Here is a 55,917-nt window from a genome sequence, read left to right on the forward strand (position 1 = left end):
CACCTCGCCGCCGCACTCACCTGCTTCAAGAAGCTCCCCACATGAGACACGCTCTCAATAGGGGTTGAACACGTGATTGTGATCGGGAGCGAGGCCAACGAGCACATCGCGTTGTCGCTCGGGGAAAATGCCCGGCCCTGACGAGCTGTTCCGGCGTTCGCCCGGGTGCCGATCGCGATCCGGGTGGGGGTTCACCGGTGATCTGACCGCGGAACTGATCCTGAGCGAATTCGTCGCTTTCCGGGACGGGCTACAGCAGGTCTACGAGACCCTGGCTGGACAGCGACCCTCGCCGGCTCGATCACACTCGTAGTGCACCTGAGAGCCGCGGCACCAAGCCCCATCGGACCCGCCGACCTGCTATGGATGCCGTACCGGCAAGGCGCACGGTTGAGTTCAGCGTTAATGCGCGTCGCGGTGCGCCGGCTCCTGGACAACCCTGGCGACCTCGCGGGCGATCTAAAGATCGTTGCGCCGGTGCACGACCTGTGACCGCCACCGCCCACCGTCCGGGTCGATGTCGCCTCGACGACGAACTCCTCATGCACGTCGACGCCCTCGCCGACCGGCTCGGCTCGGACCGCCAGGAGCTGGTGTATCTGGCGGCCAAACGCATCCCCCGGTTCCGCGGCAACATCGAGAACTGGAGGCTCGACGAAATGTTCCGCGGCCCGAAAAACCGTAAGCACATGCTGGCCAAACCTGCCCGCCGCGAGAAGATCCGTCGGATGGACCGCGGCAGTGACACCTGACCTGCGAGAATGGACGGTGGGTCGGGCCCGCACCACCGGAGGACCCATGTCTCGGTTTCTGCGCCTCACCCTCGCCGCGGCGGCAACAGCGGCTGCACCGATGTCCCTAACCGCAGCACCCGCACACGCAGCACCGCCCGTCCCGAGTGGATGCGCATGGCAGAGTTTCGTCATTGGCGGGCTGTCGACGTGTGCACCGAGTTCGGTGAAATCCCATCAGGTGGAGGTGTTGTGCCATCTGCTCGGAGGATTCCCCTATATGGACTTTTCCGTGTGGGGGCCGGCGGTGCCCACCTCCCTGCCGTCGATCGCGCTGTGCCCGCCGCTTCACGTTGGACTCGGCGGCACTGTGCACACCCGATAGCGCAGGCGCGGCTTCCCGCACCGCCCACGCTGCAAGTGACCTCGGGAAATGGCATTGCCCGCTTTACCGGCGTGAACGCGGTCAACCACACCGGTTGGCCTCGGCCACCATGAGCCGCAGAGTCAGATAAGCATGTGCGGCGACCGCTGCAGCCGCTGCGGCGGCTCCGGCGAAGAGGGTGGCGGCGAGCGAGGGTCAGACGAAAAGGGGGAATCCGCCACAGTTCGGTGACCCGGAGCTGCCGTCGGGCGGCGGCGGTCCATGACAGCCGACTGCTTCGGCGGTGTTCTCGATCTTGGATGGTGGTCGGGTCGCGTACCGGGTCGGGTGGTGCTTATGCTCGATTTCGGGAGTTTCGCCGAGCGAAGAGGTGTGTCAGCATGGCCCGAGACAGTGGCAACCGGCCGGTAGGTGGCCCGGAGTTGACGGTTGGTGTCCGGGTGCTGGTCCGCCGGAGTTCCGGGGTCGATCTCACCGGTGAGGTTGTCGAGGATTACGCGGCGGTGACTGATCCGGGCGGTGGTGGGCATGAGTGGGCGCCGGTGCATCGGTGGGCGGTCGCGCTCGACGACGGGCGGCTGGTCTTCGCCGACACCGAGGACCTGACCATCGATCCGGGCTCCTACCGTTCCGCCCCGAACCCGAACCCGGATTCGGCTGCGCGGACACCCGGCCGTCACCGGGGAGAATGATCGGCGGCAGCCGCTTCGTGGCCAGTTCTGGTCGGCGTCAAACATCGTGCACACGAATTGCGCTAGCAGTCAGTCGATTACATGAATCACGTGGATGAGGTCCTGAAGGGGACGTCGATCTCACCGCATGATCGGCCGGGGTATGCCTCAGTCGTGGCATAGCCGCATCGGATGTGTTTTGCGCTGTGGTGTTGTTCGGAACTGAGGCTTCCGGTTTACCGTGTCGGGTATGAGACGTGATGAGGCTCGCGTGGCTCGGGACTTCGCGGGGTGGTTATCGTCTCAGGGGTGGACGGTCCGCACCGATACGGATGTCGTCGACATCGTTGCCGACAAGGACGGACGCCGGCTCTATGTCGAGGTCAAGGGTGCGAGCTCCGCGCCGGGGTTGGATGTCGATACCGCCATCGGGCAGCTCGTGCGGCGGATGCCGAGCGAACCGGATCAGTCGGTGTCGTTTGCTCTGGTCGTGCGTGATGAGCCGCGATCGGTGGAAGCGGCGGTGCGGGCACCACAACGGATTCTCGATCTGTTGGGGATGGCGCTGTATGCCGTTGATGACAACGGTGGGGTGCGGCAGCTCTTTGGCCGCGTGTGAAGACCTTCTCCCGGAGCGTGAGCGGGGACGGTCGGCGGTGTGGAGATACCGTCGCCAGGTCCCGCGAGAGTGGGGTAGTGCAGTGATGGGGCGGTAGCTCGGTCGGTTAGAGCCGTGGACTCGTAATCGGTTGGTCGCGGGTTCGAGCCCCGCCCGCCCCACCTCGTGTCGCCTGCGAGGCCGCAGGGAGGTCCGTGGAGGGCGAATCAGGCCGTGGCGGCGGCGATCGAGGGTGTGCGATGCGGGCCAATCTGAGGGCGGCCGCGCTTCTCGGTCGGTCCGACCGTGTTCAGGCGCAGTCGCGGCAGAGTTGTTGCGCGGCGTCGGCGAGGCGGCTGCGGTGGTGGACGAGGAAGCAACTGGTGCAGGTGAATTCGTCCGGCTGCTTGGGGATGACGCGGACGGTGAGTTCTGGGTCTTCGGACCCGTCAGATTAGAGGGTCCGGTGCCGCGACATGCGCTCGGGGGCAGAATGTGCCGTGGACTCAACCGCTTCGGTCGGTGGGTGGTCGTGAGCGCGGTCCGGTTGCGTGGTGCGTGTCTCCCATTGTCGTTCTCTGGTAGGTGATATGACCTTCCGGGGTCGAGCCCAGTGGGTGGCCGGGACCCGTTCTGCGGCAGCAGGTGGGATTGGGTCCGCAGCCGGGTGTCCAGTCCTACCGGGCGTGCTACTCGCGACCCGTGGTCGCCCATGTCATTCGAACGAATGACACCGGAGCATCGGGGCGTGGGGATGCGCGTGTCGACAGCGCGGCACTGGACTGAATGGGCACTGCACGTCTCCAGCCAGAGCTGAGGATCGAGCCGCACGGTTACCAATGTCGGCTTGAGTTTTTCACTGCCGACATGTACAACAAAATCTATATGCGCCGACATAGATAAATTCGTTGCGACGAGCCAGACCGTCAAGGAGAACCGATGACCGCACACCCTCCGCGCCCCGTTCCCCGCGACCGCGAGGTCCTCGTTCTCCGCGCCGGCAGTGGCGGAGCCATCGCCGGGGGATTGATCGTCACACTGGCCCTCGGTGCGCTGACTCTCCTCTCGTCCCTACCCACCTGACCAGTGGTGACGCCACGCCCCGCCACCTGCACGCCGTCACGTCGCGCATGACCACCACGAAGGTTTGTGCGGGGCGACGACCGGTATCTGGACGTTTGTGCAGATCGCTGGTTGCTGCCGGTGTGCTAGAACTGATCACGCATCGTCAGTGACGTGGCTCACATTCACGTCACGGTCGGGATGGTTGTCGGCACACCGGCACGTTCCGGTCGATGCACGAGAGCAAAGGACACATCACATGATCGAGGACACCGCAGAATCACCCCCCACCCCGGTTCCGAGCCCGACGCGTCTTCTTTCCCGCCGGCGCCCCGACGGTCGCGAACTACTCGCCAGCGCGAAGGGCATCCTGATGGCCGCCCGCGGCTGCAGCGACGCCCAGGCATTCGACGAACTCCTCGACGTCTCCCGCCGTCATCACCTGACCGTCCTCGGTGCCGCCCGGAATTTGGTCGACCTCGCCGCCGGATCCCCGACCCGTCGGCGGACACCGGACGCCGTCCGGTTCGACGAATGGGAGCAACTACTCACCCAACTCCCACAGCGGCACGCCCACGCCAGCTGAAGCAAAGCGGGAACACACCGCAGCGGAATCAAAGGATGCGATCGACACCCCTTCCGGAAACCGGTCAGGGCCAACCGATCTGGCTTGATTCAGTCCCTCGACACGGGGAGTGCGGTCGACGACGCCCGGCTCCGGCGTCCGCGGAAATGCTGACTCGGCACCGCCACCCAGCGGTCCGGCAACGGGGCGAAGTCGGTTCGGTGGTTCTACACTGAGTGCCACGGAGGTGTCCCGGTGGACAACCGTTCCGCTCGGTGGCCGTTGTGGGTGCTCGCGGCGGCGCCCCGGCGGTGGGGAGGGTGGCATTGACCTCACCGCCGCCGGTTTCCTCTCGGCGCCGCCATGCTGGCCGGTGCGCTCGGGGCCAACGCAGGGTCCATGATCCCGGCCGCGTGGCCAACCTGGTGCGCCATGGTCGGTGCCGATGTGTCCATACGGTCAGCGATCCGTGCGGCGCTCGCGCTCGCCCTCACTCGCTCTGATCGCCGCCGGAACTGGAGACCTCGTGCCATGCAACAACTTCTCGCCGACCACGAAGATATTGTCAACGTTGTGATGGTCATGGTTGTCGTAGCGCTCGCCGCTGCCGCGGTGTGGACGATCTTCCGTTGACCGGTCACGGTGCCGGGTCTGCTGGTGCAGCTCGAGTTCCACGCACGGTGGTCGTTGCTTCCCTGCGACCCCCACGCTGTGTCTCTTGCGTGTGCGATGGTTGCGGCGGGCGAGGTGGCCCACCAACCGGAGTGAGCGCCCAACGGTCACCGCAGCTGGTGGGCCCTACCACCCGAATCGCTGTGTGTCCGAACGAACTCGGGAGGTAGCGTCAGTAGAGTATCCGCCGACGTGGCCATCGAAACCCAGAGGGCTTATGTCTCGGAAACGGTGCTGTTCGGGTGTTCAGCCAGAACAGTGCGCCCCATTCGGTGCGGGCCGCGCGGGCGGCGGTGGGCTCGGGCAACTCGTTGCCGCTGGCGAGGGCGACCAGGGCCTCGGCGAGGGTGAAGACGGACAGCCGTGACGGCGGGCCGCATTCACTAGTTCGTCGAAAGCGTCTGCGGTCCCGATCCGGCGGATCCCGATGAGCACCCCCTCGGCGGTGTCGAGGGCGCGGGTACGAGCTCCCGGACCGCGGGGATTGGTTGTGGTCTGACTGTGCAATGCTGCCATCGACGACACCTCCGCCGAAATCTTGGGATGGGTTCCTCTCGGTCGTGCCCGGTCGGGTCCGAACTCACACTTTTACGCCTCCACCAGCTGCTGGACCCGGCGACGGAATCGCTTACGATCTCTATCCTGACCAGCGCTGACGGAGTAGTTTCGACGTCACCGCGGACAGGTAGATGATCCGCGACGGAGAAAAGCGCTCACGAGGAAGCACGGCGCCGGCGTCGGCGAAGCCCCGACGTTAATGCATACGTGTTCGCGGTCGCGCGGGCACTAAAACGCCGACACGATCCGCCGATGGGACGAGGTCAGTTTCGATGCGGTGGTCGTGGTGTTGAGGCAGTTCCGGCACTACAGCGGACGCGACATCCTGGTCGCGTGGAACCACTATTTCGGGTGGTCGTTGGGAATCGAGGGTCGCGCTGCGATCGTGTCCTGATCATTTCCGGGCTCGGGATCGGCCGTCGCCCGCAACCCGAGAACATCGCCGACCGAACTGACGAGCTCGTCGCCGACCTGCTGCACCGCGAATATCGAGCCCGGACAGTTTTCCGGTTCCCACTGTCGTCTACCGGCTCGGTACCGGCCCCGCCGCGCACGGGCCGTTCTGGCGGTGACGGACCGCCGGTTCCCGATTGGGGGAGCGGTGCCTCGGCGAGGTCGGGATGCGCCGGCCGCGCACGGAAGTCGGGCGCTGGCGATTTGTCGGTGGCAGGGCCCGGACAGGAGAGGACGCCGGGGGCATGACGACGAGGCCGCGATCCGACCGTGGGTGCAGTCCGTACCCGTGGACATCGGTCCCCGGCGCCCACGGCGGCGGGGGTGGTCCTGGGCGACTGCGGCGAGCACCAGGATCCGGAAACCGCGGGCCTCGTCAGACAGTGAGACGGGCTCGGACCCGAGATCGGCGCCGGTGAGCAACTCGAACCCGCACGACACTTCGTTGTTGTCGGCTCCGAGCGGACGCGCAGCAGAGACCCGTACTCCCCGACCAGCGAGATCATCACCGAGTGGAATGGGGCGGTGCGCAGGCCACCCGCACGTCTGCGTGACCGCCGCCGGCAGGTTCCTTTCGCCGACCTCCTGCAGGCGCTGCCCCCCGATCCGGGACTGCGGCCGACCACAAGAATGTCGCTGGGGTGTGCGGGTCTATTCGTGGGGTTGGGGGTGTTCGGTGCCGATGGTGTCGTGTCCGAGTAGGGAGGCTTCCCGCAGGCTTTGGGCGAGGGTCTTTTTCAGGGTCGGGGTGGAGGGGGGACCGGCACATCCGGGGTCGGTGTTCGGGTAGGCGGGGATCTCGTCGAGAGCGGTGTCGAGGTGGGGGCCGGTGATTCCCCAGGGTGGCACCGGTGGGGCCGCCGGCGGCGTGGATGCCGGTGAGGAGGTGTTCGCCGAGGTGGTTGTGGTGGTGGGTGCGGGCCGCGTCGGAGGCGAGCACGACGACGTGGCGTGCTTGGCCGCTGAATTTGTCGAACACCGTTTGATCACTCCCTCGGCGAGTGCCCTGCGCGGGGGTGGAGAGCTGGCGCCCTTCCAGTCTCCGTGTGGGGGCGCTGAGCCTGCAACGATGAGTCGCCTCGGTGAGGATGGGTCGTCGCTCGGTTGCGGCCCCGGGTGATCTCGGAGCGCATGCAGGCGTGGGCCGCGCAGCGCGGGCTACGTGGAACAGCCCGGACCTGCGTCCACAGGTCCGGCGAATTTCGCACCGGGCCACACCGGGAGCTGCGCTTCCACATGGGGTAGCCGCGCCCCGCCGGGCTCTTGAAACGGTCCTCGCGGGCTGACCGGGTGCCGGACGTCTTGGGCCGTGCCGATGAGCGTTGCTTCCGTTGCGCGGCAACGGGTCCGGGGGTGACCGACCGGATATCACGGCGGTGGTCCATGGGGGTGTCGGCGAGATTCGGGTCGGGCGTCGTTCGCTTTCGGACGGGGATCGAATCAGTCCTTGTTTGTTACGTGGGTCGGCTACCGTGGGGGTTTGTGGCAGCAGGTATTCCGGGGCCGTCGGACAAGATGACGCCGAGCCCCGAGGTTGGGCTCGACTTCACTCGGGAGTGGGTGGAGTTCCTCGATCCCGACGACGCCGAGCATCTCATCGCCGCGGACATGACGTGGCTCCTCTCGCACTGGACCTGCGTGTTCGGCACCCCGGCCTGCCAGGGCATCATCGCGGGTCGACCCGACGACGGTTGCTGCTCGCATGGCGCGTTCTTCTCGGACGAGGAGGATGTCGAGAGGTTGCACGAGTCGGTGAAGCTGCTCAGACCCGAGGACTGGCAGTTCATGAAGCAGGGTCTCGGGAAGAAGGGGTACATCGAGGAGGACGAGCTCGACGACGAGCCGGCGCTGCGGACCCGCCGATACAAGGGTGCATGCATCTTCCTCAACCGTCCCGGCTTCGAGGGTGGCATCGGGTGCGCGCTGCACTCGATGGCGCTCGAGCGTGGCATCGAGCCGCTCGAGGTGAAGCCGGACGTGTGCTGGCAGCTGCCGATCCGGCGCACCCAGGAATGGGTGGAGCGACCCGACGGCGAGCAGGTCCTGAAGACGACGATCAGCGAGTACGACCGGCGCGGGTGGGGTGAGGGCGGCGCGGATCTGGACTGGTACTGCTCCGGCTCGCCGGACGCGCACGTCGGCGCGAAGGCGGTGTGGCAGTCGTATGCGCCGGAGCTGACCGAGTTGCTCGGTGAGGCCGCGTATCGGGAGCTGGCTCGGCTCTGCAAGCGACGCCAAGGCCTCGGCCTGGTCGCCGTGCACCCGGCGACCGCGGTCGCCGAGAAGAAACCCCGGTAGCGGAGTGGCGGTCCCTGAACATCGACCCCGGTCACAGCGTTATGGGTGTCTACGGCGCAAGAGTCGGGTATCGCTGCGATTCGCAGGCGGCAGCGTGGTTGCCAAGTAGGCTCTCCGATCCCGACTAGTGTCGGTGTTCGGTTAGGGGCCCTCGAATGTAGTGCCGTGAGATGGACGTGATCAGGGAGCAGCTTTGCGCCGGTGGCGCTGGCCCGGTCCTACGACGCCGACAGCACTCCAACTCGCAAACTCGCACACTCGCACCAGGGTGACACTGACGGCAGGTCCTCTGAGGATCACGGCTGAGAAGTCGCCGAGGCGCATCAGCTGGTGGCCCGACTGATCGCCAAGTCCCCGGAACTGCGCGGTATCAGGCGACCGTCCGGCCGGTGACCGGAATCGTGAATCAGGTGCGGCGGGGTGTCGATAGAGGTGCGATCACCGCCAGGTTCACGGTGGTCATGCTGGCGGGTAACCCGATCTGCGGCCGCTCGGCGGTCAGGGTCACCGTCCGTACCGGTGGCGGGACGGGCAGCCAATACAGCGGCTCGCTGCGGTAGGTGCAGATGCCGGTGGCGGTGGCCTGCAGATCCCGGCGGGGCAAGGTATGGGTCCGCGACCGCGAGGTCGGCGGTTCCGGCCCACACGTTCAGAGAGGACCACCGGGCCGACGGGACCGCGAGGTCGGTCAGCGGCCGGGTCTGGTGCAGGGCGCGTCGTGCCGGTCGACCGGTCGCGGTCAGGGCCAGCTGCACCGGGAGCCCGGACGGGTACGCCGTGATCCGCACCAGTTCCAGGGTCAGGTGGGGGTGTGCGCTCAGCTGTCGGTGACCGTGCACCCGGTCACCGGCGCACGGCGGTGGGGCGGTCGAGGGCCAGCGTGGACTGCGCACGGAAGTGATGGTGCACCACCACCGGGAACCTGGCAAGAGCGGCGAGACGAACCAAAACGATTGTACCGGTGAGTAACCGGCGATGGTCGGAGGGGCCGGGTTTTCGGGTCGCCTGCTGGAGGTGAGGGTGCTTATGCTCCAACCCCGGGTTCACCGAGCAAACGAGGTGCAGCAGATGGCCCACAGAAGCGGTAGCAGGCTGGTTCGCGGCCCGGAGTTGACGATCGGTGCCCGGGTGTTGGTCCGCAGGAGGGCTGAAGCGGACGTCACCGGTGAGGTCGTCGAGGACGTCGCGGTGCTGACCGAATCCGGGGGCACTGGTTGCGAGTGGGCGCCGGCGCATCGGTGGGCGGTCGCGCTCGACGACGGTCGCCTGATCTTCGCCGACTCCGAGGACCTCACCATCGATCCCAGCTCCGGCCGCCCTGCGGAACCGGAGTTGGCGCCCAAGCCGGTCACATCCCCGGGGGAGTGAGAGGCGGACAGACAGGCCCGCGACCTGTTCAGGCGGACGATCGGTGGGTACTTCCGGTCGGACAGGATCGGCGGCGTCGTCGATCTCGGCGATGGTGAAGTGGGGCGAAAGGCTATGAATTTGGTGAGCGGTACGGTACGGGTGGCGACCCGGAGCGGGTGAGGCTGCGACGGCCACCCTCGGCGCGGTCGGTGGAGCTGCGGTCGGCGGTCTGGTCGGCAGCATGAAGGGTGCGGCCGTCGGGGCTGCGGAGGGTGCCCGGCGTGGAAGTCATTCGACGCCTGCGGCCGTGTCGACCATGGGTGCGGTCGCGGTGACCGGTGTGGTGCAGTGGCCGATCGTGGCCGCGGTCGGCGGGACGGCGCTGGTCCTCGATCAACTCAAACTCGGCACCAGACCGGATAAGCAAGGGACCGGCGAGCCGTCGACCGGACCCGGAACCGCGGCCGAAGCAAAGACTCCCACCCCTGCGGCGAAGCCGGTGCGGGGACGCCGGACGCCGGCGAAGACACCGCCCTCGTCGACACCGTGACGGTGGGCCCGACGCGGACGTCGCCGGCCTACCTACCTCCACTGCTACGGAATGTCGGACACGGTGGCGCCGCCGGGCACCGTGGTTGCGGTGCTCGACGGCGCGACCGTGGGGTCTAAATGTTGTTCGCCGTCCGCGGGGTGTGGTTGCGGGCCTCGATGGCCGCGACGGTCTTGTCGAACGCCTTTCCCAGGACGCGGCTGCCGAAGACGCCGAGCACGGCCCCGAGCGCTCGTCCTTTGAGGTTCTTGCCGTCGCGGACCACGACGGCGTCGACGTCGGTGGTCCCGTCGGGGCGCGGGGTGAGGGTGTAGGTGTGGCCGGAGTTGCCGCCCCACAGGTTGGAGTCGGTGGTCGTCATGACGATGCGGTGGGGGTCGGTCCAGTCGTAGCGCAGGCGTTCCCAGGCCCCGCCCGAGCCCTCGGTGACGTCGGCCTGAGTGGTGCCGAGTTCGTGTACCTGGAGGTAGTTGTCGGCGCTGTTGCCGAAGACCGCCTCGCGGCCGGGCCCGAAGTCGGTGAGTGCGTCGAGGAATTGTTCGGGTGTCGCGGTGGTGGTCTGGTGCAGGTGGATCGTGGACATGACGTTCTCCTTGGTGGGTGGTGCAGGGGTGACGGGTTGATCGGTGGGTGGTGTCGAGGACGGTTAGCGGGGCGGCTCCGTCCCCGCCTGTTCGGCGACCATGTAGGCGGCGTACCAGTGGGGCCAGTTCGGGTCCGCTGAACCGGTGCGCTTCTCGTGTTCGCCGTGAGCGATCGCTGCGCGAATCAGCGCACCGGTCAGGTCGACGGTTCTGCCGAATGTTGTTGCCGTGCTGGTGTTCGTCTCGGTGGTGCGGGTGTCGATGGTGCTCATGGTTGCCTTCTCGCCGGTTTCTCAAACAGTGGTGACGTCGGATGTCAGGCCGTCAGGCCCTGATGGGGGAGCAGCTGGTCGCCGCTGGCACCCCCGGGATAGGCGGCTGCTACAGCTGGGAGCTGCCGCTGTTCCAGCCGGCCAGAATCTCGTCGAGGACGATGGTTTCGGCGCGACGGTCCTGCCGCTGGTCACGCTGGCGGTCGTGCTGGCGTTGCTGCTGGATGTCGTTGTCGCGGTCGAGCGGGCTGTCGTGGGTGACGGCTGCGGCGACGGGTTGCGCGGCGTTCGAGGGTGCGGTGGTGGCGGCGGCGGCGGCCACTGGGACGAGGCCGAGTGCGACGGTCGCGGCGGCGACGGCAGCCAGTCGCTTCCAGGAGGAGGTGCTGGTGGCGGAGCGGGTGATCGGGTGAAGCTGTGTGGCGATCATGGTGGGTGGTCCTCATTCGAGTGCCGCGGGCCCAGCGTCTGCGGCTACTCGAACGGTGTCGGGGAGGGCCGGAAGCGTTACACCAGCCAACCTCAGATCTGTGTGACGTGTGTCACTACCGGTATTACCGCCGTGGATGGTGACGGACCTCGCTGCGGGTCACCGCGCTGCTGACGTGACGGCATCCCGGGGTCAGCAGCATCGTCGATAGGACCGACAGGGCGACGGTAACGGGGTAGGTCCCGACCTCGCGAAGTCCGTCAGGTCCGTGAATCGCTGCTGGAACGGCAACGTCAGCAGGTACCCGGTGAGCAGTTGCACGCCGGTCCGCACGACGGGGAGTTCCTGGAGCAGCGCCGCCCAGTTTCGGTCGAGTCGTTGGGTTTCCGCCTCGTGGCGGGCGCGATAGTTCCACTCGTCGTCGTCCCGCGCCCGATCGTCACTGCCGTCCGACATCTCCCACCCGCTGTTCTCGGTATGGATCGGTCACCCGTGGCTGGGACGCGAGGTGCCGCGATCAGGATGGGCCTGGATCGAGGTACTTGCCGCCCGGCCGGTACTGGACACTGCCCACCTGGTGTTCCCGAAATGTCCGTTTCTCACATCCCTGTCCGGGCGGCCTCCGTGCCGAGGCGCGAGATCTGCCCGGCTGAATGGCCCGCCCGCGACCCCCCGACGGTGATGCACCGTCGTCGGCTCCGGGCATGGGCGGGCGCGGGTCGGGCGACGCCCGGTACCGGAGTGTGTCGGTCCGCAAACGACGGGCCACCGCATCCTCGCCGGTGCGCACTGCGGAACGCGGATCAGGTGGCGAGCCGGGCGGCGTCGTCGCGGGCACGGCGGGCGGCCTGCAGCTCGAGCCCGTAGAGCAGCCCGAAGGTGAACCCGTTCTCGCCGTCGGTGCTCCCGGCGCGGGCCCCGAGGGCGCGGAGGGTGCCCAGGGCCACCACGCTGTCCTGGTGCTCCCCGAGAACCTTCTGGACCTTCTTGTATGCGGCGACCCGCTTCTTGCCCTTCTTCTTCCCGACCAGCCCGCGGGTGAGCTCGGCGGCGTAGCGGGCCCGCTTCGCGGCCTTCCGGGCGCGGTGCAGGGCCTCGTCGTCGCCGTCCTCGGTCAGCGGCGGTGCGGTGCGCCACCGCGCCAGCGCGGCGAGCACCGCCCGGTACCGGTCGCTGTCGACGGTTTCCATGAGCTCGGCCCGGTATCGGAGTTGTTCGGCGAGCAGGTCGTTCTCGATCCGGGCGGCGACCGGACCGAGTACCAGCTCGTCGGGTAGGTCGGTGACCGCGGCGGCGAACCGGGCGCGTTGGACCCGCCGGTCCCGGACCTCACCGAGCACCCCCGCGTACCAGGACAGTTCCTCGTCGAGGTGCGTCCGGGCGGCGGGGTCCAGCATTTTCTTGAACACCCGCAGGGTGCTGCGGAACCGTCGGATGCCGACCCGGGTGGCGTGGATCGGGTCCAACCCGCGGCGCAGCCACACGTCGCCGCCGACGATCGCCTGCACCTGGGTGTCGAGGTAGGCGGTCAACAGCTCCCGGACCGCCTCCGCGCCGGAGTCGTCGTCGGCGGGGCTCGGATCGTTCGGGTTCAGCGCCCGGGACAGTTTCGACGGGTACCGGGACGGGTGGGCGTCGTCCCGGGTCAGTCGTTTGCCGATCGCCTCGAGTAGTGTCCCGTCGCCTCTCTCGCCCAGTTCGACCTCCACCTCGCGCCAGTCGCTGGCGACCGCGCCGTCCCCGGCCGAGGCGGCGGCCGCGGTGGCCCGGACCGTGTCGTCGGCGACCTCGGTGAGCAGGTTCCCGTCCGAGTCGAGCATCCGGCGGCGGCGCCGGACGGTCGAGATCGTCGCCACCGGGTGTACCGGTTTGCCGAGCGCGACCCCCGAGACCAGGGCGGCCAGCTCGCTGGGCATCGAGTCGTCCGCGGTGAGCGGCACTCGGATTTCGGTGCGCGCCTTGCGGTCGGGCACCTTCAGCTGCCACCCGGCGTCGGTGTCCCCGGATCGGCGCCGCAACGTGACGTGCTGGCGGAGCAGGTCCCGGTCCGTGGTGTCGAAGTATTGGGTGTCGAGGGTGACGGTGTCTTCCTCGAGCCGACCGCCCGGTGGGACGAGGTCGTCCAGGTTCGGTACCGCGAAGTCGGCGCCGACGTCGTACTTGTCTTCCCGTTCTTGCTGCGCCGTGCTCATGAATCCAGACTGCCCGCCAGGCCCGTCGAATAATCAGGACCACGTTGACCGAGGTCCCGCTGCGGTGCTGCGCTGGCCCTGGGCGGGGCGTCAACTGTCGCCCACCCCGAGCGTCCTACTCGTGGGACCGGGTTGCGCCGGAAATGGTGTGTCACCCGCTTTTCGTTTTTGCCGACCCGGGAATCGACCGATGGTGCGGACGCGGATTGAACATGCTCGGTCGGCGGTGCTAACAACGGTTGAACAGTGGCCCGGCCCGGGCTGCCGTCGGCCTCGGCGGGGTACGCGGCCAGGGTGCAACCGTCCATGCCATCAACTCCGAAGGGGCACACCCGCATGAGCACACCCGACACGACCACCCTGCTTGCCCAGCTGCGCACGGTCCTCGATCTCACCCACACCGAAATCCAGGTCGCCGAAACCCGCATCGTCCAGGCCCGCACCGACGCGGTACGCCGAGAACTGTCGGAGAACGCCGCCAACGGCCGCTCCCGGGCCGAGGCCATCGACGCCGCAATCCGCCAACTCGGCGGTGTCCCCGAGCTGATCGGCCCGTTCCTCGGCCGCGCCGCCGCCGTGGTCAAGGCCCTGACCGAGCAGGCCCAACCATTCGACGAAGCGCTGTTCGGCGATCTGGCCCTCGAACACCAGCTCCTCGACCGTGCCCGCTACATCAAGGCCCTCGCCGTCGCCGCCGGGGAGAGCGACATCGAAAACCTTGCGTCCCGGTTGATCGCCGCCCACTCCGCCACCGTGGATTGGTTGACCACCGTGCTCGCCGAAGACGCCCTCGGTGGCCCGGAGGCGTTGCGCCGCACCCCGTTGCAGGCCGCCGCCGGCGCCGCGGTGCGGCTGGTCCACGGACCCGTCACCTGGTCCACACGCGGCCTGGACCGCGCCCTCGACACCGTCCGCACCACCCCACCCGCCCTGAACGAGCTCCTCAGCCGCAGCGCCCGGGCCGGGGACGTCGCGGTCAAGACCCTGACAGCCTCCCGCGACGCGGCCCTCGAGACCGCCGAACAGGTCACCCGCCGGGAGGGCGCCGGTGGCGTCGCCGGGGTCATCCACTCCGCCCGCACCGCCACCGGTGTCCTCGAGCCCGGGGAGCTGCCGATCGACGACTACGACGAACTCAGCGTCACGAAGGCGGCCGCCGCGATCCAGGACCTCACCGAGCCAGGCGACGTGCGGGCGATCGTGGCGTACGAGGAGGCGCACAAGAACCGGCACAGCGTCGTCTCCACCGCCCAGACCAGGCTGGCCGCCATCGCGCAGGAGGTGGTCGGCATCGACTAGGCGACGCCACCACTCAGCGGGAATCCCCGCACACCCGGTGTGCGGGGATTCCCGCGTGTCGGCGGGCCGGGCCCGCACTCGGTTCCGGCGCCGCGACGTGACGGATTGACGGGGCGACCGGGGGCGCGCAGGCTTTGGGTATGAACTCCGCGGAGGAAGAACGCCAGCTTTCGCAGGTCACCGTACGGTTGCTGAACAAGTTCCCGGCCGCGTCGCGGGAGATGGTCGGGACCGCGGTAGGGGAGGCGGTCGCCTACTTCGTCGGATGCCCGATTCGGGATTTCGTACCGTTGCTCGTCGAGCGTGCGGCGACCGCGAAGCTCGGCGCGTTGCTCGACGCATGACTTTCGACGCGGTGGCGCGGCACCAATGTGGCGGAGGCGCGATCTTCCCTTGGCCAACTCGCCGAATGCGCTGGGGTGGCCACTGCCTCGCCACCGGTTGCGCGCCGAGCTGTATGAATTGCACTGGCCACGAAGGCGCTCGTCGCCGAGCGCACGTGTGCAGATATGTGCGGCCCGCTCGACGCGACTCGCGCGGAAGGGGCCGCCGGATTTGCCCCGACGGCCCTCCTCAACCCGGCACCCGGCCGTGCGGCTACCTCATACCTAGTTGAGTTTCTGCGGCACACCGTATGTCATGACGGTGTCACCGTTTTCGGTGACGGCCTTCGCGTATGGCCGGATGGTGACTGCTCCGATGGCGCCGGAGATGGACCCGTGAACGCCCTGCATCCGCACCAGCGCCTCGGGTCCGTCGAACTCCTGATCCTCGAGCAGCGGGACCTCGGTGATACCGCCCGGCTCCAGGTCGATGTCCAGCTCCTGCGACGGGATGATGTCACCGGCCAGCTCGGCGTTGGTTCCGGCGCTCAGATCGAGGGTAAAGTCGGGGACGAGCCCCAGGTCGATGCCGGTGTCCGACCCGATCGCGAATCCGAGGCCGGGCGAATTGAGGACGATGGTCGCGCCGGCCAGCGCGATCGGGTAGCCGATCTGGTAGCCGACGGTGAGCTTGGTGCCCTCGAAGTCGGCGGCGTCGGGGCCGCTGATGTTCACCGCGGCGTAGCCGTTGTGGAAGAATTCGACGCTGGTCGGTACGCCGTCGAGTGGCGGGACGGCATGGTACTGGGTGTCGCCCTGCAGGACCTCGATGCGGTTGCCGTCCGCGTCGATGACGGAGCTGGAGTTGTCGACTCCTGCCGAGGCGGTGCCGTTACCCATCACCATGGCAAGTACGGCGATACCTGCGACCGCCGCCAGGCGGGTGAAGGGTTTGTATCCGGGTCGAGCTGTGCTGATGTTCGTCATGCGAATCCCCATTCAGTCCGTACTGCAACCGAAACGAAAAGGCATGCAGAGCTTAACCATTCGGGTCGAATGATGTCCTTGTGTTGATCAGATCTTCACGTGAGCTTCGTGTGTATATTCGACGGCCGGCTCCCGCTCGGCATCCGGGTGAGTTGCTCGGGGCTCCGGTGAGGTCGCACGGCCCGCCCGCGATCGTGGACCCGGTGCGCGGCCGGCCGACTGACTGGCGAGGTGGTGCAGATGGTTGGCGACGCCCTCGCCATCGTGATCGACGATCGTCGAGGCGGTGCGCGGGAGGTGGCCACCGAGTGCGGCGGCGCTGCGCGTGCGGGACTGGACCGGCGATGACGTGCTCGCCGACCAGCTCGACGCCGCGTTGGGGACGTCCCCGACACCGTTGCTCCGGCCACTTGCGGGCGACCTCGACAAACTCACATCGGTGCTCGAGGGAGACCCCGTCGACGGGGGCGACCGGATCGATTTGAAGACGCCGACACGTGGCCGGCGATGATCGCGGACGACCCCGACCGCTGGCTGTCCGTGCACTGCGCCCGATCGCGGGCGAGTCACCGTGACATGGCGTCGTTCATTGACTGGTCACCAACTCGGCTCCTGCACCGTGACCTGGCCCGATCCGTCGGCACCGCGCGCCGGCGCGGCTGGCCCGCCCATCCCACACACGGAGCAGCGATGTAGGACAGCCGTCGGTGCCGACCTGCGCGACACCGGGGCGGGTGATGGGACTTCACAGCATCGCGTTCAGTGCCGTTCGCGCAGTTCGCTATGCGGGATTTGCACGTCAGACCGAGGTTGTCATCGACTGCCCCAACCGCGGGAGCCCACTTCACCTCGGGAACCACCCACAGACCGGCACGTCCTTTCCTCACTCGGACGCGACGCTTCGACCAGCGCCCGCACTTCCCGAACCGGATAGCTACTTCTCCGAGACCCCTCTACCCCTGCCCACCCGGCAGAGGGGAACCTACCGTGAACGTCGCCCCGAACGGATCGGTGACATCGGCGGTCCGCCCGTACGGCATGTCCGTCGGGTCCTGCGCGGTGCCCCCGTTGGCCCGGGCGGCGGCAACGGCGGCGTTCGCATCGGCAACCTGGAAGAGCGTGCCCCAGGAGGACTCCGCGGCGGCCGGGTCGCCCACGATGCCACCGATCTCGTGCCCATCCGGCCTGCGCAGGAAGGTGAAGTCCACTCCGGGCAGGTCGTCGTTCCCGTCCAGCGTGAAGTCGAACACCGCCGCGTAGAAGTCCCGCGCCGGGCCGGGATTCGGGGTCACCAAGTCGTTGCGCAACAACGTGTTCGGCTCGTTCACGAGCTCGCAGCCGACGTGCGCCCGCCCCTGCCACAGGCCGAACTGCGCACCGGACGGATCCCGCACCATCGCCATCCGACCCTGGTCGGCGATGTCCATGGGCTCCATCAGCACCGTGCCGCCCGCGGCTGCGGACCGAGCGACCGTCGCATCGAGATCGTCGGTCGCCAGGTAGACGTTCCACCAGAACTCGGTGGCGTTCTCGTCGGGATTCGGCATCAGCGCGGCAACCTTCCTGCCGCCGAGCAGACACATCGTGTACCGCCCGTACTCCTCGGGCCCCACGTCGAACTCCCAGCCGAAGACCGCCCCGTAGAAGGTCATCGCCCGGTCGAGGTCGGGAATGCCCAGGTCGATCCAGGTGGGGGTGCCGAGTGGTTGATTCGTCGTGACCGCGCTCATCGCTGCTCCTCAGCTGCCGGGTACCCACTCGACGCTAGCCTGCGGCACCGACATTCGACGGCGGAGCCACGGGATTCGCTGGCCGCTCCGCGAACCCACTCTGCAATCGACAGGACGGAGTCCTTAAGGTGCAGCGCCTCAGCGGCTGCTTCTTGTCGGCGAGTGCTTTCACCAGTGGTTCACGGACACCGAGCGCGGCGAACGTCGTGTCGGCAGATGCCCGGTAGTCACCTCGCCGAGGCGTCCTTCCGGTCACCGACAGCGGGGTACCGGGCAATCAGTGGGTCGGCCATCCGACGCGCCTCGAACGGTTGCTCCTGCAGCGCCGGAACCTCCGCCCGGAGACGTTCGGCCGGGACGTTCACATCGTCGCCCAGTGCTCGCTTTCCGCGCGTTCGGCGGCGTCGGCGGTCACCTACTTCCGGTGCGTCACCCCAGCGTGTGCGGCAGCTCGACATGCTCACGCTGGGCATCGCCACAGCGTGAGCGACCTGCCCAGGCGGTGGTGACAGGGTTCAGGCCGGGCCGGTGCTCTGGGGGCGTGGGCTGCGTTGGTGGAATCGTGCCCGTTGCTGGCCCAGAAGGATCACGCCCTCGTGGATTCATCCGCCGTTGGTGGCGGGCGATGGTGACTCGGACGGCGGCGGTATGCCGGCGCGGGGTGGGAATTAGCAGGCGCGGGCGGGCGGGCCGGAGCGGGGGTGGGTTAGAGCATGCGGTGTGGGCGGGTGAGGGCCTTGGCGCGGCGCACCGAGATCCGTGACCACACCGCCTGCTGCAGACTGAGCGTGGCCCATCCGGCCAGTGCCATCCCGGTCAGGTTCAGCAGTAGCTGCAGGGTGCTGCCCCAGATCGCCGAGCCGACTCCGAACGCCGCCCCGAGCGCGATGTTCCCCGCGGCGGGGACGGTGGTGACCGAGATGAACACGCCCGTCAGTCCGCCGACCTTGGCGGAGGTCAGGGAGAGCACGCCGGCAGCCGCGGCGTGTAGCCCGACGGGAAGGCGCAGACCGATGTCCGAGAAGAAGGATCACAGTCCGAGACCCGAACCCGGTCCGCTCGGCGCGGGCGCACGGGTGCTGGTGCGCCGGCCGTCCGAATCGGCGCAGACCGGTCGGATCGTCGAGGACTACGCCGAGCTGACCGACACCGAGGAGCGCGGGCACGCCTGTGCTCCGGTGCATCGGTGGGCTGTCGCCCTCGACGACGGTCGCCTGGTCTTCGCCAACACCGACGACCTCACTGCCGACCCGAGCACGCCAGGATCCGCCGGGTAGACCGACCCTGGGCGGTGGAAAAACCACTGAGGGGCCGCGCCCCCCGAGGGGTGACCACAGCTGCAGCTGTTTCGTGAGTGACACCGTCGGCCGGAAGTCGCGGGCCGAGAGCATCTGTGGCTGCCAGTGGCGGCGTGGGTTGTCTTGGGGGACAGCCAAGCGCAGCCCCCGCCAACGATGAATATCAGCTGATGGCCTACAAGGACGAATACGAGGTCGCCCGCATGCTCACCGACCCCGCCTTCCGCGAGGCCGTGCGAGCCGAGGTGCCCGGCGGCGGCAACCTCACTTACAAGCTGCATCCCCCGGTCCTCGAGGCGTTGGGCCGGAAGAATAAGTCGGTCTCGGCCCCCGCAGCCACGCTGCACTCCGTGTGCTGGCGAAGGGTAAGCGGCTGCGGGGCACGCGGTGGGATCCGTTCGGATACGCCCTGGTGCGGGGGCTCGAACGACGCCTCGTCGCCCAGTACGAGCAGATGGTGCTGGGATTGGCGCGTGCGCTGGATGCGAGCACGTACGAGACGTCGGTCGCCGCCGCGGAGGCCGCGGATCTGGTGCGCGGCTACGAGGACGTCAAACTCCGCAATGTCGACAACTACCTTCCGCGGTGCTGAGAGTCGGCCGCGGGTCAGCGGTCGAACACCCTGACCGGTCGTTGCCGCAGCTTGCCCATCAGGTCGGCGATCGAGTCGCTCGACCGCAACTGGGCGAGCAGTTCGTGCTCGACCCGGTCGGCTTCCACGCAGATCTTCACCACGTCGAACATGCGGTCGGCCGGGATGACGGCGACCCCGTCGTCATCGGCGACGATGATGTCGCCCGGGTGGATCAGGCGTCCGGCCAGCCGGACCGGTTCGCCGATCGATTCGGTGGCGTAGCGGAACCGGGCGGCCTGCGGGGCTCGGGCCACCGACCAGACCGGCAGGCCGCTGTCGACGATGGATACCGAATCACGCACCGCGCCACCGACAATGCACCCGGCGAGTCCGGCCAGCAGTGCCCATTGCGCCGACAGCGCACCCACGACCGCGGTGTCGGCGGGGGCGGGGCAGTCGAACACTGCCACGTCACCGGGGCGGGCGCTGCTGTAGAGGTCTCGGTCGCCGAGGCGGGTACCGAGTCCGTCCGCCCTGTTGTAGGCGACGTCGCCGGTCAGTTGCCGGTACCGCAACGTCACCGCTGGCCCGCAGATCCGCTGCCCTCGGCGCAGGGGTGCGAGGGTACCGGCACCGACCGCGGCACCGACACCCAGCTGGTCGAGTGCGTCGGCGACCGCGCAGGAGACATCGGAAACCTGCGACAGGGACGTCAACAGCGCGGCACGATCGCGCTGGACGGCCGTGACAGGCGCCTGGCGGTGGAGGGCCGGCGAGACCGGAGAGGCTTGCTGGGACATCGAGTTCTCCATTCTTCAAAATAGGGGGGCGGTGTAGGAATCTGCCCCCGGTGGGCTAGTGGTAGTTGACTGGAATCAAAGTTTGAGCAATCGGTCCGGTCCGGTTCTGTCTGAGCGTTGTAGCGGGCACAATGGGGCGATGCAGTTGACCACTCCCTTGGACAAGTTGGATCTCGATCTGTTGAAGCTGATCGTCGAGGAACCCAAGGCCGGGGTGCGTGAGTACGCCCGCCGCCTCAACGTCGCGCGCGGCACTGTGCAGTCGCGGCTCGACAAGTTCTCCCGCGAGGGGGTGATCACCAGTTACCGCCCGCAGATGCAACCGACCGCGCTCGGGTACTCCATCCTGGCGTTCGTGCACCTGGACATCGCGCAGTCGATGATGGACGCCACCTGTCAGCATCTGGCCACCATCCCTGAGGTGCTCGAGGTCAATTCCGTTGCCGGAAAGGGTGATCTGCTGTGCCGGGTGGTGGCCAAGGATCACGAAGACTTCGAGCGGGTGCTGCAGGAGATGATCGCCACCGAGGGGGTCCTGCGTACCCAGTCGGAACTGGTACTCAGCCGCCGTATCGCCCCGCGGATCGTGCCGTTGCTGGAAAAGAAGCGGACCGAGACGCCCTGAGGGTCTCGGCCCGTCCAACACTGTGGTCAACGAATCGCTGTGGTCAGCGAAGCAGGGTGGTAGCCGGCAGTGCGGGGCGCCGCTGATGCTCGAAGTCGCTGATCGTGGCGGCGTGAGTGAGGGTCAGGTCGATGTGATCGAGTCCCTCGAGCAACCGCCACCGGGTGTTGTCGTCGAGTTCAAACGCCGCGGTGATCTCACCCGCCCGCACCCGCCGTTCGACGAGGTCGATGGTGACCTGGTGGCCCTGGTCGGCCTCGAGCAGTAACCAGAGTTGCTCGATGATCTCGGTCGGCAACACCACGGTGAGTAGGCCGTTGGTGAGGGCGTTGCCGCGGAAGATGTCCCCGAACCGTGGCGCGATCACAGCCCGGAATCCGTAGTTCTGCAACGCCCATACCGCGTATTCCCGCGACGATCCGGTGCCGAAGTCCCGGCCGGCGATCAGGATGGTCGATCCGGCGTACGCGGGGTCGTTGAGGACGAAGTCGGGCTCTTCGCGCCAGTCGTGGAAGAGCTTGTCGGAGAACCCGGTCCGGGAGCTGTGGGTGAGGAAGCGGACGGGGATGATCTGGTCGGTGTCGACGTCGGTGCGCCGCAGGGGTGCGGCGACGCCGGTGTGCACGGTGAACGGTTGCACGATGGTCCTCGATTCGAAAACGGTGGGGGAGTCAGTTCAAGTCGGCGGGTGCGGCCAGGTGGCCGGCCACCGCGGTCGCGGCGGCAACCGCTGGCGAGACGATGTGGGTGCGCGAGCCCTTGCCCTGGCGGCCCTCGAAGTTGCGGTTATTCGTCGATGCGGCCCGTTGACCGGGTGTGAGGCGGTCCTCGTTCAGAGCCGCGCACATCGAGCACCCGGCGAACCGCAGTCCCGCCCCGGCGGCCTCGAACACCTCGTTCAGGCCTTCGTCGATCGCTTGCTGACGCACTTTCATCGATCCGGGCACGATCATCAACTCGACCCCGGGTGCGACCTTCCTTCCGTCGAGGACGCGTGCGACTTCCCGCAGGTCCTCGATGCGGCTGTTGGTGCATGATCCGATGAACACGACATCGACCGGGAGCCCGCGGACCGGGCGTCCGGGGGTGATGTCCATGTAGGCCTGGGCGCGCTGCACGGCGGCCCGCTCGACCGGGTCGGGAAACTGGTCCGGATGCGGGACCGGATCACCGAGCGGACCTGCCTGCGCGGGCGTGGTGCCCCAGGACACGAACGGGGTCAGGGTGGCGGCGTCGATGACGACTTCCTTGTCGAAGACGGCGTCGTCGTCGCTGAACAGGGTGCGCCAGTACGCCACTTCGGCGTCCCATGCGGCCCCGGTCGGGGCGGCGGGACGACCGTGCAGATACTCGAAGGTCTTCTCGTCCGGGGCGATCATCCCTGCCCTGGATCCGGCCTCGACGGACATGTTGCACACCGTCATCCGGCCCTCCATCGACAGCTCCTCGATGGCCTGGCCGCGGTATTCGATGATGTGGCCCTGCCCGCCCGCGGTGCCGACGCGGGCGATGATCGCCAGGATCAGATCCTTGGCCGTCACTCCCTCGGGCAGCGATCCGTTCACGGTTACCGCCATGTTCTTCAGCCGTCCCATCGGCAGGGTCTGCGTCGCCAGCACGTGCTCGACCTGACTGGTACCGATCCCGAACGCCAGCGCCCCGAACGCGCCCTGGGTGGCGGTGTGCGAATCACAGCACACGATCGTCGAACCCGGATGGGACAGGCCGAGTTCGGGACCGATGACGTGCACGATGCCCTGATGCTCCTCACCGAGGCGGAACAACTCGATCCCGAACTCGGCGCAGTTCTTGCGCATCAGCGACACCTGTTCGCGGGCCGCGGGGTCGACGATCTCCTTGTCCACGGCCACGGTCGGGGTGTTGTGGTCCTCGGTGCCCAGCGTCAGGTCCGGGCGCCGCACCGTGCGACCTCTCGCCCGGAGACCGTCGAACGCCTGCGGTGTATTCACCTCGTGGAGCAGGTGCATGTCGATGTAGAGCAGGTCCGGTTCGCCCTCCCCTCGGTAAACTATGTGTCTGTCCCAGACCTTCTCGGCCAGCGTCTTACCCATGTGTTTTCTTTCTCCTCATCGAATACGTTCGCGCCGACGACATCGGCAGACCGCAGAAATCAGCCGTAGAAGTAGGCCAGGAAACCCGAAGCCGACAGCAGTACCAGCCCGCCGCCGAGGCGCGAGGTGATCTGCGCGAACGGCAACAGGTGCATGCGCCGGGTGGTGCCAAGGGTGGCGATGTCGCCGGACCCGCCGAGGTCGGTCATGCACAGGCCGGCGGTGATCGAGGACTCCACGAAGTACAACTTCAGCAGCCAACCCACGAACCCGGCGGTCAACGCGGTGGTCAGCACGGTGGCGACGGTGAATGCGAGATAGGCAGGGCGGGAAACGAGTTCGGCGATCTGCTCTATGTCGATCAGGGATACCCCGATGCCGACCAACGCTGCCGGCACCCACAGCTTGGCCACGAATTGGTACCACTCGGTCGTCGACTCCTCGACCTCCTGCGGCAGCACACCCGACAGCTTGATCGCCGCGGTGAGCAGGATGACCCAGGCGTAGAGGTGCACCGGCGGAACCGCGGCCTGCAGCATCGCGCCGACGAGGTAGATGGCACCGGTCATCAGCAGGCCGGTGCCGAGGCCGCTGATCGTCAGCGGACGCTTGTCGGTCAGCGCGGCGACCTGCTCCGGGGTGGCCTTGATCCGCAGCATCTCACCGTGGCCGTTGAAGCCGACGAACAGCTTGGTGCGTCGACGGGTCAGGTTGGCATAGACCGATGCCAGCACGATGCACAGCAGGTTCGCGCAGATGATCGGCGGCACGATGCTGGACATGTACTGCTGGGCGTCACCACCGATCGTGTCGGCGTACATCTGCGACAGCGGGATCGCACCCCCGGAGATGCCGCCGGCCATGATCGGGATCGTGACGTCGAGGATTGCGGTCTTGAATCCGAAACCGGTTGCTGCGGCGATCGTCCCGATGATGGTGACCACCAGCGCGAATGCCACCACAATCACCGCGCAGAACCGGCCACCTGCCTTGATCAGGAATCGGCGGTCCATCCCGAGGATGCTGCCGGCGATGATCGACGCCACCAGGATCTCGACGAATCCGTACCCGGTGAACCAGTTCTTGACGATGTCCGAGAAGCTCTCCGGAACCACTCCGAAGTACACGGCCAGGGCCGGCGCGAAGACGCACAACAGCGGCCCGCCTCCGATCGCGGACAATGCCGGGGTGCGGTCCCCGATCCAGAACAGGCCGCAGCCGATGATCATCGCGATGGCCAGACCACCGAAGATGTTCTCCGGGAGCGTGCCGGTGTAGACAGCACCCAGACCGACCCCGACGAGGACGAGGTACCACGGCCAGGGCATGGACAAGATCTGGGCGCGGGAGGACCCATTTCGGGTCGACTCCGTCGCCTCCGTGCCGGGCACAGCATCCTTGATTTTCACGTTCGCCTCCTGCGCCGTGCCGGCGGGGCTGTGCCGATCACGGAAGTTTGTGGAGTGACTCAGGTCACTGGTCACGAACGGTAGCGTTTCTTGCGCCTCAATTGCCAATGCCTCTGAGTTATTCATACCAATGGACCAGCTTGCTGCGGCTAGGGCAGGCCAGGTTGGACAATTGGTCCGACTTCCGTCCGGGCACCCCCAGGTCGCCGCTGATGACCTGGGGGACCTGTCGGCATTCGCACACCTGCTGACCGCCGGTGACACGGGTGGGAGCCGTCGGCAGGAGGTGGCAGCGGTTCTTCGACATGTCGGACGGGCGGCAGTGGTCGAGCACGGCCGGGATCTGGTGGAGGTGGCAGCGGTGTTGGGGTTCGTGGTGGTGTATTCGACGGCCCGTCTTGTACGCGGAGCAGACCCGGATGTGACTCGGCGGGAACGGCTTTCCGTCCGGACGCACTGCTGTGTCGGTCTCGTGGTGATCATCGTCCGGCCGTCGAGGTCAAGACCAGCCATTGCCGGGCGATGGGGCGGTGGTTGTCGGCGTTCGTCGACGACGAACCCGAGCTTGTGGATGCTCTGCGGTCCTGCGAGGTGCAGGCACACTCTTTCGACGAGTTGTCCGGGCTCCGGGTGCGGGAACTGCGAGCCACGCTGACCGCGGGGACACCCGGCGCACCGACCGGACGCGGGCACAGCTCGGGGGTCACGGTCGCCGGGCGCGCCGCATCGCAGGCGGGGCGCGGTGGTGCAGGAAGCGGGCTGAGGTACGCTCTGCCGTCTTCGTGGGGCTGGGACTTTGTCTCACGTTGTCACTCATCCCGGCGGGGGTTGTGCTCGGTCGGCGCCACTGGGGTGGGGATGTCACAATCATTTCCATGGCCGACACGCCGAAGGAGAATCGTGGCCCGATCGTGCCGGGGGCACGGGTCCGAGTCCGGGCCGGCGGTGCTCGTTCGGCGTGGGTGTCCGGTGTGGTGGTCGACGACTACGCCGCAGAAGTGGGTACTGGTGCCCGTCACGAGTGGGCGCCCGTGCGCCGGTGGGCCGTCGCGACGGATGACGGCACTCTGGTGTTCGCCGACGATGGTGACATCGAACTTGTTGCACCGGACGAAAGCTGAGACCGACCTCCGGTTCGGTGATCCGTGCGGTCATCACAATGAGTAGACCACTCGCGGGCGGTGTGGGCGGTGCGGCGCCCCGCCTCCCTCGCGGATATCCGGCCGATATCGAGGATTATCTCGGTGGCTTGTCGAACTGTTTCCACTCGTGTGCCCAGTGCCGCAAGCGGTGTCGATTCAACAGTAGGTGTGCGAGGACGGTGGGGAAGGCGATGGCACCGGCGGCGAGTGCCCAGACTCCGCATCCAGCGGTCACCGCCACCACGGTGTTGTCCCGGGTGCTGGGGAGGGGGCCGGTGAGGTTGCCGTCGGCGTCGACGCTGATGGTGACCGTCTGACCGGCCTTCGCCGGGTTATGGGTGGGCACTGCGGCGGTGCGGTCCCCGTGGGATGTCGGCCACCGGGCGCGGGCCGTGTCCCGGGTGCCGTTGGCGCGCAGCGAGTATTCGGTGGTGTCGGGTGCGGGATAGCTGTCCTCGAGCAGGACGGCCGGCACCTGGTGCACGTCGGCGCGCAGTGCCTCGGTTTGGTGCTGCAGTCGGGTGTGCGTTGAGGTGCCGAACGCGGTGGCGACGGGAACCATGAGCAGGACCAGTATCGAGGCGAGCAGGACCAGGGTGGCCTCGACGCGGTCGCTGCGCATCAGGTGGTTGCGGCTCCACGGCCGCAGGCGCCACCGCACGGGTGTGGGTACCGGTACCGTTTCGTCGGGGCGCATTGTTCACCTCCGGCAGGATGCGTCGGCTTCTCGTTCGATTGTGCGACGGAATCCTCAGGTGGTGTGGTCCCGGCCATTGCTCCACACTGGACAGCTGACCTTACGATACTTACACTTATCAATATCGTAAAGAACGTAGTTTCGGTGGGAGCACGTCATGAGGAAAGACAGCGTCCACGCACAGCCTGAGCGCGGGCGGACGGTGAATCGGAGTGCGGTGACCGGTCGGGTGGTGTCCAAGGCGGCGGGCATTCACTCGCCCCGCCGCGGCGTTGTCGCCTCCGGACGTTCCCCCCACGGCCCGTCGATGTCTGTTCGTGCGGGGAACCGCGTCGCGCCGCACTCGATTGTCGGTGGCCGGGGAGCCGGCGGCGCGGTCCGGGAACGCCCGAAGAGCACCGCTGAGTGGCAGCGAGAGATCGCGAGCGTGGTCTCGTCGTTCGAGGCGACGTCGCGGGACGGCGGCATCGAGGTGGATTTCGAGCTTCGGTTCGATCTACGGGCCACGGGGCTGGACTTGCACTGGCTCACCGACGCGTTCCGCACCGCATTGGACGCCGCCGATCTCGCCGACACCGGCGGTGTGGTGATGCGGGCATTGTTCGACACCAGCGACGCCGACGTGGTCACCATCCAACTGCAGCGGCTACCCCGTGCCACCCGCGCCGCCCTCACCAGGGGCGGCGCGGGTGACCGGGCACCGCGTTCGGTACGCGGTCTCGCCGATCCGGCCCCGACCGTCACAGCGGACACCGAGTCATATAGACGCGGCACGGTCGAACTGGAGACCGCGACGGGCAACCTTACCTACGCGTCCCCGCTGTCACTGTCGGGCGACACGATCTCCTCGACGGAGGTCTCCGAGATCCTCTCCCCGTCCGGGAATGTGAATCGGGCCCTGGCCAACGCCAAACGGAAGACCCGTCAACTCCTCGGGCTGAAGGTCGGCAACCAGTACCGGTATCCGCTGTTCCAGTTCGACCGCGAGCGTAAACAGATCCGCCCGGTCGCCGAGCACGCGAACCGGCTGATGGAGTGCGACCTCGACCCGTGGGGGACCTTGGACTGGTGGTTCACCGAGAACCCATTGATCGGTGACCAACGACCGGTGGACCGCCTTGCCGCGCACACGCTGACCGAGGCCGAGGTGGAGTTGATGGTGGCGGCCGAGCAGATGGGCATGGACTGACACCGGTGAGCGAGCGCTACAACGGTCGACCCCCGCAGACCAGGGTGATCCCCGCGGGCACTGCCCTGCACCGGATCTCCGGTACCGGCTCCTCCTACCCGCCGAACTCGTTCAATGCCAAAGGGATCCGCATACTCGGTGACCGTTGCAGGGTCGGTTTGAGCCGATCGACGACTCTCACGGCGGGTACCTGTACGTGGCACTGTCCCTGGCCGGTGCCGTCGCGGAAGGCATCCTGCGCGACATCCCCATTCCCCGGTCGGGGATCGTGCGCCGGAAACGGCTCGCCGGCAAGACCCACACCCGCGTGGTCCTCGGCCGCGAGATCATCGTCGCCTCCCTCCTGGACGGCGGCCTGCGATCGCTGAACCTATCGGGGACGTTGGTGGGCTGTGACCGTGGCGCCTACACCTGGTCCCGCACCACCCGCCATCAGATCCTCGACGCCGACCCCAGCGTCGACGGGGTGATCTACCGCTGCCGAAACAACCCCGCCGAACTCGCCCTGATGCTGCTGGACCGCGGAACCCTCGACTCGGCCGCACTCACCATCGCCGAATCCAATGACGTACTGACCGACCCGGGCACCTTCGCCGAGGTGGTCAAGGTCCTCGACGAGGTTCACCACCTGAAATACGTGGGTGCGGGCAGCGCCCGAATTCCGTAGCCCGTTCCTCGAAAACGGACACGCACTACCGAAATTCAGGTCGACATTCGAGTAGCCTCTACTCGCCCGCCGAGGAGCAGACCTCCCACGGTTTCCTGCATGAAGCCGATGATGCATCTGATGAAATACGGAGCAGTCGATTGGATAAGGGCCTTATCAACTTCTGTCGAGATCTCCTGGATGGGAACTCGCTCATCGTTTGGGTTGCTTTGATCGCGGGGTAGCTGCCCATTGGGATTGCCGCGCGGGCAGCGTGGATGTTCATGGTGTTGGGGGTGTAGCCGAGTAGGGCCGCGAGGGATGCGGCGTCGATTTCTTTGGTCAGGTCGTGCAGTACGGCGTTGCGGATGGCTTGGATGTTGATGCCAACTTTTCGGAATCGTTGCATCAGAGTCTGTTCGGGGCACTGTCACGTTGGCGAGTTTGGCGAACTGGGAGGAGCGGTGGCGTGACGACAGCAATTCCGTCGTACAAGGGCCACCGCTACCCGGTGGAGATCATCAACCACTGCATGTGTTTGTACTTCTGGTTCCCGCTCAGCTTCCGCGAAGTCGAGGAGATGATGCTAGAACGCGGTGTCCTGTCAGCTACGAGACGATCCGGCGGTGGTGCGCCAAGTTCGGGCAGACATACGCCAACCAGCTGGGCCGACCGCGGGCGCGGCCCGGTGACAAGTGGTACCTCGACGAGGTCTTCATCCGCATCAACGGCAGCCAGCACTACCTGTGGCGGGCGGTTGACCAGCACGGCAGCGTGCTGGACGTGCTGATCCAGTCGCGCCGAAACGGCAACGCCGCCAATCGATTCTTCCGTAAGCTGCTCAAGGGTATGCAATATGTGCCTCGGGTGATCGTTACCGACAAGCTGACCAGCTACAGCATCGCCCACCGCGATTCGCTGGCCTTGGCCGAGCATCGCAGATCCAAGTCGTTGAACAACCGGGCCGAGAATTCCCATCAGCCGACCCGATAGCGGAGGCGGGCGATGAAACGCCTCAAATCGGTCCGCGCACGCGCAACGATTCCTGTCCCCTTTCAGCTCGATCACACCGCATTTCCGGCCCCGCCGGTACCGACTGACCGCGCCCGAGTGGCGCACCGAGATGGCCGGCCGATTCACGGTCTGGTGGAAAGTTACCGCGAGCGGTGTTGCCGCCTGAAACGTGCACAACCCCATAGGTGTTACGCCGCCGTGTGCTCCAAACCAATATGGAGCGCCGCTGATTCTTTCGATCAACGTGACTGTTCCCAGATTCCCGACCCGACGTGTGCTGACAGTGGCGACAGCAAAGTCGAGCGGTGAAATCGACACCTCTTTCACTGAAGGCCAAGGTGGGTGGAATGCGATCGATGCTGGTGCCGGCCGATGACGGGGGCGATGCTGCACGTCGGTGTCACGGGAGAGGGTCCGGATGTCGTAGTTCTGTCCGGTGGGCCCGGCTAGAACGCGCCCCGGATCGGCCCCTGTCCTCCTCTCGGGCGACTCCCTGCCCCTTCATAAGAAACGGTTTTGAGGCGAGAGGCTATTCGCCGACGAATGTGGGCGTTCTCTTGCTGTGGAAGGCCGCGGCTGCTTCTGCGGAGTCTCGCGTTGACTGGACGACCGCCTGTTCGGCGGCGACCATCGACAGCGAGGTCATGAAGTCGGCTCGTTCGCCGTTGCGAACAAGGCGTTTGATCGCACGGATGGCGACGGGAGGCCCGTCAGCCAGACGCCGGCAGAGGTCGTCGACTGCGGCGGAGAGGTCGTCGGGACTGTGCAGCGACAGAACGATTCCGAGGTCGAGGGCTTCCTCTGCCTCGACGAAACGTCCCGTCCACAGCAGTTCGAGTGCCCGGGCCTGCCCGACGATGCGGGGAAGCAGGTGGGCGCCGCCGTCACCAGGGATGAGGCCGACGCGAACGTAGGCTTCGGAGAACCGTGCGCGGGTGGAGGCGAGGCGGATGTCGCAGGCAAGGGCCATATCCATGCCGGCGCCGACGGCGACCCCGTCGACTGCGGCGATGAGGGGCTTGTCAAGTTCCATTGCCGCTGCGGCGACACGGTGGACGCGGTTGTGCAGAACCTCTTGGCGACCAAGGGTCGAGGTGATTTCGGCGAAGTCGTCGAGGTCGACGCCCGCGCAAAACGCGCCGCCGGTCCCGGTGACGCGGACGACGCGGACACCCGGGTCGATGCGAGCTGACCTCAGGGCCTCAGCCCACTGATCGAGCATGTCGAGGGTGAAGGCGTTCTTGCGTTGTGGACGGTTGAGGAGGATGGTTCCGATGCCGTTCTCGACGGTGTATTCGAGGTCAGCCATTGTCTGTCCTTTTCTCTGGGTGGTGGTCGACGCGGGTAGGCACGGGTGTGGTCTGTGTCCTGCGCCTCTCGCGTCACGAGGTAGGTGAGTATCGATTGGAGGCACAGAGGTAGACAACGTAGTTCTCGTGCCCGGGGCAGCGCCGAATTCGGTCTGTGTGTCGGTGGGGGATCTGATCAGCTGTAGAAGCTGCCGGCTTGCGATCTAGGGCACCGGTGCAGTGTTGGAAGGGGTGCCATAATGAGCGTGTCGAAACACATTGCCTGACCACGGAGATCTTTCGGCAGATCTGGGCGGTAGGACCTGGGGTGCCGTCATCCGGTGATGAGTCCCCAGAGGTCTTTGCGGCCGGCGGTAACGGCGGCGGTGGTGAGCGTGTCGTCCCAATGGTGGACGGAGCCGAATTCCGAACGCCACGCCAGGGCAGAGTTCGTGAACTCGTGCAAGCGGTGCTCGCGGGTCGTTCCGATCGCCCCATGAACCTGATGGGCGTTTCGGACGACGACTGACGCAGCGTGGCCGGCGCACGATCGGGCGACGGCGATGAGAAACTCGAGACTCGTTCCCGACCAGTCGGTGCGAACTGCCTGGGTGAGGGCCGCATCGGTGGCGGCACGAGCAAGCGAGGTTTCGGCGGCGATGTCAGCGACGAGGTTCTGTACGGCTTGGAACTTGGCGAGCGCCCGTCCGAATTGGACGCGTTCGGTGGTGTGGACGATTGACAGATCGAGGATGCGTTCGAGCGCCGCGCATACTTGCAGACCGCGAACAAGGGCGCCGCGCAGCCGGAGTTGATCAATCACGGCGTCGGGAACTGGTGTACCCGCGAGGGTCGTGATGTCGGCGGTGACGGTGTCGCGCGGTTCGTTCGCCAGGTTTGTGCCGGTGGCGACTGTCAGCGCGGATGTCTCGACGTCTGCAACTCGGTAGGTTCCGGAATTCCGCCACACAGTCACCACTTTCTCGGACGTCGCGGCCCACGGCACACCGGACGCGTTTCCGTTGTCGTCGAGCACGCAGACGGTGCGGCGTCTTTCGTCGCCGGCAAGTCCGGCGACGTCGAGCAACCAGCAGGCAAGCAAGTCGTGTTCGGGAAGAGGTACGCGGACGCCGTTCCACGCGGTGGCACGCAGCAGTTCCGCTGCTTCGAACCAGCTGGCGCCGCTACCGCCGTTTTCTTCCCGGCCTGTGAGTCGGACCAGGCCGAGATCCTTAAGTTGGTTCCATAGTCCCGTATCCAGTGTGGCGGTGCCGATTGTGGCTGCGTGGTGTTCCCGGTGGCTCGCGAATACCGAGGTCATCATCTCTACGAGATCCTGGTCGACGGTGGTTGGTGTGGGCATCAGCGCATCCCCAATCCTCGCGCGACTACCCCGCGCAAGACCTCGTTGGTGCCGCCGCGAAGCGTAAATCCGGGGCGTTGAACTATTGCGTCGTTCAGCATCGTTTGGTATTCGACCTGGTCTGCTGTGCAATCACCGGTAAGTAGGTCCGCGAAATCGGAGATGTCGCCTTCGGTGGACGTGCCAAGGACTTTGACCAGGGCTGCGGCGGTATCGGCGGGCTCATCCCGTTCGAGTGCACTTGCGACTGCAGTCGACATCTGGTGCAATCCAGCGATTCTCGCGACGTAGCGCCCCAGGTCGCAGTGCCGGGGCAAGGTCTCCTGGCGCATCTGCTCTGCGGTCTCGGCGAGCAGCGTGAACGTGGACAGGAAGCGCTCCGGACCGCTGCGTTCGAAGCTCAGTTCGGAGGTGACCTGCTGCCATCCGTTACCGATCTCGCCGAACACCATGTCATCTTCGACGAACACGTCGTCGAGGAGAACTTCGTTGAAGTGGTGTTGCCCGTTCATTGAGATGATGGGCCGGATGTCGATGCCGTCGGAGCGCAGGTCAACGATGAACTGGCTCAGTCCGCTGTGACGCTGCGTGGGATCGACCGGGGTGGTGCGGGCGAGGCAGATGAACGTGTCGGCCCTGTGTGCACCGGAGGTCCACACCTTGGCACCGGTAACGGACCAGCCCCCGTCGACGCGGGTGGCCTTGGTGCGCACACTCGCCAGGTCCGAACCCGAGTCGGGCTCACTCATACCGATGCCGAAGTAACACTGCCCGTTCGCGATTGCCGGAAGATACTTCCGCTTCTGGATCTCGGTGCCGTACTTGAGCAGCGAGGGTACGATCTGCCGGTCCGCGATCCAGTGTGCGGCGACGGGTGCCCCTGCTGCCAGGAGTTCCTCGGTAACACCGAACCTCTCAAAGTGGCTACGACCGTGGCCGCCGTACTCGACGGGCACAGTCATGCCAAGCCATCCGCGTGCCGCCAGTGCGCGTGTGAAGTCCTCGTCCCAGCCTGTCAGCCACGAGTCGACCTGTCGGCAGATCTCGCGTCGGGCGAGTTGGTCGGAGAGAAAGTCACGGACTTCGGCACGCAGGTCATCCAGGGCATGGGGCTCGGTGGCGACCGGAGGAACCAGTCTGCGGTTTGTCATCATGGGCTGTTCCGTTCCGAGGGAGGGGCTTGAGCAGGGATCGTCACGATGGCGCAGTCGAACAGTCGCGAGACGATAGCGGTGACCAGCGTGAGGTCACAGGTAGGAAGTCGGGCATGGTGTCAGCGTGTGCGGCGGACGGACCAGGGAGGGCTTTCGCGGCGGTGTTCACAGCGACACGGTGCTCGTGTTCGGCGAAGAGGGCCGCGAAAGGTGCTGTCCACTCGGCGCTCCGCACGATCAGCTCACCTGGTCGTTGTAGAAGAATCCTGTTGTCAGCCCACCATCGACGCACAGGGTCGTTCCGCTGACGTACGATGCCGCATCCGAAAGCAAGAACATGCATGCGCTTGCCTGTTCTTCGGGCTGGGAAAGTCGACCGAGGGGGACGTTATACAACAGGCGACGCGTGATGGACGCGTCGTCATGGGCTCGGCGAAGCAATGGAGTGTCAACACCTCCGGGGGCCACGACGTTGACCCGAACGCCCGCGCGGCCCCACTCGATTGCGGCGCTTTTGGCGAATCCGGCTACCGCATGCTTGGTGGCCGCGTACGCTGAATGGTTCAAGTGCCCCCCGATGCTATCGGTAGACCCGATAATCACAATCGATCCTCGCTGGCGCTCAACCATGCGGCGACCCACCTCGCGGGAGGTCGCGAATACACCCCGCAGGTTGACATTCACAACGCGGTCCCACTCCTCGTCCGGCATATCGACGACCGGCGTGTTCTGGGAGACGCCTGCACAGGCGACCATTCCCGCGAGCGACCCCAACTGGGTTTCCGCCGCTTCGACTGCCCAGGCCACAGCGGCCGAGTCTGACACGTCGACGGTGAGCCCGTGACACTGTACGCCACGTTCCCGCAGTTCGGTCGTCGCGCTTTCAACTGCCTCGGCGTTGACGTCCAGTACAGCGATCGACATGCCCTGTTCGGCCGCGGCCCGTGAGACCGCCATGCCGATACCGGAGGCGCCCCCAGTGATCAGGATGGCCTTTCCTTCCAGATCGAACTTCATCCGACTTCCAACTTCCTGTGAATGGATCCGGGCGAACGGGCAAATGACGCCTCTCCTGGCGAGTGGCGTCCGGGCCGCGCATCGCCTCGCACAATATACTGAGACGGGCGGAATCAAATTATATGCAACGTGTGGTTGGAAGAGTAGTCATCGGGTTGGGCGAAGGTTGACCGCGGGCGAGCGTGGTCGCTGTACGGCGATCCGCTAATTCAAACGGCGCGTAGTACGGCGCTGGTCAGGCCGGCGGGCGGGAATGCCTCGACCCGCAGTGCGGCCATGGAATTCGTTGCCGCGGTCGCCCCAACCTCCATCAGTCGGTGGTCACGGCAAGTGGGTGCCCAGGAGTTCCCCGGCATCGCTGCGAGCGCACCAGTCGGTAGCCATCAAGCCTCGGCGCTGCATCTAGCGTCCTGAGCGACGGCGGCATGCGTCGCCTTCCCTGGTGGGCGCACTTTGTGGGCCGGCTTGCCAAAGCGCAACATCGACGGTGCGGAAGCGCAATGGGTCTCCACCGGCACCGACGACACGGTCGCCCCTGTATGCGGACTTGCTGCATCGATGCTGCGCCTGCGTCGCAGAGGGCCTCCGGGCTGCGGCGCTTCCACCCGCGACGTCCGATGACCCGAGGCAAAGCGTTGACTTTGTGCTCTGGGTCACTTAATAATGATACACGCAAGCTCAGAAAGACGAGAGGCGCGGCTCCCGCAGAACGCAGGGATTCAAATCATGACGCTGACTCTTCGGCCCATGCTTTGTATTGATCTGCGGCAATGCGCCGGGGGCTAGGCGCGTCTCTGCGGTTACTCCGCGGCTCCACCCGTCCCATGGCTTTGCACCGAACATGCAGCAGCGAGGTTCGGTGATTGTTCCACCCCGTTCACCCTGGCACCGCGCCCTTCCGTGAAGGAAAGCCCATGCAGTCAGCACGCACTCACAATGTTCAGCAGATTGTGGACGACGCGCCGATATCGAAGACCCAGAAGCGCGCCTTGATCCTTACTGTCGCACTGGGTCTTGTTGATGGATTCGACAGTCTCACTCTAGGTTTCGTAACGCCTGCAATCTCGAAGGATTGGGGAATCGCGCCGTCGACCTTTACCCCAGTGGTTCTCGCCGGGCTCATCGGCATGATTTTGAGCTCTTTGTTCATTGCTCCGTTGGCGGACCGCTTCGGCCGGCGGAGGATGCTGATCGCCGGCTCGCTACTCTTCGGTCTCTTCACGTTCGCTGCGGCGTTCGCCCAGAACGTAGAACAGATGGCGGTACTTCGGTTCATCGCAGGCCTCGGACTCGGCGCCGTCCCATCGATCCTTCTTGCGTTGGGCTCGGAGTTGGCGCCGGCGCGGTCGCGCACAGTGCTGGTGACCGCAGTGAGCTGCGGACTTGCCGGCGGCGGATTCATCGGTGGGTTCGTGGCTACGCTGATGATCCCGGCGTTCGGCTGGCCGTCTGTCTTTGTTCTAGGCGGCCTCTGCTCGGTTGTCCTCGTGGCAATCTCAGTGCGGATGCTTCCTGAGTCCATCCAGTTCCTCGTCGCCACTCGGGCTCCGCGGGAAATTATCATCGAGTCCCTCTCCAAGATTGACGAGACTGTCACGGTCAATCCTGAAGACGATTTCTTCGTACCGCAGAAGGACACGGTCAAAGCCCCACTTCGATCGTTGTTCACCGATGGTAGAGCCGTGAGCACCGTTCTCCTATGGTGCGTCTTCTTCAGCGCACTTTTGTTGAGCCTCTTCATCTTCAGCTGGTTGCCCTCCGTTTTCGCAAACGCCGGTCTGGACTCCCAGCTCGCCGTCGCGTCGTCGACACTGTGCACGTTCGGCGGCCTGGTTGGTGGCTCGCTGTTCGGCATCTTCTATGACCGCGTCCGCGCAAAGTACTCGATGCTGGTCGCGGGCTTCCTTCTCGCCGCCGTTGCCATCCTCGTCACCTCCATGACCCTGGGGAACCTGGTGCCCATGCTCTTCGCGATCTTCGCAGTTGGTTTCGGCGCGATCGGCACGCAAATCTGTGTCACGGCGGTTGCGGCATCGATCTACCCGTCACCTATGCGCTCGACCGGAATCGGATGGGCATATGGCATCGGACGTGTCGGCTCGGTGGTCGGACCAGCAATCGGTGGGCTCATGCTTAGTTCGGGCATGAGCTCGAAGGCGATCTTCATGTTCGCCAGTGTGCCTGCGGCGACCGCTGCGGTTTCGCTGGCGCTGCTGGGGCTCGTGACTCTATCCAAGAGGACGGGACGCGAGGAACTTCCTCTGCCGGAGCCGGCTGCCGCCTGAGCTGAGCGGATCCCCTCCTCGTAGCGGGCATGGGCCCCGTAGGCCGGTGCCCGCTAGGCATGTTCCGGGGGCACCCGGGGTCGCGAACATACTCGGGTGACAACCGTGTGAACTATCGTTCACAGAAGTCTAGGATGCATTCATGTTTGATACCGCCATCACACCTCCGCGTCCCGGCGCCGACGAACGCTTGTGGCTGGATTGGGCCAACGGGATGGCCGTCAGCGCTTGTCTTGGGCTCGAATGCACACGGATCGACGTCGGCCGCGCCTCGTTCGTCATGGCTGGCTCGCCATGGCCCCTCAATCCGAACGGGGCAGTCCACGGCGGATTGGTCCTGGCGGCGGCCGACCATTGTTTCGGGGCCGTGACCGTGCGTTCGATCTCGGGTGACCGACTACCGGTCACCGCGACGCTGACGTCGGAGTTCCATCTCCCGAACATTGCCCCGTTGGCCTTCGACGCGCAGGTCGACCGAATTGGTCGCAGCCTCGCTTTCGTGCGGGTAGCCGTCTATGACACAGAGGGCCGCCTGACGACCAAGGTTAACGGCGCGATGGCAGTGGGGGCGCTCGCGAGGCCGGGTGGCATGGATGCCGAAGGCAGCCCGCGTCATACGTAGAGAACGACTGCTTACCGCTTCTTGACCGACTATGTGACCCGCCTTACGCTGAGACCATTCGTATCAAAATATGGAAGGGTCTGTCGCCCGTCCCGCGACCGACCCCGATACGACAGACGAAGGAGAGTTGCATGGCCCAAACGGCATTTTCCCCCGGTTGGTCGACAGGGGAACAGGTCACGACGACGGGGGTACTCCGAATCGCGGCTGAGATGTCGCCGGATACCGTGTTTCTCGATTTCAGCGGAGACGCCACTACGTACGCGTCATTCTTCACTCGGGTTATGAGTATGGCCAATGGACTGCGTGCCCGAGGCATCGGCGGCGGCGACACCGTGGTCACGGTCCTCGACAACAGTCTCGACGCCGTGACTTCCTGGTTTGCGATCAATGCCGCCGGCGCCGTGAGCGTTCCCGTCAACACTGCGTACAAAGGCGAATTCCTCCGGCATCAGATCGCTGACGCGCGTGCTCGGCTTGTCATCGCCGAATCCGACTACGCCGAACGCATTCTCGCTGTATCGCAGGGTCTGCCCGATGTTGCGCACCTGTACGTGCGCGGGCCGCTGCCGGCCAGCGGGCGGTACAGCCGACTACGGGTCGCGGATCTCGACGACCTCGACAGCGGGGATACCCGTGACCCGGGCTCGGCGCCCGACCCGTCTGATCTCTCGATGCTGATCTACACCGCGGGCACGACAGGACCGGCGAAGGGCTGCATGATCAGCCACAACTATGCCGGCAATTTGGCTCGACAGGTCACCGCGATGTCGACGCGCCGTGCGGACGAGACACTGTGGACACCCTTGCCGCTCTTTCACGTCAATGCCGCGGCTGGGTCCGTCCTGTCGACCGCGATGCTCCGGGGGACCATCAGCGTCTATCCGCGCTTCTCGGTGTCGCGCTTTTGGGATGAGATCGAGCGCAGCGATGCGAGGATGGTCAGCCTCCTCGGCGTGATGATCCCCCTGATCGCCCAGATGCCCGAGACCGATGCGATGACGCGGTGCTACGGCAAATTGCGAATCGCCCTCGGCGCACCGTTCCGGCAGGACATGGTGCGGGCCTGGCGGGAGCGATTCGGTGTCGAAGTGGCGGGCGCTCCCGGCTACGGCAATTCCGAAGCCGCGATGATCGTGTCGGCACCATTGTCTGGGAACCCGGTGCCCGACGCCTGCGGCCGTCGTAACGACGACTTCGACGTCCGCATCGTAGACGAGGCGGACCGGGAACTGCCGCCCGGCGAGGTCGGAGAGATCGTGGCGCGGCCGAAACGGCCACACGTGATGTTCGAGGGGTACTGGAATCGCCCCGAGGCCACCGCCGCAGTCATGCGCAACCTCTGGTTCCACACGGGCGATCTGGGGCGCTTCGACGAGCAAGGAAACTTCTTCTTCGCGGACCGGAAGAAGGACTACCTGCGGCGGGGCGGCGAGAACATCTCCAGCTTCGAGATGGAGTCAACGTTCCTGCGCCACCCCGACATCGCCGAAGTCGCCGTGCACTCGGTCCCGAGTGAGATCGCCGAGGACGACGTCAAGGTAACTGTCGTCCTCACTCCCGGCGCCACTCTGACGGCGGAGGAGTTGTGTACGTGGTCGATCGACCACGTCCCGTACTTCGCGGTGCCCCGATATGTCGAATTCCGGGACGCGCTGCCCAAGAATCCGGTGGGTCGAGTGCTGAAGTTCCAGCTCCGGGACGAGGGATGCACGCCGTCGACCTGGGATCGCAACAGCTCCGACCTTCAGTTGGTGAAGCGCTGATGTCCGCTGGGGTTCTGGTCGAACGTAGGGAGTCGGTGCAGGTCATCACCATCAATCGTCCCGAGGTGCGGAACGCGATCGACGAGTCTGTCGCGCATGCGGTGGCGGCCGCCGTCGACGAGCTCGATGCCGACGACGATCTGCGCGTCGCCGTCATCACGGGCGCTGGCGGGTGCTTCTCGTCGGGGATGGATCTCGCGGCATGGCAACGCGGGGAATGGCCGGTCGTCGGCGACCGCGGGCTGTGCGGAATCACGAAGTCTGCGCCGCGTAAACCTGTGATTGCGGCGGTGGAAGGGTGGGCGCTCGCCGGCGGATTCGAGCTGATGCTCGCCTGCGACCTCGTCGTCGCAGGCACGACCGCGAAATTCGGACTGCCCGAGGTCCAGCTGTCGCTCGTCGCGGGCGGGGGCGGCGCACTGCTGCTTCCCCGCCGGATCCCGTACGCGGTCGCGATGGAGATGTTGCTGACCGGCGACCCTATCGGCGGCGAGCGTGCCGCCGCCCTCGGTCTCATCACCCGGGCAGTGCCGGACGGCGAAGCATTCCAGGCGGCACTCCGGCTCGCCGACCGGATCGCACGGAACGGACCGTTGGCAGTCGCGGCGACTAAGCGAATCGCGGGGGCTAGCGCGAGCTGGACATACGCCGACGGCTGGAGTGAACAAGACTCTGCCTGGGAGCCGGTGATGGCGGCGGAGGATGCCCGTGAGGGGGTGCGATCGTTCCTCGAGCGACGGGCCCCGCAATGGACCGGGCGGTGATGACTGCTTGACATGTGACGGCAGCCACTTAGTATTGAGACATTCTGATCCAAAATGGGCGCCATGTACATCCGCGCCGAATCACCGTCGCACACAACGAGCCCAGCGGAGGACCCGTGACGACCGAACCTGATCAGCAGCAGCGCAGCGCCGTCGACTTCAACCACCACTTCCTGGCCAACGGAATCTCTCCGGAGGACGCCTACCGGGAGTTGCGGAACACCTGCCCTGTGGCGTGGTCGGAGGAACACGGCGGCTACTGGATCGTGACCAAGCATGAGCACGTGTCGACGGTGTTCCAGGACTACAAGTCGTTCACCACGACCCGGAACCCCGAGACACCCGATCTGACAAACCTGAGTATTCCGCCGTCCCCGTTCAAGATTCAGGTCCCCGAAGAACTCGACCCGCCGGACTTCCTGCCTTACCGCCGTCTGCTCAACGGCGTGCTGTCGCTGCAGAAGGTGCAGGAGGGACCGCTCAGTGCGCGCGCCCGCTACTGGGTGGACTGGCACATCGACCAGGTCATCGAAAGCGGTGAATGCGACCTCGTCTACGACTTGGCATCGCCCGTGATCGGAGCGGTCGTTCTGGAGTGGCTCGGCTTCCCGAGTGAAGACTGGCGCCGGATCAGCGAAAGCTTCCACGATGCCGTGGGCTATCCGCCGGAATCGGAACGAGCCCAGAAAGCGTTCGCCGATATCGCCGTATTCCAGGCGCGCCGCATCACTGAAGAGATCGCGATCCGCCGCCGGGAACTGGCGGATGGAGCGCCGCGTGAGGACGCCATGTCCTATCTGGTCGCCCAAAAGATAGACGGCGAGCCCATGACGGCCGAGATGGCAGAGGCGATGGTGCGCCTCCTCATCGCCGGCGGCGTCGACACCACCGCATCCGGGTCCACCTCGACCCTCGTGCACCTACACCAACACCCCGACCATCGCGAGGAACTCCGGCGAAACCCGGAACTGTGGGGCACTGCGGTCGACGAATTCCTGCGCCGGTACCCGCCGGTCCTCGGACACGGCCGCACGGTCGCCCAGGACGTCGAGGTCGGGGGCTGCCCAATGAAAGCCGGTGACCGGGTGCTGGTTAGCGAGGCGTCCGCGTGCTGGGACGAGGACGAGTTCCCACACGCCGACACCGTCGTCCTCGACCGATTCCCGAACCGGCACGTCGCCTTCGGCCTCGGCATCCACCGCTGCCCGGGGATGCACCTCGCCCGCTACGTCCTCCAACATCTGGTCGGTCAGGTCCTCGTGCGCATGCCGGACTACCTGGTCGATGAAACGGCGGCGCACCGCAACGCCAATCAGGCAGGGATGGCCGGATGGGCCAGCGTGCGCGCGACCTTCACCCCGGGCGAGCGGATCGTCACGCGACCCGACAGGCGGACGTACGGGGACCGCGTGGAGGTGACGGCATGAGGATCGAGGTGAACAAAGACGCCTGCACAGGGCACGCGCGATGCTTCATGGCGGCGCCCGAGGTCTACCAGATCGACGACTTCGGCTACAACCAGATCGGATCCGGTGACATCGCTGCCGAGTTGGAGGAAGCGGCCCGCAAGGGTGCGGCCGCCTGTCCCGAGCGCGCGATCGACATCCGCTGAACCTCAGAAGGAGACGAGTGCCATGGCATACGTGGTGACGCAGGCGTGTGTGGACTGCCTGGACAAATCCTGCATGCAGGAGTGCCCGGTCGACTGCATCTACGAGGGCGGGCGGATGGCATACATCAATCCGCAGGAGTGCATCGAATGCGCTGCATGCCTTCCGGTGTGCCCCCAGCGCGCCATCTATAACGAACACGACCTGCCCGACCCCCTGGTCGCATTCCGGGCGGCCAACGAGCAGTTCTTCGCCGACATCGGCGCTCCGGGTGGTGCCACCGACGTGGACCTGACCGACCGGGACGCTGCATTCGTTGCATCGCTTCCCCGCGGAGCCGACCGTGACTGACATCCTCCGCGTCGCGATCGTCGGCGCCGGGCCTGCCGGCTTCTACACCGCAGACCAGCTGGTGCGGGAGAAAGGCACCGGGGTCCACGTCGAGTTGATCGATCGGTTGCCGACCCCCTACGGACTCGTCCGTGCCGGCGTCGCCCCGGACCACCAGCACATCAAAGCGGTCACGCGCGTATTCGACAAGATCGCCGCGTCTCCGTCAATTTGTTTCCACGGCGGGGTGACGATCGGTGACGATATCGACCATACGACGCTCGCCGCGCGACATCATGCGGTCGTCTACGCCACCGGCGCGCCCGTCCCACGGCCACTGGGCATCCCAGGTGAAGGACTGCCGGGGTTCCACACCGCTGCGGATGTGGTGCCGTGGTACAACGGTCACCCCGAGCACTCGGATCGGCATCTCGACGTGTCGGGCGAACGCGTCGTGATCGTGGGGAACGGCAACGTCGCACTCGACATCACCCGAATCCTGGCAAGTCGAATCGACGCGTTGAGGCGCACCGACATTGCGGATCATGCAGTAAATGTGCTTTCCGCGTCGGGTGTTTTCGGAGATCGTCGTGGTCGGTAGACGGGGACCCGCCCAAGCCGCATTCACCCGGGCCGAGCTCACAGAACTGGCGAGCATGGAAGACGTCGACGTCATCATTCCCGGGGCGGACGTGTGGATGGACGAGCATCTGCGGGCATACGGCCCGCCATCCGACCACCCCGACGCACCGCTCACAGACCTGTATCGGGAGCTGGGCGGACGGCGTGGAGAAGGGCGGCGAATCCGAGTGGTCCTCAGGTTCTTCGCCGCACCCGTCGAGGTCGTCGGAGAGTCCGCGGTCGAGGGAATCACGCTCGCGCGCACGGAACTGCATGTCCGTGAAGACGGCACCACCTTCGCCGTCGCTACCGACACTACCGAGACCCTCGCGACGGCACTCGTGATCGCGGCGACGGGCTACGTGGCACGGCCGATCGCGACGGTGCCGTACGAGGGCGGTCGCGGATTATTCCGGCACGCGCAGGGGAGGGTGTCGGCTGGTGTCTACGTTGCGGGGTGGGCCAAGCGGGGACCGTCAGGAGTCATCGGCACGAACCGCAAGGATGCGGTCGAAACCGTCCAGCAACTCCTCGAGGATTTCGACGCCGGGCTTCTGGCGGATCCCTCGATGCCCACGGAGTCGTTCCACGACGACCTGGCTGCGCGTGGTGTTGTTACCGACTATCGGGGTTGGACACTCATCGACGAGTGGGAGCGCGATCTCGGTGTCGCACAGCAACGTCCGCGCGTCAAACTGACGAGTATGGAACAGCTGTTCGCCGTGGCCGGTTCGCAAGAGCAGTAGAGCAGGGGAACCCGGGCAGCCTGGAAGCTGCCCGGGTTCCCCTTTGCATTGCGGATCACTCGGCGGCGGCCATGTATTGCAGCATCGTCATGACAGTGTGTCCCACCACCGTGCCGTGCTGATTGCGGTAAACCTCCAGGCTCGTCACGAAGTACCCGTCGCCCAACCGGGTGCGCTTGAGGTCCGAGCAGGAAATGAGTTCGCAGGACGCCGTCACGCGGTCGCCCGGACGTAGCGGCTCACCGAACTCGCAGTGCACGTCCTGGACGATGATGTCGGTCGTGCCCGTCACCCGGAATTCGAACGGTCGCCCACCCGCCGGCTTCGGCCACGGTCCTTGATCGGGCAGGTCGACATCAGGGTGATCCCAGTCGAGGCCCATCTGCGTTGCCCGCGGTTGCGCCCACATGATGAGCGACTGTGCCGGTGCGACGACCCCACCGTGAGATGTCGCGAAATCGCCGTCGATATAGCCGGGGTGGCCATCGCGGACCATCTCGCACCAGTACATGATCTGTGCTTCGCTGACGGGATACGGCCCGTCCCGTTCGATGCGGCGGCCCAGTTCGGCGATCGCCTGCTCCGGCGTGCCGTCGAGACGTTGCGGTTCGGGGGCCGCAGGGGGCATCTGCACCACTACCGGACCTAGGTCGGCCGACGGCATCACCAGCACGACCGTGCAGCTCGCTACCGGACCGTGTTCGTTGTGTAGGCCGAGGTCGACGGTGACGAGGGCGCGGGTGGTGTCTGCGGAGCGATCGGTGACGCGGCCGGTGACGATTGCGGTGTCGCCGGGGCAGAGCTGGGCGCGCATGCGCAGCGTCATCGAAACGAGCGCGGATTCTGGCCCCGACCAGTCCGTCACGTAGCGGCCGAACAGGGCCTGGAAGAACGTCGTGTTGACGAATGCGTCTCGTATCCCCAGCTTCTGGGTGAAGTCACGGTTGTGGTGGTAGGGAAAGAAGTCCCGATTGCCGACCGACTGCAGGAGCAACGTCTTGAGGGTGATCGGGTAGCGCAGTTCGGGCAGCGCGTCGCCGACGGAGACCTCATCCCAGCTTTTGCACGTCACATGTTCATCATTGCCGGTTCGAGTGGCGGTTGTCATCGTGTCCTCCAGAGGACGTAATCCTCGGTCGATGTGCGTGGAGTGCGGAAGGTGTTCGCGGGGTGCGCCTCGTCACGATGTCCGAACGAGATCCCGCACACAACGCTGTAATCGGCGGGTATCCCCAAGTGCTTGCGTACGAAGTCCGAGTGGACGGCGATTGCGGCCTGCGGCACGGCACCGAGCCCGAGGCTCTCCGCGGCGAGCAGGAAGCTCTGCGTGTACACCCCGCAGTCGACTGCGCCGTATGTCCCGAGTTCTGTTGGACTGGACACTACAGCGACGTGCGGGGCGCCGAAAAACTCGAAGTTTCGCGCCGCTTCACGCGCGGACGCGTCGTAGTCGCCCCACTCGACTCCTACCGCGTCGTAGAGTTGCCGGGCGCATCGCCGGCGACGTTCAGCGGTGATACCGGAGTACATTGTGGGAAAAGCGAAGTCGGGTCGGGGCGCATGGACTGTCGTATGTTCCGCCAACGCGGAGCGGAACCGCTCCGTACCGATGCCCTCGGTCACGACCACCCGCCACGGTTGGGTGTTGCACCAGGATGGAGCAAGCCGCGCGAGGTCGAGCAGGGTCTCGATCCGATCCCGCGCCACGGGCTCGGCGGTGAATCCGCGAGTGCTGCGTCGAGACACCATCAGTGATCGGAGCACCGCGGTGGCGGACTGCTGTTTGGAAGGGGCGTCGGGCGAGCTCATCCGACCGGGTACCAATGCGGTTCTTTCACAGGCTCGTCGGTCGTGCTGAGCACGACCCTTGGCCGGGTGTACTTCTTGATACCCGATTCGCCGCCGAACCTACTGCCGACACCGGAATTCTTCCACCCACCGGACGGAAGCGACAGCTGGAAATTGGTGGAGCAGACGTCGTTCACACAGATTCCGCCGACTTCCACGAGGTCTGCTATCGCGAGGCCTCGAGTCCGGTCGCGGGTCCACACGCTTCCACAAAGACCGTAGTCGGAGTCGTTGGCAAGGAGGACCGCTTCGGCGGCGTCCACCACGCGCATGACTGGGATGACCGGGCCAAAGGTCTCCTCGCGCATGACGTCCATGGTGTGATCGACATCGACGAGAACGGTCGGTGGGTAATATAAGCCAGGTCCGGGAAGTCGCTGCCCACCGGTGAGTACACGCGCGCCGGCACGGACGGCGTCCTCGACCTGCCGCTCCACGATCTGTATCTGCTCTTCGCTGGACATGGCGCCGATATCTACGGGTTCCGTATCGCCCGAACCCTGACGAAGTTGTGTCGCCTTTTCCGTCAGGAGCCGAACGAACTCATCGTACGCCGCACTCTCCACGTAGATCCGCTCCACGCAGCTACAACCCTGACCGACGTTGAAGCAGGCACCCCAGATTGCCGCGTTGGACGCGCGCTCGAGGTCGGCGTCGGCGAGGACGATCATCGGGTCCTTGCCTCCGAGTTCGAGACTACAAGGAATAAGCCGCTCACCGGCGCGCGAGGCGACGATTCGGCCGGTGCGCACCGAACCCGTGAACTGGATCATGTCTACTACGTCCACGACGGCAGCGCCGGTCTCGCCACCGCCGGGTACACAGTCCAGCACGTCGGGCGCACCAAGGTCTTCACGCCAGCCCCGCACGACTTCTCGCCACGTGAGCGGCGTGAGGTCGGAGGGTTTCGAAATGACGGCGCAACCCGCCATCAGGGCGGCGGGAATGTCGAGCATCGGCATCGATAGCGGACCGTTCCACGGTGATATGACACCCACCAGCGGATGCGGGCAGTGCTGGATCTCCAGGGACTGCGTCGGATTCGTCGACTCCGGGCGACCGGGCTCGAGGAAGGCTCCGGCGTTCTCGATCCAGTAGTCGGCTACCGAGGCGCCATAGGTGGGCTCGCCTGCGGCGTCGCCAGGGGCTTTGCCGGTCTCGGCGCGGATAAGAGTGACAAGTTCGTCATTGTGCTCGACCAGCCACTGGCTCCAACGGCGTAACCACTGTGCTCGGCTCTCCACTCCGAGTGCGAGCCATTTCGGCTGTGCGGCACGCAACCGGGCGGCGATCGCCTCGACATCGGCCCGGGAGGTATCGGGCACCCGGGCCAGCTCGCGACCATCCGAGGGACTCTGTATCACGCTCGATGCCACAGTGGCTGTGAGCGAGTCGCGAGCAGTCATGGAGTCTCCTTCGGTCGCGCAGGGCTCGGCGGCGCACAGGCGGCCCACCGCGATTCGCAGTTTTAAGTGTGTGTGTCTCACAAATCTATAGACCGAGGCAACGCGCCGTCAACGATCGGCGGATCCATTTTCGAATCCGGTATGGACACAGGGGCATGCGGAGCTGGTTGTTGATCTCTGTCGAGACAAGTCCTGGACAGAGTGGCGCCCATCACCTAGATTGTGAGACAAGATTGGGGAAATTGATAGGGTCACGCCTCGACGTTCGCCGCTTACGCAGTCGCAATCCGCCTCGAAATACGCCTGATCGTGTGCCTCGTACTGGTCGCCATCGAGAGGGTGCGCCACGCTCATCACCGAGTTCGTCGTGCCCGCGATTTCCGAGAATTGGGTCAGAAGCGAGCAAGCCTCACTCCGGTATCGCTGGCGGGCAGATCGGCAGGATCTTCGGAATCGTGCGCAGCGCAGCCCCGGCGGATCCTCAGCCGGATTAATCAGTGTCAACGACATCGTTCTCCGGCCAACCGGCCGGTGGCGATTGCTACAGGACCAGTGCATGTGGAAAGGAATCTCACACCATGGGGCAATTGGATGGAATGGTTGCATTCGTGACCGGTGCCGCGCGCGGACAGGGGCGCAGCCATGCGATCGCTCTCGCGAGCGAGGGGGCCGACATCATCGCGGTCGACGCCTGCCGTCAGATCGACACCGTTCCATATCCTGCGGCCACAGAGGAGGATCTCGCCGAGACGGTCCGCCAGGTTGAACACCTCGGCAGGCGAATTCTTGCAGAACAGGTGGATGTGCGCGATCTCGCCGGTCTGGAATCAGTGGTGGAACGTGGGATATCGCTGTTTGGCCGACTGGACATCGTGTTGGCCAACGCAGGCATCTCGGCTCCGGCGCCAACGCTCACGATGACGGAGGATGCGTGGTCGACGATGATCGACGTCAATCTCACCGGCGTGTGGAAAACCGTCCGCGCGGCTGTGCCCCACATCGTCGCCGGCGGGCGAGGTGGTTCGGTCGTCATCACCAGTTCGCTGGCGGCCTTACGCCCGAACGCAAATATCGCTCACTACTCCGCCGCCAAGTCGGGGCTGGTGGGATTCATGCGTGTACTTGCAAAAGAGCTCGCGCCGAACGGTATCCGAGTCAACACTATCCACCCGACCACGGTGGCGACCGAGATGGTCCTCAACGACGCAACGTATCGGCTGTTTCGGCCAGACCTTGAGGCGCCGACCCGAGACGACTTCGTCCAGGCGGCGAGCACATTGAACGCACTTCCCATTCCTTTGACGGAGTCGTCGGACATTTCCGCCGCCGTTCTGTACCTGGTGGGCAATAGTGGGCGGGCGGTGACCGGTACCACCCACCTGGTGGATGCCGGCGGCGCACTCTGAGATGCATCGCTTTCCGGCCTGCAGCAAGCTAACCGGGCAGTGGTGATCGTGGTTTGATGAGAACAGGAAATCGGCGATCGCTTTCCACGGGCCGATCCGATGGTGGTTGGAGGTGTCGCGTGCATCCAACCACCGTCGTGCGGTCTGCACTCGGATGCATCAGGTGGCGCGGTGTGAAGAGATGAGTTGCACCGCGGCTTCGGCGATTTCATCGGCGGTGAAACCTTCGGTGGGCCGGAACCAGCGGGAGACCCAGATGGCCATGCCCAGGAGGAGTCGGGTGGTGATGCGGGGGTCGGACCACTGCAGGACGTCTGCCTTCATGGCGCGGGTGACTGCGGTGGTCCAGAGTGCCTCGTAGTCGCGGCTCCACTCCTGCCAGCGTGCGTAGGCTTCCGGTGCGAGGCCGACGCCTCCGAAGAGCACGGCGAGGTAGCGGCGGGTCTTGATTGCCGCGTCGATCTGTAGACGGAGGAGTCCGAGGAGGGCCTCTTCGGGGTCGTCGGTGGATTCCATGAGTTCGGTGGCGCCTTCACTTAATTCGTGGGTGAGGCGTTCGAGGACGATGCCGAGTAGGTCGTCCTTGGTGGAGACCGTGCGGTAGAGGGTGGCGCGGGAGACGGAGAGGCGTTCGGCGGCGGCCTCGATCGAGACGGCGTCGTAGCCGCCCTCGGAGAACAGTTGGACGGCGACGTCGGCGACGTCCGACATGGCTATGCTGCGTCGTGGACGGCCCGGTCCGCGACGGACCGGCTCGTCAGCCCCGGTGCCGTTGGTGCTGAGAGCGGTCGAGTCTGTGGTGTGGTCGGTCATGGCGCGGGTCCCTCGCGGTTGGAGAGCTGGGTCGTCTCAATAATCGCACACTCGGTGGCAAATCATGAAGAAGTGCCGGTAACCGCGTGCTTTCCCTTCGGGTTTGAGGAGATCGCCCCGGCTCTCACGGTGAGAACCGGGGCGATTCGTGGTCAGCGGAAGTCCATCCAATGTCCGTGTGCGGTCCAGCCGAGACGGAACGGGATGTCGATGCGGGTGATCGGCCCCTTCGTGATGTCGTGCGTGTCGAAGATGAGGTATTCACCGCGGTTTTCTGCCCACCACGAAACGGGAACGATGATGTAACCGTCTCCTTCGGGTGCATCCAGGGTGCGGGGGACGAACGTGGCCTCGAGCACGCCCGCCGGCTGCTCGTGACGAATCTGGTATTCCTGATCCTGCAGCGTGTGCATGTCGGTGATCACGAGGCTGTTCATCGACATGCCGCTGCGCTTGACCCGGCCACCGACCTGGTAGCCCCAGCGGTAGCCCTTGCCGTAGAACCGTTCGTCGACCTTGGGCAGTTCGGACGGTCGGTCGGAAAGCTGTTCTGACTTGGTGGCACCGGTCTCGAGATCGACCGTCCAGCGGCCGAGGTGACTCTTGGCGATGCTGAAGAACAGGGCGACGTCGTCGCCGTCCGCGAAGTCCTGCTCGAACGGGAAGGGCGGGCGGTTGAAGATCGGCGCATCCAATGTCAGTCGACTACCCGTCATGTTCCCCGACATGGTGTGCATGACGTACTGCGGCTCGACGTCCATCGTGACCCACTTGATGGGGCCGTTGATGTCACGGCGCGGAATGAGCGCCAGGACGATCGGCAGGTCGGGTTCCCAGGCGTAGACGCTCTTGTCCTGGAGGATTCGCTGCTTGTCGACGAGGAAGGGCTGGAAGGGCATGACGACGTGCTCCGGAGTGAGCCAAATATCGTGTGCCACAGTGTTGTAGGGAGCATCGGTGATGTCGCGTGAGCGTACCGTGCCGTCGGGGTTGACGAAGTGCAGCGTGACGTACGGCTGGCGATCGCGATAGGCCCAGCCGTAGAGCTCGCCGGTCTCCGGGTCCCATTTCGGGTGTGCGGTGAACCCGGCGTCCCCGAACGCAGCCTTCTCGTGGATGCCCGCCGACAGCTGGGTCGACCACGGCACGATCCCGATGGTGTCGAGAGTGATCGGGTCGATCGCGATCGGCGCGCCGACGGAGTCCGCGGTGGCGACCATTTTGCCCTGGAACGGGAAGATGTTGACGTTGTTGGTGCCCTGCGGCACGCCCTTTGTGCACATGTCTCGGACGACGTCACCGAGGCCGAAGTTGCGCCAGTCGTGCCAGTCGCCGTCGGTCCATGCGAACATGCCCTTGCCGTGCTGCTCTTCGAGCACGTACTTCGGGGTGCGGATCCAGCGGTTGCGGAAGGTTGCGTTGCCGTTCTCGATGACGAGGCCCTGCACCATGCCATCCATGGACAGCAGGCCGTCGGTGCCTTGCTTGGTCGGACGCTTCCAGGTCGGTCCGGTCCGGTAGAAACCGCCGGCAATATCCTTGGGAATCTCGCCGTGAGTGACGATGCACTCCTCGACGGTTGCCTCGAACCGCATCGGTTGGAACGGGCCCTTGAACCGGGCGTCGGTGGGAATCGGATAACCCACGGGTCTCTCCTCGAACTCGGGGGCCGTGGCGCGATGGCGGAAATAGTCGTTCGCGGCACGGGCTACCAGTAGCGCTCACATCAGCGTATACCAGCGTGGTCACTTGTGGAAACGATCGTTCACAAATCGCTGTAATGCCTGCTCAGCGGCGGGGGCCGGTGAATGCGTCCTGCATCCACGCCTTCTCCCTGCCGAGCTGGCGTCGCAGGTAGTTGCGCGCCGTCTTGCGGATCGGGTCGCCGGAGTCGGGCACGGCCTCGATGACGTGAACGAGAGCCTCACGCAACCGCACAGCGTCCGCTTGGAGGTCCGTCAGCGATGGATACACGGCCGGAGCGGGATCGGCGAGCGCCGCTGCTACCTGCGGGGCGACATCGGCAGGGAGGGTGCCGGACCACTCGGCGAACAGCTCACGCAAGTCCGTGTTGTCGGCGGCGAGTGCCTGAGTCTCCTCGCGTACACGTACCTGCACCGAGCGCAGCATCTGCGCGACTGTGCGGCAGCGGCTCTGCGCGAGGTCGTCCTCGACGTGAGGTGCGATCTCGTCCTCGACGGTATGGATGATGGCGCGTAGCGCCTCGTCGACTCCGGGGTAGATCATTTGATCGCCGATCCTTCGGGTTCGAATCCGTACTCCTGAGCGAGGCGGATGTTGCTGCGGAACGAGTTCTCCCACGCCGTCCAGACGAAACGCAGATCGGTGACACCGAGTCGCTTCACCTGGGAACCGGAGTGGTGGGTGTACAGGAACTGCAGGAGTCCGTTGACCGCCCGGTAGTAGTGGATTCGTTCCAGGCTGACATCGATCCCGGACTGCTCGCGGTAAAACTCCAGTGCCTGCTCCCAGCCCCACACCTCGCGCCCGTCCCGAACGATCTCCGGCACCATCTCCTGCAGTTGCGCAAAGTCGTAAGCGGGATCCCCGAGGCAGGCGAGTTCCCAGTCGGACATCGCGACGATCCGGCCGTCGGCCCACACCTCCTCGCCGTGCCCGTTCGTCCCCTTGCACAGGCTGATCCGCGGGACATCTCGCGGGGCGCTCTCGAGGAGCTGTGCGACACCCTCGGCGAGCACGGGGCTGGGCTCGAACTGGTACTCCGCGAGGCGGCGTAGATTGTCGCGGATCAGGTTCGCCGCGCAATCGGCAGGAGACTCCGGTACGGCGAACACATCGCCGAATCCGAGTGACTTCCAGTCCGCCGTATGCAGTCGCGCGAGCTGTGTCAGGTGTTCCTTGGACGCGGAGATGCGTCGCTCGTCGTGTTCGGGGGAGTCGTCGCCGATGAAGGGCAGGTACCAATCGCCGGCGATCTTCTCGCGCACGTAGGCGGCACGGTGGTCGGGCTGCCACTGCGGGTCGTCCTCGAACCAAAGGGCGCGTGCGGTCGGAACCGGCGCGTCGTTCAGCCCGCGGTAGACCTCGTACTCCGTGGTGAGCAACGTTGGGATGACCGCTCCGGTTTCGTGATCGCGACGGACGATGAACGAGCGCGGTGTCCCGTCGACAAGTGCATCGAGGGACCAGGTTTGCCGACTGACACCGCGTGTCAGGCGCTCGACCGAGACCACCGAAATATCGCGGACGTCTGAACCGATGCGGTCCTTACGGTGCCGGAACCAGGCATCGACGAACGCGACGTCGTCGAGCGTCTGCTCGTACGCTGTCATGACGTGAATCCGTACGGCTCGTACGGACCGTCGAGGAACAACTCGGTCTGTCCGGCCCCGGTCCAGCTGCGTCCATCGGGGGCCGTGGTTGTGATGACCGAGAGGTACTCACGGCCGATGAGGTCCTTGCGTACCGTTCCGTCGTAGAGTTCGTGGTCGAACGGCTGCTTGGAGAAGTCGAACTCGTCCCATTCGAGCGAGACGCCCGGGCCGTGGTAGGTGCGCAGCGAGCCGCCGTCGCGCCAACTGCCGGCGTCGTAGCCCATGGTGTTGGCCACCCACGGCGGGCTCACGGGATCGATTTCCTGGACCCACTTGCCGCCTTCGGAATCCTCGAGGGTAATGGTTGCCCGAGCGAGAAGCCTTGTTCCGGGTACAAATTCAAGTTCCCGGGTGCCGCCGACCAGGTCGATTACCTCGTCATCCCAGCCGATCGTGAGCTGACCCTCGAACGGTGTACCGAAGGTGTCGTTCATCTTCACCTGGCGTCCCTTGGCGTCCTCGTGGAAACCGTAGAAGCCCGACAGCTCGCCGGCGCCGAAGATGGTCCAGAAGCGCAGCGCACGGGGGATGCCCCCCGGGTTGCGGGGTGGCAGCCATTTCGGGTGAGGAGCCATTGGTGCGCGCTCGTGGTACAGCCCCCAGGAGTGATCGCGGCTCGCATACCAGGCACCGGGTTCGACATCCCAGCGGTCGCCGTCGATCTGGATCCAGCCCCGCGGTTCGCCGCTCTGCGAGTACCGCGTCTGATCGGTCGTTGGCCGGCCACGGTTGACCGCCCAGTGATGTGCTTCTTCGAAGGCAGGGGAGGACCCGTACCAGCGGAGGTCGAACGAGATTCCCGAGTCGTTCTCGTCGAGCTTGAGGCGGATTTCTCGGAAAGGCTCGATGACCTCGATCGAATATGGTCCGATCTCGGTCTTGCTCAACTCGCGCCAGGTGCGGCTGAAGCGCACCGTTCGCTGCTTCCCGTCGCGATTGATGCCGACGTACCCGCCGACGACGTCGGTGTTCGGATTGATGCGCATGCCCTGGAACACGAATACCTTGGCCTCGGGTGAGAACACCCCGAAGTAGTAGCCGTCGTCGAAGGACGGATCAGTGTTGGAGACGATGGACACTGGGTGCGGCGTCTGGTGGATGGGGAGCTCGTCATAGGGGCTCAGCATGGTCAGTCCTTGTCCGTATCGGGAGAGCGTGAGGCCGGTCAGGCGTAGAGGGAGTCGATCTGCTCCGCGTACTTCTGATGGATGACGCGGCGTCGAAGCTTGGCGGTCGGTGTGAGTTCCTCGCTGTCGGGGGCCCACGCTCCGGGCAAAAGCACGAAGTTCTTGATCTGTTCGTTGCTGTTGAGGTGCGCGTTTCCGCGGTCGACCGCGCGCTGGATCTCGGCACGAAGGCCCGGCGAGCGCACGATGTCCTCGAGCGGCGTACCGGCGAGGCCGAGCCTGGCTGCTGCGGTCGGCACGGCGTCCAGGTCGAGAGTGATGAGTGCGGTGACGTACTTGCGGCCGTCGCCGATCGCGACGACCTGGCCGATCAGGGAGCTCTCGCCGAGGATCGCCATCTCGATGTTGGCCGGCGACATGTTCTTGCCTGCCGAGTTGATGATGATCTCTTTCTTGCGGTCGACGATCTTCACGAAGCCGTCGTCGTCGAGTTCGGCGATGTCGCCGGTACGTACCCAGCCGTCGGAATCGATGGTGGCGGCATTCTGCTCGGGGTTGTTGCGGTACCCGACCATGTTGAGGTCCGAACGGCAGAGGATCTCGCCGTCGGGACCGAGTTTCACTTCGACGCCGGGCAGCGGTTTGCCCGCGGTTCCCGTCTTGAAATCGTCGATCCGGTTGAAGATGTTGAGCGACGTCTCGGTGGCGCCGTATGCCTCGAGCATGGGAACGCCGACGGCGCGGAAGAAGTGGACGACTTCGGCGGCCACCGGCGCGCCACCGATGATGGCGACGTTGACCTCGTCGAGCCCCAGCCGATGCAGGACAGGCCTGAAGAGGTTCAGGCCGGCCGCTCGCTCGTCGAGCAGGTCCGGCGTCATCTCGATGGTTGCCTCCGTGCCGGCCTCTTCCGCGCGTGCGATCTGCAGGCCCAGTTCGAGCGCCTTGCGGATTCGGTCGCGCAGGTCTGGGTCGCTCTCGGATTCGATGAGCGATTCGATGGCGACCTGCAGCTTCTCGAAGAGTCTGGGCGAGGAGAACAGGACGTCAGGGTGGGAGTCGACGAGTGCCTTCGGTACGTCGTTCATGACCGGGCAGGCGGTGATCGTGGCTCCGTAGACGACGGCCGTGTGCGGGCCGTTGATCCGTCCTCCGGCGTGTGCCATGGGGAGGAAGGAGATGAGCGCCTTCGTCGGCAGGGGGAGTGCGGCGTCGAGTGCACGCAGCTGTGACATCGCCGTGCGGTTCGACCATTGCACCGCCTTCGGTGGTCCGGTGGTGCCCGAGGTGTAGATGATGCATTCCAGGTCGTCAGCCGTGAGGCTCCGCCAGCTGGTTTCGAAGTCGAACTCCGGATCGACGAGCGTTTCGAGCTCGGCGAGCGGCAGGGTGCCCTCAGCGGGATCACCGTCGAGGAGGACGACATGTTCGACGAGGCGGCCGAGCTCGGTGATCGCGACCCGGGTTTTGGCAAGGAATTGCTGTTCGACGACGATGATGCATGCCTCGGCGTTGCCGACCTGGTAGGCGATCTGCTCGGGGGAGGAACTGTTGAAAATTCCGAATGGGATCGCGCCGACGTGGACGGCGGCGTAATCGACGAGGTGGTTCTCGACCGAATTCGTGGCGAGGAACGCGATGGTGTCACCTTTGCGGAGCCCGAGCGACGACAGCCCCCCGGCGATCGCCTTGACCCGCCTACCGACCTCCCCCCACGTCAACTCCACGTCACCACCAATCGTCCGGAGTCCGGGGCGGTCTCCGTGGAGTTCCACGGTGCGCTGGAACGCTGCGGCCAAAGTCGGCGACTCGACTGGAGCGATGACGCTCCCGGTGGCGGGATCGGCGCTCGCACCGACGGTTGCTGCACTCATGGTGGGTGAGTCCTCCTGACTGTCCGGCTGGTGCGCCATGGTTCGTATCGCTGCTGAGTGTGATGATATTTGTACTCGTCTTCTCAAAAATGCCATAGATGTGCGCCAGGTCACAAGTCCGAGGGCGCGATAGTCGTCGAGGTTTCAGGCCGACGTCGGTGCAGGTCTCTCCTCGTACTCGCTGGGGTCGAAGTTCAGAGTTCGCTTCCAGTAGTCGAGATATTTCCACGGACTGCTCACCACGACCCGGCCCGCGGCGTTGCGGTGGTAGGTCGTTGTGCCGTGGTGTGCCCAGATGCTGTGGCCGAGCGCATCATCGAGTTCACGGTTGTACTGCTCGTACGGCTCCTGACGGATTTCCACGCTGCCTACGTCGTGCGTAACGAGGTGGTCGAGGGCCTGCATGATGTAACGCACCTGGAACTCGGCCGCGATCACGGCACTGCCGCCGTGGCCGGCGTTAGTGTTGGGGCCGTTGAGGACGAAGAGGTTGGGGAAGTTTGGCACCGTGATGCCCAGATAGGCGCGAGCGTCGTCGTCTCCCCATTGTTCACGCAGGACGACACCGCCCTTCCCGATGATCTCCATGGGAGCCAGGAATTGAAGGATCTTGAAACCGGTGGCGAAGACGATCACGTCCGCGTCGTACTCCTCACCGCCGCGCGTCACGAGGCTGTGCTCGCGGATCTCGGCCACGGCGTCGGTGATCAGGTCGACGTCATCGCGGGTCATGGTCGCGAACCAACCGTTGTCGAGAAGGGCTCGCTTCGAGTACGGGGGGTAATCAGGCACGCACGCCTCGATCAGGTCCGTGCGGTCGCCCAACTGCTCTGTGATGTACTTCGTCAGGAAGATGCGGTGCCGGTCGTTGGCCGCGTTGATCGCTCGTTCCGGGTGTTCCCAGGTGGGGTCGATCTGCAGATCGGGGTGAAGTCGGTCGCTGAAGTTCCAGAACGCGCGCAGACGGTACCAGCCCGAGTAATACGGAACGTGATCCATGAGATGGCGCACGCCCTCGGAGACGTCCCGCTGGTAGTTGGGATGCGGCAGCGCCCACTGCTTCGACCGCTGAAATACGAGGACGCGTTCTGCCTCGTCCGCGATCGAGGGGACCAACTGCATGGCACTGGCCCCCGTGCCGACAACGGCGACGCGTTTGCCGGCGATCTCGACGCTCTGGTCCCACGCCGCGGTGTGCAGTGTCGGACCGTCGAACGTGTCGAGGCCGGCGAGTGCCGGTATGGAGGGACGGTTGACCATCCCGACCGCAGTGATCAGTACGGTGGTCGTCAGTTCCTCGATCGTCGAGTCGGGATTACGTATGGTCACACGCCACAGGTTGGA

General features: G+C 65.7%; 56 protein-coding genes, 1 tRNA gene and 4 pseudogenes (1 of these 61 only partly in view). 29 read left to right on the top strand and 32 right to left on the bottom strand.

What is annotated here, in order from left to right; all coding sequences use genetic code 11:
• Nucleotides 1–488: 488 nt before the first annotated feature.
• The 4 genes from QM693_RS29285 (at nt 489) to QM693_RS29300 (ending at nt 2,567) form a co-directional block, all read left to right on the top strand.
• Nucleotides 489–752: a hypothetical protein gene (locus tag QM693_RS29285; RefSeq protein WP_280783797.1), complete on the top strand. Its 264-nt coding sequence runs from the start codon at nt 489–491 to the stop codon at nt 750–752.
• A 744-nt stretch (nt 753–1,496) separates the two neighbouring features.
• Nucleotides 1,497–1,808 carry a hypothetical protein gene (locus tag QM693_RS29290; protein ID WP_283354072.1) on the top strand — a complete coding sequence of 104 codons (312 nt, stop codon included), beginning with the start codon at nt 1,497–1,499 and terminating at the stop codon, nt 1,806–1,808.
• 250 nt (nt 1,809–2,058) lie between these two features.
• Complete coding sequence (locus tag QM693_RS29295) at nt 2,059–2,406, top strand: hypothetical protein (protein ID WP_283331847.1); 348 nt, start codon at nt 2,059–2,061, stop codon at nt 2,404–2,406.
• A gap of 87 nt (nt 2,407–2,493) precedes the next feature.
• Nucleotides 2,494–2,567: transfer RNA gene (locus tag QM693_RS29300), tRNA-Thr, on the top strand.
• 128 nt (nt 2,568–2,695) lie between these two features.
• On the opposite strand, the pseudogene QM693_RS29305 reads toward QM693_RS29300, so the two are convergent.
• A pseudogene (locus tag QM693_RS29305) lies at nt 2,696–2,818 on the bottom strand (DUF4193 family protein); the annotation flags it as partial.
• 506 nt (nt 2,819–3,324) lie between these two features.
• Between QM693_RS29305 and QM693_RS29310 the strand changes: the two are divergent.
• Both QM693_RS29310 and QM693_RS29315 read left to right on the top strand, forming a co-directional pair.
• Nucleotides 3,325–3,468 (top strand): hypothetical protein, encoded by a 144-nt coding sequence (locus tag QM693_RS29310; protein WP_280783795.1) that lies wholly within the window; start codon nt 3,325–3,327, stop codon nt 3,466–3,468.
• A gap of 238 nt (nt 3,469–3,706) precedes the next feature.
• Nucleotides 3,707–4,033, top strand: coding sequence for an ANTAR domain-containing protein (locus QM693_RS29315; RefSeq protein ID WP_283331846.1), 327 nt, complete (start codon nt 3,707–3,709; stop codon nt 4,031–4,033).
• Nucleotides 4,034–4,471: 438 nt separating this feature from the next.
• On the opposite strand, the gene QM693_RS29320 is transcribed toward QM693_RS29315, so the two are convergent.
• Both QM693_RS29320 and QM693_RS29330 read right to left on the bottom strand, forming a co-directional pair.
• Nucleotides 4,472–4,687 (bottom strand): hypothetical protein, encoded by a 216-nt coding sequence (locus tag QM693_RS29320; RefSeq protein WP_280783793.1) that lies wholly within the window; start codon nt 4,685–4,687, stop codon nt 4,472–4,474.
• A 1,659-nt stretch (nt 4,688–6,346) separates the two neighbouring features.
• On the bottom strand, nt 6,347–6,544 hold the full coding sequence (locus QM693_RS29330) for a hypothetical protein (protein ID WP_283354073.1): 198 nt from the start codon (nt 6,542–6,544) through the stop codon (nt 6,347–6,349).
• A gap of 666 nt (nt 6,545–7,210) precedes the next feature.
• Between QM693_RS29330 and QM693_RS29335 the strand changes: the two genes are divergently transcribed.
• Nucleotides 7,211–7,993, top strand: coding sequence for a DUF3109 family protein (locus QM693_RS29335; protein WP_283354129.1), 783 nt, complete (start codon nt 7,211–7,213; stop codon nt 7,991–7,993).
• 406 nt (nt 7,994–8,399) lie between these two features.
• On the opposite strand, the gene QM693_RS29340 is transcribed toward QM693_RS29335, so the two are convergent.
• Entirely contained in the window at nt 8,400–8,597 is a 198-nt protein-coding gene (locus QM693_RS29340) for a hypothetical protein (RefSeq protein ID WP_283354074.1), read from the bottom strand.
• A gap of 464 nt (nt 8,598–9,061) precedes the next feature.
• Here QM693_RS29340 and QM693_RS29345 point away from each other — a divergent pair, with 464 nt between their 5' ends.
• Both QM693_RS29345 and QM693_RS29350 read left to right on the top strand, forming a co-directional pair.
• On the top strand, nt 9,062–9,361 hold the full coding sequence (locus tag QM693_RS29345) for a hypothetical protein (RefSeq protein ID WP_283354075.1): 300 nt from the start codon (nt 9,062–9,064) through the stop codon (nt 9,359–9,361).
• A gap of 223 nt (nt 9,362–9,584) precedes the next feature.
• Nucleotides 9,585–9,893: a hypothetical protein gene (locus QM693_RS29350; protein WP_283354076.1), complete on the top strand. Its 309-nt coding sequence runs from the start codon at nt 9,585–9,587 to the stop codon at nt 9,891–9,893.
• A 115-nt stretch (nt 9,894–10,008) separates the two neighbouring features.
• Here QM693_RS29350 and QM693_RS29355 read toward each other — a convergent pair whose 3' ends face one another.
• From QM693_RS29355 to QM693_RS29375, 5 genes and pseudogenes are all read right to left on the bottom strand, one after another.
• Nucleotides 10,009–10,476, bottom strand: a complete 468-nt coding sequence (locus tag QM693_RS29355; RefSeq protein ID WP_280783787.1) for an SRPBCC family protein — start codon at nt 10,474–10,476, stop codon at nt 10,009–10,011.
• A 63-nt stretch (nt 10,477–10,539) separates the two neighbouring features.
• On the bottom strand, nt 10,540–10,749 hold the full coding sequence (locus QM693_RS29360; protein WP_283331842.1) for a glyoxalase: 210 nt from the start codon (nt 10,747–10,749) through the stop codon (nt 10,540–10,542).
• A 109-nt stretch (nt 10,750–10,858) separates the two neighbouring features.
• Complete coding sequence (locus QM693_RS29365; protein ID WP_283331841.1) at nt 10,859–11,179, bottom strand: hypothetical protein; 321 nt, start codon at nt 11,177–11,179, stop codon at nt 10,859–10,861.
• A gap of 193 nt (nt 11,180–11,372) precedes the next feature.
• Nucleotides 11,373–11,635: pseudogene (locus QM693_RS29370) on the bottom strand (DUF6328 family protein); the annotation flags it as partial.
• Between the two features lie 347 nt (nt 11,636–11,982).
• On the bottom strand, nt 11,983–13,371 hold the full coding sequence (locus tag QM693_RS29375) for a CYTH and CHAD domain-containing protein (RefSeq protein WP_283354077.1): 1,389 nt from the start codon (nt 13,369–13,371) through the stop codon (nt 11,983–11,985).
• A 336-nt stretch (nt 13,372–13,707) separates the two neighbouring features.
• On the opposite strand from QM693_RS29375, the gene QM693_RS29380 reads away from it, so the two are divergent.
• Complete coding sequence (locus QM693_RS29380) at nt 13,708–14,670, top strand: DUF8129 domain-containing protein (protein ID WP_283354078.1); 963 nt, start codon at nt 13,708–13,710, stop codon at nt 14,668–14,670.
• Between the two features lie 140 nt (nt 14,671–14,810).
• Entirely contained in the window at nt 14,811–15,014 is a 204-nt protein-coding gene (locus tag QM693_RS29385; protein WP_280783782.1) for a three-helix bundle dimerization domain-containing protein, read from the top strand.
• Between the two features lie 264 nt (nt 15,015–15,278).
• On the opposite strand, the gene QM693_RS29390 is transcribed toward QM693_RS29385, so the two are convergent.
• Nucleotides 15,279–15,980, bottom strand: coding sequence for an MspA family porin (locus QM693_RS29390; RefSeq protein WP_283354079.1), 702 nt, complete (start codon nt 15,978–15,980; stop codon nt 15,279–15,281).
• 286 nt (nt 15,981–16,266) lie between these two features.
• On the opposite strand from QM693_RS29390, the gene QM693_RS29395 reads away from it, so the two are divergent.
• Nucleotides 16,267–16,491: a hypothetical protein gene (locus QM693_RS29395; RefSeq protein WP_283331838.1), complete on the top strand. Its 225-nt coding sequence runs from the start codon at nt 16,267–16,269 to the stop codon at nt 16,489–16,491.
• A 442-nt stretch (nt 16,492–16,933) separates the two neighbouring features.
• On the opposite strand, the gene QM693_RS29400 is transcribed toward QM693_RS29395, so the two are convergent.
• From QM693_RS29400 to QM693_RS29410, 3 genes are all read right to left on the bottom strand, one after another.
• Nucleotides 16,934–17,710, bottom strand: coding sequence for a VOC family protein (locus QM693_RS29400; RefSeq protein ID WP_283354080.1), 777 nt, complete (start codon nt 17,708–17,710; stop codon nt 16,934–16,936).
• A gap of 227 nt (nt 17,711–17,937) precedes the next feature.
• The gene (locus QM693_RS29405; RefSeq protein WP_283354081.1) at nt 17,938–18,183 is read right to left on the bottom strand and encodes a hypothetical protein; all 246 of its coding nucleotides are present in this window, start codon (nt 18,181–18,183) and stop codon (nt 17,938–17,940) included.
• Nucleotides 18,184–18,416: 233 nt separating this feature from the next.
• Nucleotides 18,417–18,680: a DUF389 domain-containing protein gene (locus QM693_RS29410; RefSeq protein ID WP_283331835.1), complete on the bottom strand. Its 264-nt coding sequence runs from the start codon at nt 18,678–18,680 to the stop codon at nt 18,417–18,419.
• 43 nt (nt 18,681–18,723) lie between these two features.
• On the opposite strand from QM693_RS29410, the gene QM693_RS29415 reads away from it, so the two are divergent.
• Both QM693_RS29415 and QM693_RS29420 read left to right on the top strand, forming a co-directional pair.
• Nucleotides 18,724–18,987, top strand: coding sequence for a hypothetical protein (locus tag QM693_RS29415; protein ID WP_283354082.1), 264 nt, complete (start codon nt 18,724–18,726; stop codon nt 18,985–18,987).
• A 158-nt stretch (nt 18,988–19,145) separates the two neighbouring features.
• Nucleotides 19,146–19,600 (top strand): annotated as a pseudogene (locus QM693_RS29420) (DUF6537 domain-containing protein); the annotation flags it as partial.
• A gap of 14 nt (nt 19,601–19,614) precedes the next feature.
• Here the strand turns inward: QM693_RS29420 and QM693_RS29425 are convergent.
• Complete coding sequence (locus tag QM693_RS29425) at nt 19,615–20,382, bottom strand: RraA family protein (protein ID WP_283331833.1); 768 nt, start codon at nt 20,380–20,382, stop codon at nt 19,615–19,617.
• Nucleotides 20,383–20,521: 139 nt separating this feature from the next.
• On the opposite strand from QM693_RS29425, the gene QM693_RS29430 reads away from it, so the two are divergent.
• Nucleotides 20,522–21,007, top strand: a complete 486-nt coding sequence (locus QM693_RS29430) for an Lrp/AsnC family transcriptional regulator (protein WP_283331832.1) — start codon at nt 20,522–20,524, stop codon at nt 21,005–21,007.
• A gap of 43 nt (nt 21,008–21,050) precedes the next feature.
• Here the strand turns inward: QM693_RS29430 and leuD are convergent, their stop codons facing one another.
• The 3 genes from leuD to QM693_RS29445 are packed head-to-tail and all read right to left on the bottom strand — an operon-like array spanning nt 21,051 to nt 24,488.
• Nucleotides 21,051–21,647: a 3-isopropylmalate dehydratase small subunit gene (gene leuD, locus QM693_RS29435; RefSeq protein ID WP_283331831.1), complete on the bottom strand. Its 597-nt coding sequence runs from the start codon at nt 21,645–21,647 to the stop codon at nt 21,051–21,053.
• Nucleotides 21,648–21,678: 31 nt separating this feature from the next.
• Nucleotides 21,679–23,079, bottom strand: coding sequence for a 3-isopropylmalate dehydratase large subunit (gene leuC, locus QM693_RS29440; protein ID WP_283354083.1), 1,401 nt, complete (start codon nt 23,077–23,079; stop codon nt 21,679–21,681).
• A gap of 59 nt (nt 23,080–23,138) precedes the next feature.
• Nucleotides 23,139–24,488, bottom strand: a complete 1,350-nt coding sequence (locus tag QM693_RS29445; protein ID WP_283354084.1) for a 2-hydroxycarboxylate transporter family protein — start codon at nt 24,486–24,488, stop codon at nt 23,139–23,141.
• 875 nt (nt 24,489–25,363) lie between these two features.
• On the opposite strand from QM693_RS29445, the gene QM693_RS29450 reads away from it, so the two are divergent.
• Nucleotides 25,364–25,609, top strand: a complete 246-nt coding sequence (locus tag QM693_RS29450) for a hypothetical protein (RefSeq protein WP_283354085.1) — start codon at nt 25,364–25,366, stop codon at nt 25,607–25,609.
• Between the two features lie 115 nt (nt 25,610–25,724).
• Here QM693_RS29450 and QM693_RS29455 read toward each other — a convergent pair whose 3' ends face one another.
• Nucleotides 25,725–26,327 carry an Rv1733c family protein gene (locus tag QM693_RS29455; RefSeq protein WP_283354086.1) on the bottom strand — a complete coding sequence of 201 codons (603 nt, stop codon included), beginning with the start codon at nt 26,325–26,327 and terminating at the stop codon, nt 25,725–25,727.
• A gap of 307 nt (nt 26,328–26,634) precedes the next feature.
• Between QM693_RS29455 and QM693_RS29460 the strand changes: the two genes are divergently transcribed.
• From QM693_RS29460 to QM693_RS29470, 3 genes and pseudogenes are all read left to right on the top strand, one after another.
• Nucleotides 26,635–27,516, top strand: coding sequence for a hypothetical protein (locus QM693_RS29460; protein WP_283354087.1), 882 nt, complete (start codon nt 26,635–26,637; stop codon nt 27,514–27,516).
• Nucleotides 27,517–27,712: 196 nt separating this feature from the next.
• Nucleotides 27,713–28,183, top strand: a complete 471-nt coding sequence (locus QM693_RS29465) for a hypothetical protein (protein WP_283354088.1) — start codon at nt 27,713–27,715, stop codon at nt 28,181–28,183.
• A gap of 448 nt (nt 28,184–28,631) precedes the next feature.
• Nucleotides 28,632–29,342, top strand: a pseudogene (locus QM693_RS29470) (IS6 family transposase).
• Nucleotides 29,343–29,705: 363 nt separating this feature from the next.
• On the opposite strand, the gene QM693_RS29475 reads toward QM693_RS29470, so the two are convergent.
• The 4 genes from QM693_RS29475 to QM693_RS29490 all read right to left on the bottom strand — a co-directional run bounded on the left by QM693_RS29475 (nt 29,706) and on the right by QM693_RS29490 (nt 33,999).
• Entirely contained in the window at nt 29,706–30,485 is a 780-nt protein-coding gene (locus QM693_RS29475; RefSeq protein ID WP_283354089.1) for an enoyl-CoA hydratase/isomerase family protein, read from the bottom strand.
• A 314-nt stretch (nt 30,486–30,799) separates the two neighbouring features.
• A complete protein-coding gene (locus tag QM693_RS29480; RefSeq protein WP_283354090.1) occupies nt 30,800–31,828 on the bottom strand; it encodes an acyl-CoA dehydrogenase family protein in 1,029 nt (342 codons plus the stop codon).
• Nucleotides 31,828–32,979, bottom strand: a complete 1,152-nt coding sequence (locus tag QM693_RS29485; RefSeq protein ID WP_283354091.1) for an acyl-CoA dehydrogenase family protein — start codon at nt 32,977–32,979, stop codon at nt 31,828–31,830. Before QM693_RS29485 ends, QM693_RS29480 begins: the two co-directional genes overlap by 1 nt.
• A 240-nt stretch (nt 32,980–33,219) precedes the next feature.
• Nucleotides 33,220–33,999 carry an SDR family NAD(P)-dependent oxidoreductase gene (locus tag QM693_RS29490; RefSeq protein ID WP_283354092.1) on the bottom strand — a complete coding sequence of 260 codons (780 nt, stop codon included), beginning with the start codon at nt 33,997–33,999 and terminating at the stop codon, nt 33,220–33,222.
• Nucleotides 34,000–34,913: 914 nt separating this feature from the next.
• Between QM693_RS29490 and QM693_RS29495 the strand changes: the two genes are divergently transcribed.
• From QM693_RS29495 to QM693_RS29535, 9 genes are all read left to right on the top strand, one after another.
• A complete protein-coding gene (locus tag QM693_RS29495) occupies nt 34,914–36,284 on the top strand; it encodes an MFS transporter (RefSeq protein WP_283354093.1) in 1,371 nt (456 codons plus the stop codon).
• A gap of 142 nt (nt 36,285–36,426) precedes the next feature.
• Nucleotides 36,427–36,906 (top strand): PaaI family thioesterase, encoded by a 480-nt coding sequence (locus QM693_RS29500; RefSeq protein WP_283354094.1) that lies wholly within the window; start codon nt 36,427–36,429, stop codon nt 36,904–36,906.
• Between the two features lie 131 nt (nt 36,907–37,037).
• On the top strand, nt 37,038–38,672 hold the full coding sequence (locus QM693_RS29505) for an AMP-binding protein (RefSeq protein ID WP_283354095.1): 1,635 nt from the start codon (nt 37,038–37,040) through the stop codon (nt 38,670–38,672).
• The gene (locus QM693_RS29510; protein ID WP_283354096.1) at nt 38,672–39,436 is read left to right on the top strand and encodes a crotonase/enoyl-CoA hydratase family protein; all 765 of its coding nucleotides are present in this window, start codon (nt 38,672–38,674) and stop codon (nt 39,434–39,436) included. The genes QM693_RS29505 and QM693_RS29510 overlap by 1 nt, the downstream gene beginning before the upstream one ends.
• Nucleotides 39,437–39,552: 116 nt before the next feature.
• Nucleotides 39,553–40,863, top strand: coding sequence for a cytochrome P450 (locus QM693_RS29515; RefSeq protein ID WP_283354097.1), 1,311 nt, complete (start codon nt 39,553–39,555; stop codon nt 40,861–40,863).
• On the top strand, nt 40,860–41,048 hold the full coding sequence (locus tag QM693_RS29520) for a ferredoxin (RefSeq protein WP_283354098.1): 189 nt from the start codon (nt 40,860–40,862) through the stop codon (nt 41,046–41,048). Before QM693_RS29515 ends, QM693_RS29520 begins: the two co-directional genes overlap by 4 nt.
• 22 nt (nt 41,049–41,070) lie before the next feature.
• Nucleotides 41,071–41,397 carry a ferredoxin gene (gene fdxA, locus QM693_RS29525; RefSeq protein ID WP_283354099.1) on the top strand — a complete coding sequence of 109 codons (327 nt, stop codon included), beginning with the start codon at nt 41,071–41,073 and terminating at the stop codon, nt 41,395–41,397.
• Entirely contained in the window at nt 41,390–41,977 is a 588-nt protein-coding gene (locus QM693_RS29530; protein WP_283354100.1) for an FAD-dependent oxidoreductase, read from the top strand. The genes fdxA and QM693_RS29530 overlap by 8 nt, the downstream gene beginning before the upstream one ends.
• The gene (locus tag QM693_RS29535; RefSeq protein WP_283354101.1) at nt 41,967–42,743 is read left to right on the top strand and encodes a ferredoxin--NADP reductase domain-containing protein; all 777 of its coding nucleotides are present in this window, start codon (nt 41,967–41,969) and stop codon (nt 42,741–42,743) included. Before QM693_RS29530 ends, QM693_RS29535 begins: the two co-directional genes overlap by 11 nt.
• A 55-nt stretch (nt 42,744–42,798) precedes the next feature.
• On the opposite strand, the gene QM693_RS29540 is transcribed toward QM693_RS29535, so the two are convergent.
• The 3 genes from QM693_RS29540 to QM693_RS29550 are packed head-to-tail and all read right to left on the bottom strand — an operon-like array spanning nt 42,799 to nt 46,078.
• Nucleotides 42,799–43,815: a MaoC family dehydratase gene (locus QM693_RS29540; protein WP_283354102.1), complete on the bottom strand. Its 1,017-nt coding sequence runs from the start codon at nt 43,813–43,815 to the stop codon at nt 42,799–42,801.
• A gap of 32 nt (nt 43,816–43,847) precedes the next feature.
• On the bottom strand, nt 43,848–44,552 hold the full coding sequence (locus QM693_RS29545) for a nitroreductase (protein ID WP_283354103.1): 705 nt from the start codon (nt 44,550–44,552) through the stop codon (nt 43,848–43,850).
• The gene (locus tag QM693_RS29550; protein ID WP_283354104.1) at nt 44,549–46,078 is read right to left on the bottom strand and encodes an aldehyde dehydrogenase family protein; all 1,530 of its coding nucleotides are present in this window, start codon (nt 46,076–46,078) and stop codon (nt 44,549–44,551) included. The genes QM693_RS29545 and QM693_RS29550 overlap by 4 nt, the downstream gene beginning before the upstream one ends.
• Nucleotides 46,079–46,575: 497 nt before the next feature.
• Here QM693_RS29550 and QM693_RS29555 point away from each other — a divergent pair, with 497 nt between their 5' ends.
• Entirely contained in the window at nt 46,576–47,403 is an 828-nt protein-coding gene (locus tag QM693_RS29555; RefSeq protein WP_283354105.1) for a mycofactocin-coupled SDR family oxidoreductase, read from the top strand.
• Between the two features lie 159 nt (nt 47,404–47,562).
• On the opposite strand, the gene QM693_RS29560 is transcribed toward QM693_RS29555, so the two are convergent.
• From QM693_RS29560 to QM693_RS29590, 7 genes are all read right to left on the bottom strand, one after another.
• Nucleotides 47,563–48,216, bottom strand: a complete 654-nt coding sequence (locus tag QM693_RS29560; protein WP_283354106.1) for a TetR/AcrR family transcriptional regulator — start codon at nt 48,214–48,216, stop codon at nt 47,563–47,565.
• Between the two features lie 152 nt (nt 48,217–48,368).
• Nucleotides 48,369–49,862, bottom strand: coding sequence for a carotenoid oxygenase family protein (locus QM693_RS29565; RefSeq protein WP_283354107.1), 1,494 nt, complete (start codon nt 49,860–49,862; stop codon nt 48,369–48,371).
• A gap of 142 nt (nt 49,863–50,004) precedes the next feature.
• Nucleotides 50,005–50,463, bottom strand: coding sequence for a hypothetical protein (locus QM693_RS29570; protein ID WP_283354108.1), 459 nt, complete (start codon nt 50,461–50,463; stop codon nt 50,005–50,007).
• Nucleotides 50,460–51,530, bottom strand: coding sequence for a phosphotransferase family protein (locus tag QM693_RS29575; RefSeq protein WP_283354109.1), 1,071 nt, complete (start codon nt 51,528–51,530; stop codon nt 50,460–50,462). Before QM693_RS29575 ends, QM693_RS29570 begins: the two co-directional genes overlap by 4 nt.
• Complete coding sequence (locus QM693_RS29580; protein WP_283354110.1) at nt 51,527–52,699, bottom strand: Rv3169 family protein; 1,173 nt, start codon at nt 52,697–52,699, stop codon at nt 51,527–51,529. The genes QM693_RS29575 and QM693_RS29580 overlap by 4 nt, the downstream gene beginning before the upstream one ends.
• A 38-nt stretch (nt 52,700–52,737) precedes the next feature.
• Nucleotides 52,738–54,573 (bottom strand): AMP-dependent synthetase/ligase, encoded by a 1,836-nt coding sequence (locus QM693_RS29585; RefSeq protein ID WP_283354111.1) that lies wholly within the window; start codon nt 54,571–54,573, stop codon nt 52,738–52,740.
• Nucleotides 54,574–54,717: 144 nt separating this feature from the next.
• A protein-coding gene (locus QM693_RS29590) for a flavin-containing monooxygenase (RefSeq protein ID WP_283354112.1) crosses the window boundary here: on the bottom strand, nt 54,718–55,917 show its 3' portion. The gene runs 741 nt beyond the window's last position; the window shows 1,200 of its 1,941 coding nt (coding positions 742–1,941); its start codon lies off the right edge, out of view — the gene reads right to left on this strand; the stop codon is at nt 54,718–54,720.

It is taken from the genome of Rhodococcus sp. IEGM 1305 (assembly GCF_030058635.1).
In the GTDB taxonomy this organism is placed as follows: Bacteria; Actinomycetota; Actinomycetes; order Mycobacteriales; family Mycobacteriaceae; genus Rhodococcus_F; species Rhodococcus_F opacus_D.

What these genes read in the sequence shown, in the direction of transcription:
- QM693_RS29510 (WP_283354096.1), top strand. Translation starts at nt 38,672, where the DNA reads ATGTCCGCTGGGGTTCTGGTCGAACGTAGGGAGTCGGTGCAGGTCATC.
- QM693_RS29500 (WP_283354094.1), top strand. Translation starts at nt 36,427, where the DNA reads ATGTTTGATACCGCCATCACACCTCCGCGTCCCGGCGCCGACGAACGC.
- QM693_RS29425 (WP_283331833.1), bottom strand. Translation starts at nt 20,382, where the DNA reads ATGTCCCAGCAAGCCTCTCCGGTCTCGCCGGCCCTCCACCGCCAGGCG.
- QM693_RS29415 (WP_283354082.1), top strand. Translation starts at nt 18,724, where the DNA reads ATGTCCGAGAAGAAGGATCACAGTCCGAGACCCGAACCCGGTCCGCTC.
- QM693_RS29455 (WP_283354086.1), bottom strand. Translation starts at nt 26,327, where the DNA reads ATGCGCCCCGACGAAACGGTACCGGTACCCACACCCGTGCGGTGGCGC.
- QM693_RS29365 (WP_283331841.1), bottom strand. Translation starts at nt 11,179, where the DNA reads ATGATCGCCACACAGCTTCACCCGATCACCCGCTCCGCCACCAGCACC.
- QM693_RS29390 (WP_283354079.1), bottom strand. Translation starts at nt 15,980, where the DNA reads ATGACGAACATCAGCACAGCTCGACCCGGATACAAACCCTTCACCCGC.
- QM693_RS29480 (WP_283354090.1), bottom strand. Translation starts at nt 31,828, where the DNA reads ATGCCCACACCAACCACCGTCGACCAGGATCTCGTAGAGATGATGACC.
- QM693_RS29545 (WP_283354103.1), bottom strand. Translation starts at nt 44,552, where the DNA reads ATGAGCTCGCCCGACGCCCCTTCCAAACAGCAGTCCGCCACCGCGGTG.
- QM693_RS29460 (WP_283354087.1), top strand. Translation starts at nt 26,635, where the DNA reads ATGTCTGTTCGTGCGGGGAACCGCGTCGCGCCGCACTCGATTGTCGGT.
- QM693_RS29580 (WP_283354110.1), bottom strand. Translation starts at nt 52,699, where the DNA reads ATGCTGAGCCCCTATGACGAGCTCCCCATCCACCAGACGCCGCACCCA.
- QM693_RS29430 (WP_283331832.1), top strand. Translation starts at nt 20,522, where the DNA reads ATGCAGTTGACCACTCCCTTGGACAAGTTGGATCTCGATCTGTTGAAG.
- QM693_RS29555 (WP_283354105.1), top strand. Translation starts at nt 46,576, where the DNA reads ATGGGGCAATTGGATGGAATGGTTGCATTCGTGACCGGTGCCGCGCGC.
- QM693_RS29335 (WP_283354129.1), top strand. Translation starts at nt 7,211, where the DNA reads ATGACGCCGAGCCCCGAGGTTGGGCTCGACTTCACTCGGGAGTGGGTG.
- QM693_RS29520 (WP_283354098.1), top strand. Translation starts at nt 40,860, where the DNA reads ATGAGGATCGAGGTGAACAAAGACGCCTGCACAGGGCACGCGCGATGC.
- QM693_RS29405 (WP_283354081.1), bottom strand. Translation starts at nt 18,183, where the DNA reads ATGCCCAGCGTGAGCATGTCGAGCTGCCGCACACGCTGGGGTGACGCA.
- QM693_RS29380 (WP_283354078.1), top strand. Translation starts at nt 13,708, where the DNA reads ATGAGCACACCCGACACGACCACCCTGCTTGCCCAGCTGCGCACGGTC.
- QM693_RS29570 (WP_283354108.1), bottom strand. Translation starts at nt 50,463, where the DNA reads ATGATCTACCCCGGAGTCGACGAGGCGCTACGCGCCATCATCCATACC.
- QM693_RS29385 (WP_280783782.1), top strand. Translation starts at nt 14,811, where the DNA reads ATGAACTCCGCGGAGGAAGAACGCCAGCTTTCGCAGGTCACCGTACGG.
- QM693_RS29490 (WP_283354092.1), bottom strand. Translation starts at nt 33,999, where the DNA reads ATGAAGTTCGATCTGGAAGGAAAGGCCATCCTGATCACTGGGGGCGCC.
- QM693_RS29495 (WP_283354093.1), top strand. Translation starts at nt 34,914, where the DNA reads ATGCAGTCAGCACGCACTCACAATGTTCAGCAGATTGTGGACGACGCG.
- QM693_RS29360 (WP_283331842.1), bottom strand. Translation starts at nt 10,749, where the DNA reads ATGAGCACCATCGACACCCGCACCACCGAGACGAACACCAGCACGGCA.
- leuC (WP_283354083.1), bottom strand. Translation starts at nt 23,079, where the DNA reads ATGGGTAAGACGCTGGCCGAGAAGGTCTGGGACAGACACATAGTTTAC.
- QM693_RS29575 (WP_283354109.1), bottom strand. Translation starts at nt 51,530, where the DNA reads ATGACAGCGTACGAGCAGACGCTCGACGACGTCGCGTTCGTCGATGCC.
- QM693_RS29345 (WP_283354075.1), top strand. Translation starts at nt 9,062, where the DNA reads ATGGCCCACAGAAGCGGTAGCAGGCTGGTTCGCGGCCCGGAGTTGACG.
- QM693_RS29400 (WP_283354080.1), bottom strand. Translation starts at nt 17,710, where the DNA reads ATGAGCGCGGTCACGACGAATCAACCACTCGGCACCCCCACCTGGATC.
- QM693_RS29355 (WP_280783787.1), bottom strand. Translation starts at nt 10,476, where the DNA reads ATGTCCACGATCCACCTGCACCAGACCACCACCGCGACACCCGAACAA.
- QM693_RS29585 (WP_283354111.1), bottom strand. Translation starts at nt 54,573, where the DNA reads ATGAGTGCAGCAACCGTCGGTGCGAGCGCCGATCCCGCCACCGGGAGC.
- QM693_RS29315 (WP_283331846.1), top strand. Translation starts at nt 3,707, where the DNA reads ATGATCGAGGACACCGCAGAATCACCCCCCACCCCGGTTCCGAGCCCG.
- fdxA (WP_283354099.1), top strand. Translation starts at nt 41,071, where the DNA reads ATGGCATACGTGGTGACGCAGGCGTGTGTGGACTGCCTGGACAAATCC.
- QM693_RS29505 (WP_283354095.1), top strand. Translation starts at nt 37,038, where the DNA reads ATGGCCCAAACGGCATTTTCCCCCGGTTGGTCGACAGGGGAACAGGTC.
- QM693_RS29310 (WP_280783795.1), top strand. Translation starts at nt 3,325, where the DNA reads ATGACCGCACACCCTCCGCGCCCCGTTCCCCGCGACCGCGAGGTCCTC.
- QM693_RS29485 (WP_283354091.1), bottom strand. Translation starts at nt 32,979, where the DNA reads ATGACAAACCGCAGACTGGTTCCTCCGGTCGCCACCGAGCCCCATGCC.
- QM693_RS29350 (WP_283354076.1), top strand. Translation starts at nt 9,585, where the DNA reads ATGAAGGGTGCGGCCGTCGGGGCTGCGGAGGGTGCCCGGCGTGGAAGT.
- QM693_RS29450 (WP_283354085.1), top strand. Translation starts at nt 25,364, where the DNA reads ATGGCCGACACGCCGAAGGAGAATCGTGGCCCGATCGTGCCGGGGGCA.
- QM693_RS29475 (WP_283354089.1), bottom strand. Translation starts at nt 30,485, where the DNA reads ATGGCTGACCTCGAATACACCGTCGAGAACGGCATCGGAACCATCCTC.
- QM693_RS29290 (WP_283354072.1), top strand. Translation starts at nt 1,497, where the DNA reads ATGGCCCGAGACAGTGGCAACCGGCCGGTAGGTGGCCCGGAGTTGACG.
- QM693_RS29375 (WP_283354077.1), bottom strand. Translation starts at nt 13,371, where the DNA reads ATGAGCACGGCGCAGCAAGAACGGGAAGACAAGTACGACGTCGGCGCC.
- QM693_RS29560 (WP_283354106.1), bottom strand. Translation starts at nt 48,216, where the DNA reads ATGACCGACCACACCACAGACTCGACCGCTCTCAGCACCAACGGCACC.